Raw genomic sequence first — 57,671 nt, 5'->3', positions numbered from 1 at the left:
TGAACGGTAAGCGGTCGATTAGTAAGGCACAAGCTAAGGCACTTGGAGATTACTTCAAGGTGACACCTAGTCTATTCATCTAAAGTATCCGCTCTATTGGGATTGATAAAGATAGTTGTATTTAAGAGCGATCGCTACCCTCTGTTATAGTTAATCACCCGATCTAATCGCGGCAAAGCACTCACTGCTGACTCTCGAACGTATGGATCGACAGATTCATCGTTTGTCAATGCCCTTAGCACTTCCACTCCTCGGATATCACCCATCGAACCAAGTGCATTGACGATCGCCACAGCCACCGCAACATTATCCGTTGTTTTTAGAGCTTCAGTTAAAATTTCAAAGGCAGGGGAACCAATCTCACCCAGAGCCATCACAGATGCAATATAAACAACACCATTTGGGTCATTGAGGGCTGTTTTTAATCCCTGTAAGCCCACATCGGGGAAGGGTACATCTGGATGGTTGGCGGCGACTTGTGCCAGGGCCTTAGCACAACTGCCCCGAATAGTCCCATTATCGCTGTTCAGCAATGACTCTACCAGTGGCGGTACAGCATCTATACCAATGGCACCCAGTGCCTTTACCGCAGCTCGACGGTAGGTTATATCTTCTTGGTCCAAAATACTCATCAGCCGAGGAATGGTATTTTCATCACGAACATCAGCCAGTTCCCACATGGCTCGTTCCCGCAGATTCGGGTTGGGGTGTTTCAATTGTTCAAATAGAGAATCTATTGTCATAAGAGAAAATTTCGCTGTTTAAATTTCTTAACTTCAAGATAAAGATAAATGATAAATATTAATCACAACTGAGGGACTCCAAGCCGATTACTCAACCTAATTTAGGCAAAGCAACAGACTGAGAGTCCCTAGTTCTAGAGTATGACAATCGCTCGTCTACCCAATCCGTGTCACTATGACAGGGAGTTGATTACATAGTCGAGGAGATTGCGGAACTCAACCAACGCTTGAGGAGACAAATCACGAGGAGCGCAAGCGCGATCGCGGGTGTAAGTCATTGCGGTAACGTAGGGAGCAGTAGGCAGATTCAAAGAGCGATATACTTCACGAGCACCTGCAATACCCCACTCATCCAGAGGACCAGTACCACCCACAACTAAGCTGTAGTTGATTAGGCGCAGGTAGTGCTTGATGTCGCGGAGGCACTTGTCTTTCTTACCTTGGGTGTCGCCAGCTTCACCGTCTTGGTTCAAGTAAGGATACTTCTTGAAGGCGGCATCATAACCTTCTTTAGCTACAGCATCGATCCCAGAAGCCAGCTTTTCAGCAGCTTCTAGACGAGCGTTAGCACGTTGAATGCTACCTTGGACGGATTCTAGATCGGAGGTGGTTGGGAAACGACCTGCTGCATCAGCAGATGTAATAACCGTGGTGATAACTGATTTCATTACTTTTTATACTCCAGATGGGATTTGATCGGGTTTGAATTTCAGTTCGTTTGGCTAATAGCCGTTAGCCATGAGCTATTAGCTCAGAGCAGAAATGATGCGATCAAAGTAGCTAGCAGCTTCAGCAGCTAGAGCAGAGCAGTCGCCTTGAACTACTTCTTGCTTGCGGAACCTTTTACCAGCGTTAGCTTCAGTATTGGTGTTAGTGATGTGAGCGACGCTGATAGCTTTCAGGAGCTGTACAGCACGTACAGAAGAGCCGGTGGGAACGCCCAAAGCTGTATAGGTTTCTTTTAGCCCATTCAGAGCACGATCGTCCAAAACAGAAGAATCACCAGCTAATAGCGCATAGGTCACATAGCGCAGCATGATTTCGGCATCACGTAGGCAAGCAGCATGGCGACGAGTTGGGTACAAGTTACCACCAGCTTGAATTAAACCTTGGTTTTCACAGGCAATTCCAGCAATGGCATCAGAAACGGCACAGCTAGAGTTGCTGGCGATCGCATTCACAGCATCAAGGCGCTTGTTGCCATCAGAAATGAAAGTCTTGAGGGCTGCTAAATCAGCACCACCGATAGGAGCAGTTTTGGCGTCTGCTGTAATTACAGCTTTAGAAAAAGCGTCAAGAACCATGAGTTCTCCTTAATATTCACAAATGGCGGATATTATTTTTGGCGTGTTCTCGATCAGATTAACTGCGAGTAGCCAAAGAAAAACATAGGGGATCAATAGTACCCTAGTCTTTACTATGAGAGACAAAGTAATAATCTGTAATATTTCCCAGGTAAATATCCAGTGTCCAATACCCAAAAAATTAAGACTTACGCATTTGACTGGAACTCTGCCACTACGTAAGTCTTAAGGAAAAAATCTTATTTTTTACTCGATCGAGCTTATCAAGCTTGTTTTAGCAGATGTTTGACCAAATTATCTTTCACCATCATCTGCCGTAAAATTTCTAACAAAAATTCTTGAGCCTCTTCTTGGCTCAAATTTTTTACCTGGCCTTTCAAATTTTGTAAGCGAAACTGTTGTTCTAAAGTTAATTCCACTGGAAAGTCCATCATTCACTCCTGTGATTGATTGAATCGAAGGGTATTTGTTGTTGTAGAAGACGATCGCTTTTTACTAGTTTAGCACTTGGAGAGTAAAATGTCTACATTGTCAAGCGATGATAAATCACACTTATAAAACTTTACAATTACATGACAACATATCTCTCTACCTTTCTAGGGTGTTTATTGAAGCTGACCACTAATCGCTGTAATGTTTAGAATGTTTATATTACACAACCACTCTAAAAACAAAGAACAAGGTAAACATCATCCGCAGGAGTAATAAGTAGGAGTCAGAAGATTGATAGACGCAATGGAATTTTTTCAGCTAAGTGCTGGTAAGTGGCGATCGCAACGTGCAACTCATCATCTGGCATTCAAGCGCTCAGAGACGGGAGAATCGGATATACAGGTAGAAACTCTGGATGCCGATCATCCAGAAATCATCGAACTGTGCCGATATCATGAGATTGACCCCAGCCTTTCAATCGGTGGTTCGCGTGTGCGTTGGCTAGGGACAATGGCTTGGGATCGAGAGGATGAGGAGAATCATCAGGGGAAAACCATATTTGCGATCGTGCCTGATGGCGATAACCCAAGGCAAGGCAAATTACTTCGTGAAAGAGGTTACGCCGAAATTGTGCCTGTAGTTGGTCTTTTTCACATGGATGATGAAGATGGACTGGTGTTGACAACCGAATATGAAACAATGAGTTCCATTGAGCGATTCTGGTTCGCCAGCCCAAATATGCGACTACGAACCAGTACAGTCAAACGGTTTGGCGGCTTTAGCACCGCATCGTTTTGTACTGAAAGCCGCATTGAAACTTCTGTTGAGGCTTCCAGCACAGAAGAAGTAACAAAAAGACAAGGAGCGGATGTTTTGGAAAAGAGACAGTTTTATTCAGTTTTGGGCTGGTGAATGATTCTTAAGCAGAGCGATGCTTTTACTCGTGGGCAAGATTATCTGCGTCTGGTACAGGGACTTGCCCTAGAACCGGGTATGGTGAATGTGTTTGATAACCTGCGCGATCGCATCCCCATTTACACTTGGATCGGTGAGAATATTAACGCTGTGAACGCTCAGATCAACGCTTATCTAGAAGTTTGTCATCAGTGTTTTCATCCCCAAGAGCGTCGCTACATCCAAATTTTTGCAGTCCCCATAGCTCAATCTTTCGGCATAGATGGGCTGTGCAACATTCTCACAAACCCAATCACTATTCTGGTAGATGTTGGCCGAATTGCACCTAGAGACTGGTTTGGTATAGTCGTCCATGAATACGCTCATGCCCATGTAGGAGACTTTGGTCACAATGAGCAGTTTGCTAGCATCCTATCTCATTTATGCTTAGGGCTAGGATTGCAACCACCCTACTGGGAGACAGGAATGGAAGCAACTTTGCGTAGCTGGCCTCACTGTAAATCAACCATAGATCCCCTGAAATTTTGGATAGGTCGCTGAGGGAGGCAGGGGGCAGGGGGCAGGAGGCAGGAGGCAGGAGGTATAGATGAGGGAGAATAACTAATGCAATGCCCAATCCCCAATGCCCCATTAATTTCTTTTGCTAAATGTTAAAAATTATTACTTCGGTTTAAAAAGGTGAAACTGAATCTCCTAATCTAAAATATGTGAATAAAATTTTTTAGTCATTTACGTAGTCATTAACCTGGAAGCCTAACTCCCTATTTATTGATTAGCTATGGGTTTAATCCAGTAGGCTAATCTTTTATCCTACGAATACTTAAATTACCCTTAGTTAAGTTTCGTGAAATTTTATCAGAATCTGAGGTTTTGATACAACTACTCCCTTAATATGTGATTAAAAGTTGTTAACTTTAATTAAGAACATGGAGGCTTTAGAGTGGCAATTCCTCTGTTAGAATATGACCCTTCAAGTCAAAATCAGCGTGTAGCTGCATACGAAGTACCGGGTGATGAACAGCCCAGGATTTTTACTACTGACAATATACTTTCTCCGTCAGATTTAGGTGATTTGATCGAAGCAGCATATCGTCAAATTTTCTTTTATGCTTTTGCTGCCGATCGCGAAACATATTTAGAGTCTCAACTCCGTAATGGACAAATTACAGTACGGGACTTTATTCGTGGGTTGGTGCTTTCCAATACCTTTAAGAAAAGCTTCTACGACCTCAACAATAATTATCGCTTTGTTGAGCAAGTAATTCAGCGGGTTCTAGGACGCGATCCCTACAACGAGCGGGAAAAAATCGCCTGGTCTATTGTAGTCGCTACCAAGGGTATTGTAGGCTTTATTGATCAAGTGCTCAACACTGAAGAGTACCTGAGCAATTTTGGATACTCCACAGTGCCTTATCAGCGCCGTCGGATACTGCCATCCCAATCTGAGGGTGAGTTGCCATTTAACATCAAATCTCCACGATACGAAGATTACCACCGTGCCAAACTGGGTTTCCCCCAAATCATTTGGCAGGTCGAAGTACGCAGATTCCTCCCACAAGAGCAAAAAGTAAAGGCTGGAGATCCATCTCTATTCCTGAATATGGCACAAAATATCAATGCAACTGGCAATGCTCCACAACGGATCTCGCCATACAACATCGATATCGAAAAGTCTGTACCTTATCGGCAACTGTCAGGAATTAAATAACGATTTTGGTCGATGGCTGGCTAGTACATCCATTTGATCGCTTTATAGCGTGCATAAGTCTTGGGTTAGGTAGGAGTTTCATTTAGATATAACTAAGTGAAACAGACTCTATCCCATGTCTAATGCACGCTAGTTGTTAATGGGAATTGGGCATTGGGCAAAACAGTTCCGAATTCCGAATAAATTAGGACTTACGCACAGGTCATGCAAAATCAAACCACAGAGAACGCAGAGAACACAGAGGAATAAGAGTTAGAGAGCTTTTTTGCGTAAGTCCTATAAATAAGTGAGATTCTCAACTCAGCACTCAGCACGGGCTAAACGCCCCGCTTCCGCTAACAGCACTTAGCACTCCTGAAGGGCATTGGGTATGGTTTTTTATCAATGCTCGATGTGTTTAAAATGTGGGTAGTTTTAGGGGTGGATGAGCTTAAAGTGTAGTTCGTCTTTTTAGCATCTCTAAAAGTTTTTTAAAGTGGGCGGGAGGAGTTGCTGTCACTTCAATCAACTCCTCAGATAGGGGATGCTGCAATTTGAGTCGCCAAGCGTGTAGTGCTTGACCAGGCAAATTTACCCCGACGGAATGGCCAGAACTATAAACTGGGTCGCCGACAATGGGATGACCAATTTTGCTGCTGTGGACGCGAATTTGATGGGTACGTCCAGTTTCTAATTGAAAGTGAATTAAGGTGAAGTTACCAAGACGTTCTAGTACTTTCCAGTGAGTGACGGCGACTCGTCCGCCTTGTTCAACAGGCATAACAGCCATTTTCTTGCGGTCTTGGGGATGGCGACCAATAGGCAAGTCTATGGTGCCACTTTCAGTTTTTGGCGCACCGTAAACTATGCCCAAGTATTCTCGTCGTGCAGTTTTTGCTTTCAGTTGTGCTTGTAGATGATGATGGGCAATATCTGTTTTAGCGATCGCGATCGCCCCTGTTGTATCCTTATCCAATCGATGGACGATTCCCGGACGTTGGACTCCGCCAATTCCTGGTAAATTGGGACAGTGAGCCAATAGGGCATTTACTAAAGTACCATCTGGATGACCGGGCGCAGGATGCACAACTAAGCCTGCGGGTTTATTGAGAATAAGTAACTGGTCATCTTCGTAAAGGATATCTAAGGGGATATCTTCTGCTTGCAATTCTAGAGGTTGAACTTCTGGTATTTCGAGAGTAATGCGATCGCCTACCTTGACATTGATCTTCTTAGATGTGCAAACTCGATCGTTAAGTTGGACGTTACCCTGTTCGATTAACTGTTGGATGCGGGAACGGGATAAGTCTGGTAATTCTTGGGAAAGGTAACGGTCGAGGCGATCGCCTTTGGTGTTGACGCAGTGTATCGTACTCTTAAGGGGAAGCAAGCTAGATAAAGCATCCTCATGTGGAGTTGACAAGCGATCGCTATTTTCTTGGATTTGTAAATTAAATTCGGTCACAATTGCTCTAGATTAATTCCCGTTCTTTAAGTAAAGCGCGGAATTTCTTTATTTGGGCAGTTAGAAACTGTCGTCTACACAAGCAAAACCTTGATTTGACCTTAGAGGGTGTTTGTATAGCCACGAACGCCCTAGCCAAAAGCGATCGCTTAAATTCTCTCCATCTCTCCTCTGTGTTCTCTGTGCCTCTGTGGTTGATTATTCTAAATTTATAACTTCTTGCGGCAACTCAAATAAACCATCTTCCCCAGCTTCAAAATCAATTACCTGATACACAGCATCAATATTTAACTCACCATAAATATGAGGAAATAATTCTCCTATTTCAGCAGGTTCATAGCGAATTTCAGCTTGGACTTTTTCAGAATCAATAAAAAGTAGTACCAATTCTTTTTGATTATCAAAAAATCTCTTTGCAACTTTGAGTATTTGCGTTGATTTTGAACAATGTATAAAACCTTCACGCTCTAGCGAATCAGCGCGATATGTACTAATATTTTTTGCTTGTTCCCATTGTTGGCGTTTGGTAATGTGGAGAATGGTGTTCATAGAAAATCTAGGACTTGCTGCGGATTGTAATAATTTTAGGAAATCTTTCTAACTAAAATTTTCTAGAATATTTTATTACGCTTAAGTATTATGTTTCATTATCTGGGTAAGATTATTATTCTATAAATTCGGCGGAATACAAACATCTGGCGCACATAAATCAGGAAATTGAAGCGTTATTACTTTAAAAGTATTCAAATCTACGCAGCGGATGGCATGATTATTGGTATCAGCAATATATAGATATGAATTCATAGCACTCAATCCTGAAGGTTCAAAAAAACGAGTGTTCTTACCCTGACCATCTTGTAAACCAGCAGAACCATCTCCCAAAACTGTTTGACAATTTCCACTGGGACTTACTAATTTAATTTTATGGTTATAAGTATCTGCCACCCACAAAAGATTCTGAGCAAATTCCACTCCTAAACAGTGTTGTAAACGGACATCTTCACCTTGTCCATCTACATCGCCAAAACTAAATAAACCGCCACTACCACAAATAGTTCGTACTTGGTACGGTTCGACAATTCCCACACCACGAATTGAACTAACTTCACTGTCCGCAATATATAATTCTTCCCCATTATTAGTAATACCACTAGGTTGAGCAAAGGCAGATTCAGTAAGTGAACCATCAATACACGCTTCTGCACCAGTACCAGCATAAGTTTTGATGATGCCAGTTTCTAAATCCATTTGCCAAATTTGATGCGGCCCAGCCATTGCAATAAATAGGGTATTTCCTACTTTCACTAAATCCCAAGGGGAATTCAGTGCGGTTTGTAAACCAGCACCACCATGAGGATTGATATTACGGCTTTGTTCGCCAGTTCCCGCAATAGTTTCAACTACTTGGTGTTTTAAATCAACTCGCCGCAGCGCATGATTTTCTGTATCAGCAACATAAAGAATCTGATTTTCGGCATCATAAGCCATTCCTTGCGGTGCAAAAAATTGTGCTTCGTTAAAAGCACCATCGGTTAAGCCAGATTTTCCAGTACCAATTAAATGTAGAATTTCTCCGTCGAAACTACTCATAACTAGGCGGTGATGTCCAGAATCAGCAATGAATAAACCCATTGGAGTAGCTAGAACTTTACCAGGAAAAGCTAAAGGTGTGATTAATGGTTGGCGCTGTTTTTCTAAAGTCAAGCTGATTTCTTGGAAATTAATTGTGCCTTTGTCTTGGTGTTGCTGAATTAACTTTTGAATCAACTCATCTAAAGTGTCACGATTTCCTTCACCAGAAATCTGGCCGATCGCGTAACCTTCTGGATCGATAATGATTAACGTAGGCCAAGCACGCACAGCATACTCTTCCCAAATCCGAAAGCCACTGTCAACTACGACAGGATGTTCAATGTCGTAGCGCAGAATAGCTTGGCGAATATTTTCTGTTTCCTTTTCGTTGTCAAATTTGGCAGAATGTACGCCAATAACGGTAAGACTATCTTTATATTTTTGTTCTAAATATTTCAGATTTGGCAAAATATGCAAACAATTGATACAGCAGTATGTCCAAAAATCTAAAATTACAACTCTACCCTTGAATTGTTTAACAGACAATGGTTTATCGGTATTGAGCCAAGAGTAATTTTGTGGTAATTCTGGCGCTCTGACACGGGGAATCATGAGGTATACTTTGCTCTTAGAGGATGTTTATACTAAATTTTCTGAAATAGGCCGATGAAAAATAATGATATATTACCGTGTGTTGCTACTAGGGGCTTAGACAAAACCAAATCTAAGTTTAGTTGCAGGAGAGTTAGATATTTAACCAGTCAATATGAAGTCAGAAATCCACAATGTATTATCACAAGCTTACGCACAATTACAAGAAATCATTGATGAGTTGTACGAAGCTCATGACAGAGCAATAGCAAACAATGATTTTGATGATGCTAGCTTGCTGGCTAGTAGAACAGATATACTTTATGAAGAAGCCGAAAATTTGGAAATTGTGATTTCAGAACAGGAGCAAAGATGAAAATAATTGAAGAATTAAAGACTCGTATTCAAGAACTCAGTAAACAAGCTGTTGAACTTAGGCAAAAAGCATCTGAAGTATATTTAATTAACCAAGAGCAGGCTAAACAGTTTAGGCAACAGGCAAGAGAAGCCAGTAAGCGCTGCCAAGTATTCATACAAGAGTTAAAACGCCAACAAGTTTAAAGCTAAAAACTGACTAGTCTTGAGAACTGCCAGTTTTTAACTTTCAGGAACCGCATAAATTAGAAATGTTTTTAGCATTGCACCCCACCCCTTGATCTCTTAAAAACGTGGTTCCCATCTCCATCTCTGATCTGAGGTACTACCAGAAGGGTTAAATCCAGATAGTTCACAATCAAAAAGTTGCAATGGCGCACCATTAGCTGTGCCAGGATCTCCAGATACATCAATGCATTTGTTGGATAATACATTTCTGATAAATCCTGCACCAATGTATTCCCATCTCTGATCTGTAGCTCTACCGGAAGTACTGTTAAATCCAGATAGTTCGCAATCAAAAAGTTGTAATCGCGCATTATTAGCTGTGCCAGGATCTCCAGCTACATCAATGCATTTGTTGGATAATTTATTTCTGATAAATCCCCCACGAATAAATTCCCATTTCTGATCTGTAGCTCTACCGGAAGTACTGTTAAATCCAGATAGTTCGCAATCAAAAAGTTGCAATGGGGCACCATTAACTGTGCCAGCATCTCCAGCTACATCAATGCACTTGTTTGATAGTTCGTTTTTTAATATCAATAACTTCTAAAAATATGAAAGGAAGTTATGGATATTAAAGTTGGTCTTTAGTCGGTATCATAAAGCCTTAATAGACTTCAGATTATACTGTTAGTTGTTATTTAATAAATAAACTTTTAGAAAATTAACAATTTGAAAAGACTTGACAAGCTAACTACTATGAACTTATCAGGCTGGGTGCAACTAGCCAAAACCCAAGCTGAACGAGGACAAGTTGCCAATCGCATTCCGCAATTAGCTTTAGCCGATCCTGGTTGGTTTGCAGTTCATATCTGCTGTAAATCGGGGAAAACTATCAGCTTTGGGGATACAGGTTCTATTTTCCCGCTAATGAGCGTGATTAAGACATTTTCTCTACTTTATCTGCTAGAACATCTAGGAGCAGAAAAGGTTTTCGGCTGGGTTGGGGTTGAACCATCAGATGCACCCTTCAATTCTTTAGAACAATTAATTAGCGATCGCGGGCATCCCCGCAACCCGATGATTAATAGTGGGGCAATTACTCTCTCTGATAAATTACCAGGAAAGGACGCTAGCCAACGTACTCTTTTATTTTGTCAATGGCTTAACCAATTAGCAGGTTGCCAACTAAGCTTAGATGAGGTGATGCTGGCTTCAGTGCGATTAACCCGCTCAAAAGCCAATGAAGCGATCGCTAATTATCTTGCCCAAGCTGGTCATCTAGAAAATATTGAAACAGCACTTGACACATACGAGCAAATCTGCTGTATGTCTGGGCAAGTTGAAGATTTAGCCCTATTAGGAAAACTGCTAGCTTGTGAAAATAGCTATTTGTCACCACAAAACCGTTGCATTGTCAACGCTGTGATGTTAACTTGCGGACTGTATGAAGCTTCTGCCGAGTTTGCAGTCAGAATTGGTTTACCGATGAAATCAGGGATTGGTGGTGGACTTGTAGCAATAGTACCAGGTGAGGGAGCGATCGCTTGCTACAGTCCTGGGTTGGATAATATTGGAAATCCTGTAGGAGCGATCGCATTTATTGAAGTTTTAGCGCAAAAGTTAGAGTTGAATATTTTTGGTTAATTCTGGTTTTGCTGGATTGGGAGCGGTTGTTTTAGATAAAGGCGTAGATTCAGGAATTGGCGTTACCTCTGGCTGTGTTTCTCCTAGTGGCGTAATTATTTCTGGTGTCGGAGACTCAATAATCTCTGGTAGTGTGGGTGGCAAACTAGGAGATGGAGCAATTGTTACTTGTGGAGTAGGTGTCTTGCCTGTTAAACGGTTAAAAAATCCGCCAAATTTAGATTTTGTTGGCTGAGGTACAACTTTTTTGGGTAACGGCGTAGATTCAGGAATTGGCGTTACCTCTGGCTGTGTTTCTCCTGGTGGCGTAATTATTTCTGGTATCGGAGACTCAATAATCTCTGGTAGTGTGGGTGGCAAACTAGGAGATGGAGCAACTGGTGCTTCTGGGGTGGGAACTTTACCAGCCCCACGGTTAAAAAATCCACCAAATCTAGGTTTTGTTGCTTGAGGGGTTACTTTTTCAGGTAACGGTGTTGATTCGGGAGTTGGTGTTACCCCCGGCTGTGGTTCTAATGCTGGGGACTCAATAATTTCTGTTGGTGTTGGGGACAAGCTGGGAGTTGGTGTAGCCGTTGGAACTTCTAATTTTGGTTGTTCTGGCTGTATTTTGGATTTTTCTGGAATTTCAGTTTCAGGAATCGGCTGTTTTTCTACCTTGGGCTGTGTTGGGAGTGTTTTTTCAACAGAAGGTGTGGGTGTAGGTTTAGGTGCAATTCTATAATTCTGGTCTACAATAGGGCGCACCTCATCTGCTGTGAGTTCTCCTCTGACGATTCTCGACAGAGTGTCTTTACCCTTTGGCTGGTAGTCGATCAATCTAACTGTAGTATTAAAGGCATTTTTGACAGGATTTCCCTGATTATCGAGAAATTCTAGCTTTACCCAGTTTTTTCCGGGATGGAAGCCCTTAAGGTAAACTGCTTGCCAGCGATCGAAAATAAAGCTTTCACCATTAATAGTGGAGCGAATGCGCCAATCACTGAACTCGTCGTTGGGGTTTTCCTTACCAACGAGGTGCAGAGGAGCGTTAGTTAGGTAAAAGTCCAGTAAGATTGGTTCTGCTCCGTAGCTGCTTTGAGGACGGCTGTAAGTTAGCAGAGGTAATTTAGGATCTGGGGTGTTATCGTCGGTTTTGGTAAAGACGTGAAATGTTGTTTGGGCATAAGCACCTTCATTCTTAAAGCTTTCATGCCAAGGACGAGAAGCAAAAACACGCAGGGTATGACTACCTAAAGACAAGTCTGGCAAAACCAAGGGCTGATTCAGGTCGTAAACAGGTATATAAGGTTGATTATCCAGAATTACGTGTAGATGTGGCCCCAGTTGTAATTGTGGGTCTTTAAATATTGGTAGATCCTTAACCTGAAAACTGGCTGTGACTTTGTTGTCTTGAAGAACTTCATCATTTTTTGGAGTAACAATTGTCACTTGTGGCTGATAAACTTCCAAAATTGGACGCAGTTCCTGAATAACAGATGGAGGGGAAACTTCCGAAAATTGCTTGGAAATTTGAGAAATCTGTGGGGAGTTTTCTCTATAGCCAGAAGATACTTCCTGACTGTCGGCTTTTTCGCCGCAACTGGTCAAGCTTAATACCAGCACCAATGTTATTACCCACCTGAGAATTGGCAACCTCTCAGGGAGGAGTTTCTCTAACACCCTTTTCTGCCACAAGTTCATGCGTTGCACCAGTGATAGTCTTCGACAATTGACAGATTATTTTGGCTCAAACTGTCCATCTGGAACTATAGCCCAAAGGGTGAAATCTGCCTCACATCCCATAAGTTTTCCTTTGTATTTCAGAAAATTTTAAAATAAGTCATATTCTATACAGCGTTTTACTTGCAAAAATTGAAATATGACATAAATGTTCATGAGTAATAGCGGTAAAAACTGGGACATCGACTACATACAGCCAACCCATAAATTTTACGATTTGTTATTGTTTGTAAATTAAATAGATAAACTATTGACTTTTGGACAAATAGTTTGAAGTTAAAAGCCAGTTAAGGCATGAATTCCAGCAATATTCGAGCAAGTTTGAATTATTGTTAAAATATCTCTAACAAAGTACAAGTGAAGACTTTATAATTCAACGAGAAACAATTATCCACATCGGGTCTTAATCGCGGCTTCAGTAAAATTCTGGAGTATACGGTAATGGTTCATTTTGTGGTATACATGATTCCTCATTCCTTATCAAGAGAGGAGGTCGAATGACAATAAGTCCTCCGGAGCGAGAGGAAAAAAAGGCAAGAGTAATCGTCGATAACGACCCGGTTCCAACCTCATTCGAGAGATGGTCACAACCTGGGCACTTTGACAGATCCTTAGCCAGAGGTCCCAAAACCACCACATGGATTTGGAACCTGCACGCACTCGCCCATGATTTTGATACACATACAAGCGATTTAGAAGACATTTCCCGCAAGATATTCTCAGCCCACTTCGGCCACTTAGCCGTAGTGACAATCTGGTTGAGCGGGATGATTTTCCACGGCGCGAAGTTTTCCAACTACGAAGCTTGGCTAACCGACCCGTTAAACGTTAAGCCTAGTGCCCAGGTCGTTTGGCCCATTGTGGGACAAGACATTTTAAACGGTGATGTAGGCGGTGGTTTCCACGGTATTCAAATCACCTCAGGTTTGTTCCAAGTATGGCGTGGCTGGGGTATTACAAACTCCTTCCAGCTTTACTGCACTGCGATCGGTGGCTTGGTATTAGCAGGCTTATTCCTATTTGCTGGCTGGTTCCACTACCACAAACGCGCTCCCAAACTGGAATGGTTCCAGAATGTGGAATCGATGTTGAATCACCACTTGCAAGTACTGCTAGGTTGTGGTTCCTTGGGATGGGCAGGTCACTTAATCCACGTGTCCGCACCGACCAACAAGCTTTTGGATGCAGGCGTTGCTCTCAAAGACATACCCTTGCCCCACGAGTTCATCTTGAACAAAGACTTGTTGACCGAGTTGTATCCCGGCTTTGCTGCTGGTTTAGCACCTTTCTTCACCTTGAACTGGGGTCAGTATGCTGACTTCCTGACCTTCAAGGGCGGTCTGAACCCAGTAACAGGCGGCTTGTGGATGACTGATATTTCTCATCACCACTTAGCGATCGCAGTTCTCTTTATCGTTGCTGGTCATCAATACCGTACCAACTGGGGTATTGGTCACAGTATTAAAGAGATCCTCGAAAACCACAAAGGTCCTTTCACCGGTGAAGGTCACAAAGGTCTCTACGAAAACCTGACCACATCTTGGCACGCTCAGTTGGCTACTAACCTGGCCTTCTTGGGTTCGCTGACCATCATCATCGCGCATCATATGTACGCGATGCCCCCCTATCCATATTTGGCAACTGACTACGCTACGCAGTTGTGTATATTCACTCACCATATTTGGATCGGTGGTTTCTTGATTGTTGGTGGAGCAGCTCATGCTGCGATCTTCATGGTGCGGGATTACGATCCAGTTGTGAATCAAAACAACTTGCTGGATCGGGTGATTCGTCACCGTGACGCGATTATTTCTCACCTGAACTGGGTATGTATTTTCCTCGGTTTCCATAGCTTTGGACTTTACATCCACAACGACACAATGCGTGCATTGGGTCGTCCTCAAGACTTGTTCTCTGATACAGGGATTCAATTGCAGCCAGTATTTGCCCAGTGGATACAAAATATCCATGCCTTGGCTCCTGGTACAACTGCACCCAATGCCCTAGAACCAGTTAGCTATGTCTTTGGCGGCGGTGTCTTGGCTGTTGGCGGAAAAGTGGCAGCTGCACCCATTGTTTTGGGGACAGCGGACTTCCTAATTCACCACATTCATGCTTTCACCATTCACGTCACCGTCCTAATTCTGCTTAAAGGTGTGCTGTACGCCCGTAGCTCTCGTCTGATTCCAGACAAGGCAAACTTGGGCTTCCGCTTCCCTTGCGACGGCCCCGGTCGTGGCGGTACCTGTCAAGTCTCTGGTTGGGATCACGTATTCCTCGGACTATTCTGGATGTACAACTCCTTGTCTATTGTAATTTTCCACTTCAGCTGGAAGATGCAATCAGATGTCTGGGGAACCGTAGATGCAGATGGTACTGTAACTCACATCACTGGTGGTAACTTCGCCCAAAGTGCAATTACCATCAACGGTTGGTTGCGAGACTTCTTGTGGGCACAAGCTACACAAGTCATCAATTCCTACGGCAGTGCGCTATCTGCCTATGGACTCATGTTCTTAGGCGCTCACTTTGTTTGGGCATTCAGCTTGATGTTCCTGTTCAGTGGTCGCGGCTACTGGCAAGAACTGATAGAGTCCATTGTTTGGGCACATAATAAACTGAAGGTAGCTCCAGCAATTCAGCCTCGCGCTCTGAGCATTATTCAGGGTCGGGCTGTAGGGGTAGCTCACTACCTCTTAGGAGGAATTGCCACAACTTGGGCATTCTTCCATGCACACATCCTTTCAGTAGGGTAGCAATCAGTTATGGAGTGCTGAGTGCTGAGTGCTGAGTGCTGAGATAAAAACTCGGAACTTAGAACTCAAAACTCAGGACTCTAGAGGCTGATACTTGATGGCTAAAGGTCAGAGGATTTATTAAACCTATGGCGACAAAATTTCCCAAATTTAGCCAGGATCTCGCACAGGACCCGACGACTCGTCGGATATGGTATGCGATCGCTACAGGCAACGACTTTGAAACCCATGATGGCATGACGGAAGAAAATCTTTACCAAAAGATTTTCGCAACTCACTTCGGTCACTTGGCAATCATCTTCCTGTGGGCATCCAGCCTCCTGTTCCACGTAGCCTGGCAAGGTAACTTTGAACAGTGGATTAAAGATCCCCTTCACATCCGTCCCATCGCCCACGCGATTTGGGACCCCCACTTCGGTAAACCAGCGATCGAAGCTTTTACCCAAGCTGGCGCTAGCAATCCGGTAAACATTACCTACTCTGGTCTCTACCATTGGTGGTATACCATCGGAATGCGGACGAACGGCGAACTCTATAACGGTTCAGTGTTCTTGCTGTTATTCGCAGCTGTACTGTTATTCGCTGGTTGGCTACACTTGCAACCCAAGTTCCGTCCTAGCTTGGCATGGTTTAAGAGCGCTGAACATCGCCTAAACCACCACTTAGCAGGTTTGTTTGGTGTTAGTTCTTTGGCTTGGGCTGGTCACTTAATTCACGTTGCTGTCCCCGAATCTCGTGGTCAGCACGTAGGTTGGGATAACTTCTTAAATACCCCACCCCACCCAGCCGGTTTGACACCCTTCTTTACAGGTAACTGGGGTGTTTACTCTCAAAACCCTGACACTCCTGGACATATCTTCGGGACATCGCAAGGTGCAGGAACTGCAATTCTGAGTTTCTTGGGTGGCTTCCATCCTCAGACAGAAGCTTTGTGGCTGACTGACATAGCTCATCACCACCTAGCGATCGCAGTCCTATTTATTGTCGCTGGTCATATGTACCGGACAAACTTTGGGATTGGTCACAGTCTCAAGGAAGCCTTGAATGCCAAGAATTTCTTTGGTATTCCTGTTGAAGGGCCGTTTAACCTACCTCACCAAGGTATTTACGACACCTACAACAACTCCCTGCACTTCCAATTGGGATGGCACTTAGCAGCGTTAGGTGTTGTTACTTCCCTGGTAGCGCAGCACATGTACTCCATGCCTTCCTACGCATTTATTGCAAAGGACTACACAACCCAGGCAGCGTTGTACACGCATCACCAGTATATTGCTGGATTCCTGATGCTTGGTGCTTTTGCCCACGGAGCAATATTCTGGGTACGTGATTACGATCCAGAGCAAAATAAGGGCAACGTCCTTGAGCGCGTGTTGAAGCACAAAGAAGCGATTATTTCCCACCTTAGCTGGGTATCCCTTTTCTTGGGCTTCCACACCCTTGGTTTGTACGTACACAACGACGTAGTAGTTGCTTTCGGTACTCCTGAGAAGCAAATCCTGATTGAGCCAGTGTTTGCTCAGTTCGTCCAAGCTGCTAACGGTAAAGTACTGTACGGTTTAGATGCTTTGCTATCTAATCCAGATAGTATTGCTTACACAGCATGGCCCAACTACGCTAACGTTTGGTTGCCAGGCTGGTTAGATGCCATCAATGCTGGTACTAACTCCCTGTTCTTGACAATTGGCCCTGGCGACTTCTTGGTACACCATGCGATCGCCTTAGGTCTGCACACCACCACCTTGATTTTGGTCAAAGGTGCTTTGGATGCCCGTGGTTCTAAGCTGATGCCCGATAAAAAGGACTTTGGCTATGCCTTCCCTTGCGACGGTCCAGGTCGTGGCGGTACTTGCGACATCTCAGCATGGGATTCCTTCTACCTCGCTACATTCTGGATGCTCAACACCCTTGGTTGGGTTACGTTCTACTGGCATTGGAAGCATCTAGGTATTTGGCAAGGCAACGTAGCTCAGTTCAATGAGAACTCTACATACCTCATGGGCTGGTTCCGCGATTACCTCTGGGCTAACTCTGCTCAGTTGATTAACGGTTACAACCCCTACGGCGTGAATAACCTGTCTGTCTGGGCTTGGATGTTCCTGTTTGGACACTTAGTTTGGGCTACTGGTTTCATGTTCTTAATCTCCTGGAGAGGTTACTGGCAAGAGTTGATTGAAACCCTTGTTTGGGCACACGAACGCACTCCTCTAGCTAACCTAGTTCGCTGGAAAGACAAGCCCGTGGCTCTGTCCATCGTTCAAGCTCGTGTAGTTGGTCTAGCTCACTTCACTGTTGGCTACATCGTAACTTACGCTGCATTCTTGATTGCTTCTACTGCTGGTAAGTTCGGTTAATTCGGCTGCTAGTTTTGTAGATAAGTAATAAAAATCCCCTGCCGCAAGGTGGGGGATTTTTTGTGAAATTAGTGAAGTTTAAAATTACAGTAAGAAAAGTTGAAGATACTATAAAAATAAATGGAAATAAAATGCAATTCCAAGAAAAACCTATTCTCAAAGAAAATTGGTGGCTGATGTGGTGTAGTTTTCCTAAATTAAATTGGGCAAGGTTAAAAGTTTATGATGATTTTTCTGCTGAAATATTAGATTGTGATGGTTCTAAGTATACATTTTCTAATGAAGAAGAAGCACGTTACTCCTTAATGGAGGATGAATATACACAATTTGAATCACTTGATGAAGAAGATGAACAAGAACTGGGTATGCCGTTGTGTCTAATACAGATACCAAGAGGAAAAAACGAAAAGGAATTAATAGAAAAAATGTATGTAAAACAAACCGAAATACGAAATGAACACTAAACTTGTTGAATCACTATTGCAAGTTATCCTATCTATCTCTGATGAGGAGCGATCGCTTTTGGAAGAAAAACTATTTTTCGATTCATCAGAGCCTTCAACTCGTGATTTAATGCTACTTGCCCAGACTGGAGAAACCTTTAACTTTCTTGAAAATGAACCAGATATATACTCACTTGACGACGGAGAACCTATCTAATGTCTCTGCAAAAAGGTGATATCGTCTTGGTTGCATTTCTATTTACAGACTTGAGTGGAACAAAGCTACGCCCTGGTTTAGTTTTATGGATAGGCACTATAGGCGATGATGTCACTTTTAAAATAAAATATCCAGACAATATCAAAACAAGTTATAACTAGAAAAAACAAGGTAATTTTATAAATCTTGCAAGAAGAACCAATAACGCCACCAAAAGAAATAATTTTTAATCCTTCTTATACTCAGCAGAACGGAGCAGCATATTTAGGTGATAACCTTAAACTTATTAAATTCATTGATGATAATAGTATTAATTTAATTATCACCTCACCTCCATTCGCACTCACCCGAAAAAAAGAATACGGTAACGAAACTGCTGAAAAATATATTGAGTGGTTCCTACCTTTTGCATCCGAATTTAAAAGAGTATTGGCAGATAATGGCTCATTCGTACTAGATTTAGGTGGTGCTTACTTACCTGGTAATCCGGTGCGGAGTATCTACCAATACGAACTTTTAGTAAGATTATGCAAAGAAGTAGGTTTCTTTCTCGCTCAAGAATTTTACCACTATAATCCGGCTCGGCTACCAACCCCTGCTGAGTGGGTAACAATCAAACGGATTCGTGTGAAAGACTCAGTAAATACAGTTTGGTGGTTATCTAAAATACCCAATCCTAAAGCAGATAACAGAAAAGTTTTAAAGCCCTATAGCCAAAGTATGAAACAATTACTCAAAAATGGCTATAAAGCAAAAATACGTCCTAGTGGACATGATATTTCTGATAAATTTCAAAAAGATACCAAGGTGCAATTTTGCTGAATTTACTAGAAATTGCTAATACTGAATCTAATAGCACTTATTTACGACGCTGCAAAATAGCAGAAATTACACCCCATCCAGCACGTTTTCCTCAAGGGTTCGCCGAGTTCTTCATCAAATTCTTAACTGATGAAGGTGATATGGTTTTAGATCCATTCGCAGGTTCTAATACAACGGGCTTTGTTGCTGAAACTCTGCAACGCCAATGGATATCTTTTAAAATTAATGAAAATTATGTAATGGGAAGTCGTTATCGATTTAGCCAATAACCAAATTAAGTAAAGAGTCAAGAGTGAGAAGTTAAAATTTATAACTCATAACTCATAACTCATAACTACTCAATTAAATCTCTCCATTTACCTGCATTTGATGAACTTGATCGGCTAGCTCTTGACGACCTCGATCATCTAGTTTATCAATAGCTAACATCCCCATCAGAATAACTTCTTTCAGGGTCAAACGTGTGGAATGTGCCTGTTTTTGCACAATCTCTTTAATAATGGGACTGACACCAATCGCTGTACTAGCTCTAGCCACAGAAGAAAAGGAAACACTAATGATTCAGCCTAAATCTTAGCACTTTCAATGAGGTTATTCTCTAGAGTTAAAACTTAATTTAAGTGTGTTTCAACTCATACTTCAATGAGTAAACATAAATTTAAAATTATGTATAGGGAATTCTCAAATTTTCAGTATGGCAAACCTGATACTTGCTCATTGAGGACACATCATCGTATGATATCAATATTCTCAACAGTTAAACTTTTGCCTATTTCTCCATAATTTCCACTAAGTCCTCAATCGTCACATTAAAGGTACGAGCTAATTTGTATATAGTAGTAAAGTCAACTGTTGTCGCAAATTATCCCAAAATGGTCAGAAACTTATTTTAGTGACCATGCTTTCACTTGTGCTAGTTCTCAAAACTTTAATCTGAACTAATCACATCTTTAATAAATGGTGTATTTGCACTGCTTAATTTCACATGAAAAAGTGAAAACTGTCGAAGTATTACCGTAGCGTTCTCGGTCTAGCAAACTCTCATGCGATCGCAACAATTGACTAAAATCTAGAAACCTAAAATCTGATGGTTATTTCACATACTAACAATATCAAAAACAAAAACCTCTGTCCTGAGATCCTCATAAATCACTTACTAATCGTCAAGTTGACAAATACTTCCAATATTTGTGACAACTGAGTTATGAAAAGTGGTCGGCTGATGAAAACAGTGCTTTCAGTAGAAGTATTCGCACAAATAAGACTTGTATACCACCGAGAAAACCGTACTTTAAAGAGATCGTAAATTGTCAAATATAATCTCATGAACACGCTTTACAGAACTATACAGCGTAAATAAGAATAATAACTTAACCTAAGTAAAATTTTCCTGAATACAGGCAACTAATGCCGTGATATGGAAAAGCAGTGAGTAGAGGAGAGAGAAAGCGATGAGGGACCCTTATCTGTTGGCAGCAGGCTTGTTAACAGGATTAGCAATACCAGCATCGGCTCTTCCACATCTGTCAATTGTCCTGCCAGAAAGTTCTAGATTCCTGTGGGATTTAAAACAGGATTCGCAGACAATAGTCAGTACAAAAATTATCAATAGCGTCGATCTCTCCTTACCAGAACTCAGCGGTCAAGCGTTCCAACCCCTAAAAAGTTCGCAGCCAATAGTAGGTGAGAAAAACGTCTCTAGCGTACCAGAATTCAGCAGTCAGGCATTACCAGTATCAACAGAGTCATCACTCAACCCCAGCGCCCAAGCAACTAGCCTCTTATTGACATCTGGAAATCAACTTTACTACCAAAGATTGGCAGCTTTGAAAACAGGTCAGATTTATACACGCATAGATAGTGATAATTTGCAATCATTGTGGGAGTCGATCAAGAAACGTCAACTAACTTATGACGACTGGAAAAGTTTATTAGCTTTAGAAGCTAGAGCGATCGCTCAAGGTCAAGGAGCCAATCATCTAAGTATTTTAGTTGGTGATTCTTTGAGTATGTGGTTTCCCAGAGAAAAACTGCCTGCTGGTAAATTGTGGCTGAATCAAGGCATATCTGGAGATACTTCTAGTGGCGTTTTAAAAAGATTGGGAGCATTTTCGGCAACGCGGCCAGATGTAATTTACATCATGGCTGGGATTAACGACTTACGAAAAGGCGCTAGTGATGAAACAATTTTGCGTAATTATCGCCGGATTGTCCGTCGTTTACGGCAGGCTCACCCCCAAGCTCAAATCATTGTCCAATCAATTTTGCCTACTCGTCTACCAAAAATTTCCAATAGCCGCATTCGTCACATCAACATTCAACTAACCGTGATTGCCAAACAAGAAGGTGCTAATTATCTCAATATTTATAGCTGGTTTACGGATATGGAAGGCAATTTGCGTCCAGAGTTGACCACAGATGGGTTGCACCTTTCTCAAGAGGGATATGATGTGTGGCGAACAGCATTACAGCAGATAGAATACAAGCTCACTCAGCGTCAGAATTGAGCGATCGCTTTGCCGACACTTGGAGCGATGTCTACGACGGGCTGCGCCTACACAATTTTTAAATTTATGGAAGTTCCTGATATCGATGCCATCAACATACGTTCTGTAATTGAATACCAATTGGCAGCTTTTAAAAAAGATGATGCCCAAAGCGCTTTTGCCTTTGCTAGTCCGGCGATTCAGGCGCAATTCGGAACCCCAGAAAATTTTATGCAGATGGTAAAGACAAGCTACCCAGCAGTATATCGTCCTCGTTCTATCTTTTTTGAGAAAATAACAACCATCCAGGGAAATATAACTCAACCAGTCCTGCTACTTGCGCCTGATGGAGTTCCCTTGAGGGCTTTATATTTTATGGAAAAACAGCCCAATAATATCTGGAGGATTAACGGTTGCTTCCTAGTTTCTCTAAAAGATAAATAAACTCTATATTTATAGAACTAAAATCCTATACTTTAACGCCCAAAGCTTCCCTATTTAAAACCTGATTCAACTTACCGCTACGATAACCTTCTAAATCTAAGGTTACGTAGATAAATCCAAAATCTTGAAATGCCGAAACTAATGTTTGTAAATCGTTAGTTAACACAAACTCTTTGATTTGTTCTGGTGGTAATTCAATACGTGCTGTATCCCCTTGGGAGCGCACACGCAAATTTTGCCAACCTAGCTTTCTTAAGAAAATTTCTCCTCTGCCGACTCGTTGCAACTTCGCCACAGTAATCTCTTCACCGTAAGGAAACCGGGAACTGAGACAAGGTTGGGCAGGTTTATCCCACCAAGGTAAATCGAGTTGTTGCGAAAGTTGGCGAACTTCAACTTTGGTTACACCCACTTCTGCTAAAGGCGATCGCGCCCCTCTTTCCTTAGCCGCCTGAATTCCTGGGCGATAATCATGCAAATCATCAGCATTCACCCCATCTACTACATAGGGATAACCCAACTGTAAAGCTAAAGGTTTGAGAGTGTCGTGCAACTCACTTTTGCAAAAATAACAGCGGTTAACCGGGTTAGAGGTGTAATTGGGATTTTCCATCTCGTGAGTCTGGACGATTTTATGAGGAATCCCGATAGTTGCAGCTTGAATTTTGGCATCTTCCAACTCTTCTGGCAACAGCGAAGGAGAAACAGCTGTGACAGCCAAAGCGCGATCGCCCAACACATCATAAGCAATTTTGGCAACCAAAGTGCTATCAACGCCCCCAGAGTAGGCAATCAACGCCTGCTCCATTTCTCTAAATAAGGCTTTTAATTGCTCAAATTTTTCTGTCAGCATCATTTCCCAATCCTGCCAAAACCCTACAGCACCCAATCATTTATATTGTAGTCATTAGTTATGGGGCATTGGGGAAGAGGACAAGGGGCAGGGGGAAAGGTGCAGAGGAGAGGAATTTTCCCCCTGCTTCCTGCTCCTCACTCTCCTCATCTCCCCAGTTCCCACTCCCCATCAACCAAGGTTGGTGCTTGACTGTACTTGGCCACCAGACTGGCTAAAAGCGGTAAATCAATCGGTTTAGAAATATAGTCATTTACTCCAGCTGCTAGACAGATTTCGCGATCGCCTTTCATCGCCATTGCTGTTTGAACAATTACCGGAATCGTCTTATATTGTCCATGTTCTCGTAATTGTTGCACCAAGTTAAGACCATTTCCATCTCCCAGACAAACATCCATTAAAATCACTACTGGCTCCAACACAGTTAGAGCTTCCCACATCTCACCAGGATTCTTAACCCAAGTCACCTGATATCCCAATTTACTTAGATAAATTTGTATCAAATCAGCATTGGGTAAATCATTTTCTACCAGCAAAATTTCTCCAGAAGAACTAGGTGTCAAAGGCAGAAGAAATGAAGAAAATTTTGCTCTTTCTGTTGCTTCATCTTCCCCTGCTCCCTCATTTTCCTCATTTCCCCCCACTTGCACCTCTTGTTTTAGGGGAAGTAGGAGGGTAAAACTGGAGCCGCGATCTATTTCAGATTCAACTTTCACAGAACCACCATGAATTTCGGCGAGTTTCCGAGTCACTGTTAAACCTAAACCAGTACCTTCAACTCCATCAGCGACGACCTTGGCAATTTGGAAATAGGGTTGAAACAGTTGAGCTTGGTCTTCTTGGGAAATGCCAGTGCCTGTATCCCAAACTGTAAAATGCACAAATACACCTTTGGAAGCAACCCGTAAGCCAACACTTCCTTTAGTGGTAAACTTTAGGGCGTTGAAGATTAAATTCAACAACATTTGCTTAAGTCGTAAGGGGTCGGCTACTAGAGTTGTAATATCGGGTTCAAGTTCTAGGCACAGTTTCAAGCCCTTATTAGCCGCTTTCTCTTTCACTAGTGCCAAAACATTGTTACACAACAGTGGCACATCTACTGTTTCCCACTGTACTTCTAGCTGATTTGCTTCAATTTTAGAGAGATCCAAAATATCATTAATCAGAGCTAGTAAGTGTTTACCGCTAGACTGAATGATATTTAAATACTCTAGCTGGCGTTCTTTAGTTGGTTCGTACCCTGGGGCTAAAAGCAGATGGGTAAACCCAATAATGGAACTAAGCGGTGTGCGAATTTCGTGGCTGGTGTTTGCCAGAAACTGATTTTTCAGTTGATTAGTGCGCTCCAATTCTTGATTAGAGTTACTTAACTGTTGACACCGTTGCGGCCAAGATAGGATATGTCTAAGTTGTACCAAGGCTGTAGTACAGTACTTCGCAGACCTTGCCATCAATTGCGATCTGAGTTGAGCTTGTGATTCTATGAGCGACTCATGATGAGAATTTAGGGGCGCTGTGGCGATAATTAGCCAGCCCATAACACTGCCAGAATCATCAGCTAACCGCCAAGCGCTTGGTAGTTGTTGATTCTCAAGCTGTTGCAAATCTTCAAATTCTATCACCTCTTGTAATCTCAACAGCAGCTTTTTTTCTGCTGTCAGTACTTCTAGAAATAAAGGTTGTGAATTTGGGGATGGAGAACGAGAAATACAACAAACTGTGGCAACAGTTTCTTGTGGTTGACACATAGCGATGCCTATGGCACATTCTGTAAGTGCCAGATTAGTGCTGTGAACAGCACTATTAATCTCGTTAACCACGGTTTGGAAAATTTCCGCTTGTGCGGCTTCTGGCTGTGGGACAGTGTTACAAGCAGAAAGCAAGCAATCATTAAGGCGACTTTGCAACTGGTTTAAGCTGCTCTCTAGCCACAGCTGCGCGCGAAGTTGCTCAATTGTTGTCAAAAGTTTTGGCGTTGCATCTATCAGTGAGTTCTGGTCTGGTAAGCTTGAGTACTGCTGCATGGTCAACTAGACCGCTGAACAAGTTTAGCTTCGCATAAAAATCCCAAAAGGATTTTATGTATATTAGCCGAGAATTCTTTTTTATTTATAAACGATAACTTATGTTGTTATAAACCATAACTTATGATGTCGAGTTTAGCAGCTAGTCCAAAAAAAAATTATTGTATGAACCACTAACCTAAAATTTTTTAAACGCAACTTAAGACTTATGGATACACAATTCGCCCAACTAATCGTTAATGGGATTGCGGTGGGGAGCATTATTGCTCTAGCCGCAGTCGGACTGACTCTTACTTATGGAATTTTACGGCTATCTAACTTTGCTCATGGTGACTTTCTCACTTTAGGAGCCTATCTGACTTGGCTGATAAACACCATTGGAGTTAATATTTGGCTGTCGATGATCCTGGCGGCGGCGGGAACAGTAGTAGCAATGCTGTTATCGGAAAAGTTACTGTGGTCAAAGATGCGCTCTATCCGTGCTACTTCCACTACGCTGATTATTATTTCTATCGGACTTGCGTTATTTCTTCGCAATGGGATTATTTTTATCTGGGGTGGCAAGAACCAAAATTATAATTTACCTGTTACTCCGGCTTTAGATATTTTGGGTTTAAAGATACCGCAAAATCAATTATTGGTACTAGGGTTGGCGGTGCTAGCAATTTTGGCGCTGCATTACCTGCTGCAAAATACCAAAATTGGTAAGGCGATGCGAGCAGTTGCCGACGATCTGGATTTAGCCAGGGTTTCAGGTATCAATGTTGACCGAGTAATTTTTTGGACTTGGCTAATAGCTGGCACTCTTACGTCATTGGGTGGCAGTATGTATGGGTTAATTACAGCCGTGCGCCCAAATATGGGATGGTTTTTAATACTACCATTGTTTGCCTCAGTAATTCTTGGTGGGATTGGCAATCCCTACGGTGCGATCGCAGCAGCTTTTATCATTGGCATTGTCCAGGAAATCAGCACTCCTTGGCTGGGTTCCCAGTATAAACAAGGTGTCGCACTGTCGATCATGATTTTGGTGCTGCTCATTCGTCCCAAAGGTTTATTCAAAGGAACGATTTGAGCAGCACCACTCCACTTCTAATTATTCAATAATGTGGAAATACCAGGCTGCTACCAGGAAATTGATAGCTAACAAGAACAGTGCCCAGCCTGTGCGATAGGCGTAGGGAGGTTTAGCTCCACTGTCGGCAACTGGTAAATCTTTGTTTTTAGCGGTCATAATGCGATTCTCCTAATGTCAGGACTTTTTAAGAAATACCAAACTGGTGTACCAAATATTCAAATTCTTCAAGAATATTTGTGTGAAGTTAGAAATTGGGCATTGGGCATTGGGCATTGGGCAAAACAGTTCCGAGTTTCGAGTGCTGAGTAAAGAAGTGAGATTCCCCACTCAGCACTCAGCACTCAGCACTCAGCACTCCTGAAGGGCATTGGGCATGAAGAAGAGACAAGGGAGAGACTTGTTCAATAATTCCCCCTTGTCCCCCTTGTCCCCTTGTCTCCCTCATCCTCCCCTGCTCCCCCTGCTCCCCCTGCTCCCCCTACTTCCCCTGCCCCTGCTCCCCCTGCTTTCCCTGCTCCTCACTGCCTACTCCCTCCTCTCCAGCATGATAGGAACTGCGAACCAGAGGCCCAGAACGAACATGGTTGAATCCCATTTCCCATGCTAATCTGCCGAGTTGATCGAATTCCTCTGGAGTCCAATATTTTTGGACTGGCAAATGTTCTAGAGAAGGACGCATATACTGCCCAATAGTCAAGCGATCGCACCCCACAGTCCTTAAATCAGCCATTGCTTCAATGACTTCATCAAGTGTTTCTCCGTGTCCCAGCATCAAACCTGATTTGGTGGGAATTGTTGAATCGATTTCTTTAACCATAGCCAGCACCAAAAGCGAGCGATCGTACTTGGCTCCCCGGCGCACTGGACCAGTTAACCGTTGCACTGTCTCGATATTGTGATTTAAACAAGCTGGTTTGGCTTTGACAATCATCGCTATCCGCTGGCGTTGACCTAACTCCCCAACACCAGCACCACCCCAAAAATCTGGGGTCAGCACTTCTATTTGAGTCTCTGGGTTCAATTGGCGGATAGTCGTGATCGTCTTCACAAAATGTCCTGCCCCCCGATCGGGCAAGTCATCACGGGCTACAGAAGTCAGCACCACATAACGCAATCCCAAAAGCTGCACCGCCTGTGCTACCTTTTGAGGTTCATCTAAATCAAGAGGCATCGGTGCATGACCTTTATCTACTTGACAAAAAGCACAAGAGCGTGTACAGGTAGGCCCCATTAGTAAGAAAGTTGCAGTTTTTTGGGCATAGCACTCTCCCCGGTTGGGACAGCGCCCTTCTTCGCAAATTGTGTGAATTTGGCGCTGCTTAATAATGCGTTGTACGGTAGAGATTTCACTGGCTTTGCCAATCGGGCGACGTAGCCAGCTAGGCATTGCCGTAATTTCAGACTTTAGGTCGGCTTGTTGTGACGAAATCATAGACATCCAAGCAAGATGCGGATATAGATGTAGTGGTCTGTCGATTAAATATCACCATGACACAAATTGAAAAGAGCGCGAGCAAAAGTTTTGCAAAACACTTCTAACAATGTCATTTATACCGAAATATACTATCCCCCAATTGCTAGAAATTATGTATATAGTGGGAGGATTCTCAAGGACAATCGGCAAAGCCGCTATTTACACTTATAGTTTCTGTTAGAGCAAACAGTCGTGGCAAGCAACAAGATTTTAGTTATCGATGACACTACGGTTGTCAGGGTAAAAGTACGAGAAATGTTGCCTCCAGGCAATTTTGAGGTACTGGAAGCAAAAGACGGTGTGGAAGGACTAAATTTCATCCTTCAGGAAAAACTCAGCCTGATTATGCTGGATTTCCTGTTGCCTAAAATGAGTGGCTGGGAAGTTTTTCAGCAAGTTCAAGCCCACCCAGAATTAAGAAAAATTCCTTTAGTGATCATGTCAGGTCGCAAGGAAGAGGTGACTGAGAAAATCACAGAACCATTTGAATATTTTGAATTTTTGGGCAAGCCTTTTGATCAGAAACAACTAATTGGCGCGATTAAGTTAGCTATGGCTAAGGCGAAACAGCCACGCCCAGAACTAGTCGCAGTCGGAGCAGCGGTTGCTGTCAAAAATGGCACAGTAGCAACCTCTAGTGTCACCAATGGTACGGTAGTAGCCCCTAGCGTTGCAACCCCCAGTACTGGAGGAGTCTCCGAGGCAGAAATTAATGCATTGAATGAGAAAATTGTGAAAATGCAAGCAGAAATTGATGGTTTGAAGAAACAGCTAACTCAGGTTGTGACTTTTATTAAACAAAAAATCAAGTAGTATTTGTGCTCGTTATTATTATCGCAGCCAAAAATACACCATCTATACTGGTGTCCGATTAAAAGCGGATAAAAATAGTTAGTTCAAAAACACTTATGTTGACAAATCATCATTATTTAGTGAGGTACAGCTTTACCTTAGCCCGCTAAAGCTGTACTTTATCTTTCCTGTTCGTAAGTTCAAAGAGGGGTTGTGGTTGAAGTTTTGATATCTACTTAACTTGATGAGAAAACGCTACAGCTCAAAATTCAGATATTTAGTAATAAAAATATATTAAAAGTCATATTTTCTAATACAAATTAAACAAAAAAATCCTATTTCATGATAAGGATAGTCTTTGCGCGGGAATAATAAGCCATAGAAACAATAATTATGAGCATAGACCGCAATGTTAGTAGTATTGGATACATTATATTCGTTTCTTGGCTATCGCATTACTGAACAAATCTACTCAGGTAGTAAAACCCTGGTTTATCGGGGTATTAGAGAAGAAGACCGAAAATCAGTCGTTCTCAAATTGATGCGGAATGAATATCCTACCTTTGCGGAAATAGCTCAGTTCCGAAATCAATATATCATCACCAAAAACCTTGATCTTCCTGGCATAGTAAAAACCTATAGTTTAGAAAATTACCGTAACAGCTATGTCTTAGTGATGGAAGATTTTGGCGGTATTTCCCTCCAAAACTGGCGAATAGAGAACAAGGGAAAAAAGGAAAACTGGCTTTCCCTGAACGAGTTTTTCCACATTGCGATTAAAATTGCTTCTACCCTGGAAAGACTGCATCGCGATCGCATCATTCACAAGGACATCAAGCCTGCCAACATCCTCATAAACCCTAGCACAAATGAAATCAAACTCATCGACTTTAGTATTGCCACCCTTCTGCCAAGAGAAATTCAATTTCTCACGAATCCCAACATTTTAGAAGGTACTCTGGCTTACATTTCCCCAGAACAAACCGGAAGGATGAACCGAGGTATTGACTACCGCACTGATTTTTATTCCCTCGGTGTCACCTTCTTTCAGCTCCTCACCGGACAGTTACCCTTCACCAGCAAAGATCCGACAGAGTTAGTTTATTCACACATTGCCAAACAACCGCTAAGAGCCAGTCGGATTAACTCCAATATTGTGCCAATTTTGTCTGACATTATCAGCAAACTGATGGCAAAAAATGCCGAAGACCGCTATCAGAGTGCTTTGGGGTTAAAGCATGACTTGGAGACGTGCCAAAGCCAATGGCAAGAAACAGGAAATATTGCACCCTTTGAACTCGGTGTGAGAGACATCTCAGACCGTTTCATAATCCCCGAAAAACTCTACGGTCGCCAAAGTGAAGTTGAAACCCTACTCGCTGCTTTTAAGCGTGTAACAGAAGGGGCAACAGAAATGATGTTAGTCGCAGGTTTCTCTGGCATTGGCAAAACTGCCGCGATCAATGAAGTCCACAAACCTATTGTGCGGCAGCGTAGTTACTTCATTAAAGGCAAATTTGACCAGTTTCAACGTGACATTCCTTTGTCAGGATTAGTGCAAGCCTTTCGAGACTTAATCGGGCAACTGCTCTCAGAAACTGATGCCAAAATTCAACAATGGAAAGTCAAAATTCTGCGGGAATTGGGTACACAAACTCAGGTGATTATTGATGTCATTCCTGAACTCGAACAGATTATTGGTAAGCAACCTCCAGTTACTGAACTCTCTGGCAGTGCTGCCCAAAATCGTTTCAATTTATTGTTTCAAAAATTTATCCAAATCTTCACAACTAAAGAACATCCCCTGGTTATCTTTCTTGATGACTTGCAATGGGCAGATACGGCTTCCTTGAAATTAATTCAGTTATTAATGTGTGAAAGCATATTGTCTTCTTTTTCAGAAGAGACAGAACAGATGCGTGAAACCAAAGGAGGTTTCTTATTAGTTGGTTCCTATCGAGATAATGAAGTTTCCAAGGCACATCCGCTTTCTTTGACACTACAGGAGATTCAAAAAACAGGAGCAATAATTAATACAATTACTTTAGCACCTCTAAATCAGGGTGATTTAAATCATCTAATTGCTGATACACTTCATTGTTCTGAATTAGTTGCTGTTTCTCTCACCCAGATGGTGTTTGCTAAAACTAAAGGCAACCCCTTCTTTTCTGTTCAATTTCTTAAATCTTTACATGAGGATGGGCTAATTGTATTAAATTTTGATGCTGGTCATTGGCAGTATGATATTTCCAAAATCAAAGATTTAGCTCTCACAGATGATGTAGTAGAATTTATCGCCCTGCAAATAGAAAAATTGCCAATATATACCCAAAAAGTTTTGAAACTAGCTGCCTGTATTGGGAATCAATTTGACTTAAAAACTCTGGCGATCGTGAATGAAAAATCTGTAGTAGATACAGCATCAGACTTGTGGCAAGCATTACTTGATGGGCTAGTTTTACCACAGACTGAAAATTACAACATTTTTTCAAAAGATAATACTAATCAAGAATTCATTGTTTATGGAATAGAATCTACACAATTTTCAAATTCTAATTTACAGCTACCTAAGTATAAATTTGTCCATGACCGAGTGCAGCAAGCCGCTTATTCTTTAATTCCTGAAGAACAAAAAAAGCCAATTCACTTAAAAATCGGGCTACTTTTATTGAACAATATTCCTATTGTAGAACAGGAAGAAAAGATTTTTGAGCTTGTCAATCAGTTTAATATCGCAGTAGAATTCATCTCCCCTCAAGCTAAACGAGATGAACTGGCCCAGATGAATCTAATTGCTGGACGTAAAGCTTTAGCATCAACAGCTTATCTTGCTGCTGTTAAGTATTTAACTATCGGCATCCAACTGCTGGCAAGTGATAGTTGGGAGACTAAATATCAACTAATCCTAGCTTTGTATGAGACAGCAGCAGAGGCAGCGTATCTAGCTGGCGACTTTAGGCAAATGGAGCAATTAGTAGAGGTAGTGTTGGCGCGAGCGAAAACACTGCTGGAGAAAGTAAAAGTTTATGAAGTCAAAATTAAAGCTTATGGAGCGCAGAACCAAGCACTAGAATCTGTCAGGACTGCACTAAGTGTTCTAAAATTGTTGGAAATTGAGTTGCCTGAAAATCCCAGCCAGTCAGATATTCAGCTAGCGATCGCTGAATTAACATCAAATTTAAATGGAAAGCGGATTGAGGATTTAATTAGTCTGCCAGAAATGACGGCAGAACAAACATTGGTAGTTATGCGGATTCTATCGAATGCGCTTTTTTTCGCCTATGCAGTTACTCCTGAACTTTTTTCATTGATTGTTCTTAAACAAATCAACTTATCGCTCAAATATGGCAATGCCCCCTTGTCCGCCTTTGCATACGTTCTTTACGGAATAATTCTCTGTAGCGAGGGAGATATTCAGTCTGGCTATGATTTTGGCAAACTGGCTTTAAGTTTGGTGGCTAAGTACAATGCTAAAGAAGTTGAAGCAAAAGTTATGGAGGTATTTCATGCAGGTATCCGCCATTGGAAGGAGCATCCTAAGGAAACATTAAATCCTGTACTGGAGGCTTACTCTCTGGCGATGGAAACAGGAGATTTAGAATTTGCAGCCTTAGCTCTTCAGTTTTATTCCTTCTGTTGTTATTCTATTGGTAGAGAACTGACAGGGCTGGAACGCGAGATAGCAAACTACAGCAATGCCCTGAAGCAAATCAAGCAAGAAAGAGCGTTTAACTGGAATTGCATCTATCAACAAAGTGTCTTAAATTTACTGGGGTTTGTAGAAGATCCTTGTCGTTTAATTGGTGAAGCCTATGATGAGGAGAAAATGTTGCCGCTTCACTTGGAAGCCAAGGATGGAATCGGACTTTTATATCTATATCTCCAGAAACTACATTTATGCTACTTGTTTCAGCAGTTCCCTCAAGCAGCTGAAAATGCCACCCTAGCTGAAAAGTATTTAGATAGTGGTACAGGACAACTAGTTGTTCCTGTTTTCTATTTTTACGATTCTCTAGCCAAACTGGCGGTGTACACTGATGCACCTGATTCAGAGCAAAAGCGTATTCTCGATCGGGTGCAAGCTAATCAGGAAAAGATGCAATATTGGGCATATCATGCCCCAATGAATAATTGGCATAAATTTTATTTGGTAGAAGCAGAAAGGCATCGAGTTGAAGGGAAATATTTTGAAGCAATGGAAGAATACGACCGTGCTATTTCCCTAGCTCAAGAACATGACTACAATAATGAAGTAGCTTTAGCTCAGGAACTTGCAGCTAAATTTTATCTAAAATGGGGCAAGCAGAAAATTGCCCAAACCTACTTAGTTGATGCCTACTATGGATATGTTAATTGGGGAGCAAAAGCGAAAGTTGACGATTTGGCAAAACGCTATCCCCAATTACTCACTCCTATATCCCAGCAACAAAAACTGAGTATCCCTGCTAGTGAAGAAAGTGCTTCTTTCAATAGCATATCTATATCATCTTTATCTACCCTAAGTAATCAACAAACTGTTATTGGCTCGAAGACAAGTATTTCTGATTCTCTGGATTTAGCCGCATTCATTAAAGCATCTCAAGCACTTTCTGGGGAAATCGAGCTTGAGCGACTACTTTCTACTTTAATGGAAGTTGTTATGGAGAATGCAGGAGCTTCTAAATGCGCTTTAATTTTGAGTGAAGGTGACAACTTAGCATTAACTGTCACAGCAGTTTGTTCAAATTCAAATTTTGAGCATACCTACACTGAGTTTCCATCAACTTGCCTTGAATCAAGCTACGATGTTCCCATTACTTTGATTAACTATGTTAAACGCTCTAGAGAAATCTTGGTTATTGATGATCCAATAGCTGTTTCTTTTTTAGCAGGTGATGGTTATATAATTAGTGAAAAGCCTAAGAGCTTATTGTCTATACCACTTCTAAATCAAGGTAAATTGATTGGGATTCTTTACCTAGAAAATCGTCTGACAACAGGAGCATTTACACGCGATCGCGTAGAAGTCCTCAAACTCCTCACCACTCAAGCTGCAATATCCCTAGAGAATGCTATTCTTTATAAAAATTTGGCACAAGCTAAAGAAAGCTTGGAAGAATACAACCATACTCTAGAGGGAAAAGTTCAGGAAAGAACCCAAGAACTCAACGACAAAAATCACTGTTTACAGCAAGCTATACAAGAATTACAACGTACTCAAATCCAATTGATTCAAAGTGAAAAAATGTCTTCTTTGGGACAAATGGTGGCGGGAATTGCTCATGAAATAAATAACCCTATTAACTTTATTCATGGCAATATTAATCATGCTAGTGAGTATGTCCAAGAATTGCTGGATTTGATAGTTATTTATCAGCAAGAATATCCCCATCCTTCCCCTTTAGTTGAAGACAAATCTGAGGAGATTGACATAGATTTTTTATCAGAAGACTTGCCCAAGATTCTAGATTCAATGAAAATGGGGAGTTCGCGTATCCGAAATATTGTTTTGGGCTTACGCAATTTTTCTCGCCTAGATGAAGCTGAAATGAAGCCTGTAGATGTTCATGAGGGAATAGACAATACCTTAATGATTTTGCAGCACCGACTGAAACCAAATAGCAATTTACTAGAAATTGAAGTCATCAAAAAATATGGAAAATTACCGGAAGTTATTTGTTACCCTGGTCAACTAAATCAGGTATTTATGAATATCTTGAGTAATGCAATTGATGCTTTAGAAGAGTCCTTTCTCATAGATCGTCCATTATTAGTAAACGATCGAGAAGAATTAACAAATGACATAGATACGTCACCGACTTCTCATCGTGTAGGACAAATTCACATTTTTACTGAACTAACAGATTCCAATACAGCGATAATTCGGATTACTGATAACGGTTCTGGCATGACAAAAGCTGTGCAGCAGAAAATATTTGACCCATTTTTTACCACCAAGTCAGTAGGAAGTGGTACGGGTTTAGGGTTGTCGATTAGCTACCAGATTGTCGTGGACAAACACAAAGGTAGTTTAACCTGTGATTCTACACCAGAAAAAGGGACTGAGTTTACTATTGAGATACCAATGCAACAGTTAGAGGGCTAGATGAGTAATTGATCCAAGTCCAAATCTAAGAGTACTAAAAACGCAGTTTTTGTGAAAAGCTGCGTTTAGAATATTCATTAAAATCGCTCTGACAGATTACTAAAAGACGGGTGTAGTTGTCATATTCACTTGAGGCTCTTCACGCACATATCGTCCTGTAACTACCATCTTCACCCCATTAGCAGGTGCAAGTGCAAAACCTCGACGTTGAGGATGCTCTGGCCGCTTACCAGCTAGAGCAAGTTGATAGCCTGACAGTACTTTTGCTAATACTAGCTTTATTTCAAACATAGCCAAAGCTTCACCCATACAGCGACGAACTCCACCACCAAAGGGCAAGAATTCATAGGCAGAAAATTCGTGTTCTATAAACCGTTCTGGTTTAAATTGCTGAGGCTGGGGATATAAATCCTCACGCTGATGAGTTAGATAAATACTGGGAACCAGTAACGTTCCAGAAGCTAAAGGATGTCCTAGTAGTTCACAGGGTTCTTGGACTATCCTGGGGAACGCGAACATTGCGATCGGGTGAATTCGCAAAGTTTCATTACAAACAGCTGTGAGATAAGGTAGTTGGAAAATGCTCATGGGATCTGGGGAATCACCGAGAGAATCAAGTTCTTGAAGCAATTTCTCTCGGACTTTCGGTAAATGATGAATCCAATACAATCCCCAAGCCAGTGCTGTTGCCACTGTTTCATGTCCTGCTACCATCAGTGTCATCAAATCATCACGCAACTCTTGATCTGTCATCGGATTACCCGCTTCATCCCGCGCTAACATCAGCAAGGATAAAATATCGATGCGATCTGGATTTGGTTCTTCCCGGCGTTGGGCAATTTCAGCGTAAAGCAATTCATAAATTTGTTGCCGTTGACGTAGAAACCATCCCCAAGGACTCCAAGCTCCTAAATCTTGTTGCAGGAAGGGGAAAAAAAGGAAGCTAGAAGTAAAGGGTGAGCTAAAGAGATCGAGAAGCAACGCCATTAAACGCTTGATTTGGTCGTAACGTGCTCCCTTATGCAAGCCAAAGATAGCTTGTAAAATGATTTGCAAAGAAATTTCCTGCATTGCAGTACGAGCTAAGAAGGGCTGATTTAGTGGTAACTGACTAAAGACTTGTTCGGTGAGATTAGAAATCAAAGAACCGTAGGCTCGCATTCTGTCGCCATGAAAGGAAGGCATTGTGAGTTGTCGCCGCCGTTTATGGCGTTCACCGTTCAGCATGAGGAGTGAATATTCCCCGGCTAAGGGTTCAAATATTCTGTTCACTTTACCAACGAATAGAAACTTCTTCCGATCATTAGTGAAAATTTCCTTAATTGCTTGAGGATGGTTCACGAAAACCACAGTCTCCCCAAAACCAATTACCTCAGCAGTAAAAATGTCAGGATATTGCTGAACTGCATTTTCCATAAAACTAACGGGGTCTGCAACCCACTGGATTTTCTGGATTAAAGAGGGAGTTTTTAGTGGATTAGGTAGTTGCATTTGATTTTTCATACTGAAATTGCGTTATAGCAGGGGGCAGGAGGCAGGAGGCAGGAGGTAAAAACATTACTCTTCCTGACATTCACGCTTGTCATTATGTCCTAACCTATATGACTACGGCTACACTTTTGTATTGTTAGTTATGGAGTAATATTGATTAACTTTGAAGCAGTAAAATTCTAGATGCTCCTAACCACCCTTTATAAAAATCGTTGGGAGCATCGTGAAAAATATTCGCTGAGATAGTATAGTTTTCCTTATGATGGTAGTAAAACTTTCATGTTTGAAAGTAGTTGCATATTGCTTTGAGATTTATCCAGATCCAACGTTTCTACTAACTCCAGCCTTTCTATAGTTTGATAGCGATCGGAATTAAAGTACCAATCGAGATTGCCGCGTATCCAGGCATACATTCCTGATATATACTTTGCAAGTTCAGCATCTACTTCTTCTCCAAAAGATGGCAGACATGCTTCTAATTCGAGCAGTTCTCGTACTTCTCGATCGTGGATGTCGACTGCACACTTAATCGCTATTTCTAGAGGTAGTTGCTGTTGATAGTGCAATACTAATACTAGATTGTGAACATCACCACTTGCCATTTCTCTAGAGTAGGAGAAGATATCATTACACCAGGCAAGAATATTAATTGTCTTCTCCTTGAGTTTTTTGAAAATCTTGTGCTGTCGTAAAATATCAGGAATCAGCAATTGATTGCAAAATTCAATCAATACGACAGTAAGATCCCCAGCCGAACTTAAGTTCCGTATTCTGATATAAGTATCAATATCCGGTATAATTTCCTGTGCGCGGTTACTTGCTTCCTGTACACATCCAGCGAAGTATTCCTCAAAGCTAAAAACAAAATGATGAAACCATTCTATGTTTCCTATCTGAAGCATCCGTTGTCGTAGGTCACTTAAAGCATAGCTAAGGTGTATATCGTTGCTTGTAAGTTCTGCTCCATTTAGTACTTCAATAAATCTTTGGTGAAAAAGCTTGAGTGCTTCAGGTTGTTGGCCTAAATCTGACATATCACATTGGTCATCCCAAATAAATAGCCAACTGAACAAATCACTGGCAATCTTGATTTTTTCTAGATCGCAGTAAGGATAAGCACCTGCTACTAGCTTAAAAAAATTTGACTTGATGAAACGTCGGTAAACTGATTGATTTGCCAGTAGGTTAAAACGAGTTACCCATTCTAGAGCATATTCTTCTAAAACATCAACATGCTTATTGATATGGGATGAAAATGGGCAATATAAATCAGAGGAAAGTAGTTCCTTCATAAAAATATATTAGTTAGAAGTAACGAACATTAATTACAGGAGAACAAAATCAAGAGACTCAAAGAGAGCCTATGACAATTTTTTGAAAAAACTCAGATCGCTAGAACACAATATGTTATACAGTGTGTAAATTATATTTACGTCACTGTAGTGGTGTGTAAATCTATATAAGTGTTTTCAAACTTAACTAATATTATTGAATGTAAAAGAAAAAACTAACCGTAATTTTCTGTAACTATATTTTTTATAAATTTTGATAAAAAATATAGTTAATTTTATAAATATTCATGATAAATACTGTTGACTAACTGAAAAGATTAACTTAGGGTATCAAAAATATTATTCTTAGTTAGCGCTAATTTTCTAAAAAACAAGAGTAATAATAAGTAATTTTCTAGCGATCGCCTTTATAAAAGAGGATTTTAAACTTTGGTGAAAATTAAAATTGGTGATTGATGTCCATTAGCGATCGCCCCAGCCCAAAGTTGTAGGCAATTTAGTGTGAAAATGTTGCTGTTATCAGAGTTTTTGGGAACTATAGGGTTGTCAGACGAGAAATTTGCAGTCAGTCTGCCAATAAAGTAGAGGTGACTTAGCTGCGATCGCAGGGCAAATAGGGAATAACTAACAATGAATAAATAAAATTAATTTAAATATATGAATGAAAAACCAGATATGAAAATTCTTTATACCCCAGAAGATAGTTTAATCCTAGTGGTAGATGATACTACTACTAATTTAGAAATTGTCTTTAATACATTAACTAATGTAGGCTTTAAAGTTATCACAGAAAATGATGGAGAAAGAGCACTTAAGCAGGTTGAGTTTCAACTTCCTGATTTAATTTTATTAGATGTTATGATGCCAGGAATAGATGGATTTGAAACTTGTAAAAGACTGAAAGAGAATTCAGCTACTTGTGATATTCCCGTAATTTTTATGACAGCCAATTCTGATACTCATAGTAAGGTAAAGGGTCTAAACATAGGAGCAGTTGATTACATCACAAAACCCTTTCATGAAGAAGAATTATTAGCTAGAATTAAAACCCATCTTCAATTACGAAATCTCACAAAAACTTTAGAAAAACGAGTTTTAGAAAGGACATCAGCATTATCTAGGGCATTAAAAGACCTACAAGAGTCTCAACTTCAGCTTGTACAGACAGAAAAAATGTCTGCCCTTGGTCAATTAGTAGCAGGAGTTGCTCATGAAATTAATAATCCAGTTGGTTTCATTCATGGCAATCTTGGACACGCTTCAGTATATTTCCAAGACATAATTAAAATTATTGACCTCTATCAGCAGCACTATCCTAATCCAGTTCCAGAAATTCAAGAGGAAATTGCAGCGATAGATTTGAAGTATATACTTGCCGATCTACCTAATTTAATTTGCTCAATGAAAGAAGGAGTTCAGCGCATTCGCAACATTAGTACCAGCTTGAGAACCTTTTCTCGAGCAGATAGCGATCGCAAAGTTTATTGCAATATTCATGATGGCATAGATAGTACAATTATGATTCTCAAACACCGTTTAAAAGCATCCGAAGCTCGACCCGATATTCAAGTAATTAGAGATTACAATATCTTGCCAGAATTAGAATGTTTTATCGGACAACTAAATCAGGTATTTATGAATTTATTAGCTAATGCTATTGATGCTTTAGAGGAGTCTAATGTAGGACTTACCTATATGGAGATTGAAGCAAATCCTAATCAAATTTTGATTCAAACTACTCTCACTGAAGATAAAAATTATATCTTGATTAGGATTAAAGATAATGGCATAGGAATGTCGGCTAATGTCCAACAAAAAATCTTTGACTATTTATTCACCACCAAGCCTGTGGGTCAAGGTACAGGATTAGGGTTATCAATTGCCCGTCAAATTGTTGTCGAAAAACATGGAGGAACTCTAGAGGTAAATTCATCAATAGGGCAAGGTTCAGAGTTTATCATTAAACTTCCCATTTAATAATTATACTAAGTTAAGTTGATCAACATAATAAGTAAATTTATGTTCAAGGCAGTAGTAGGTCACAGTAACGATCCAGATTCTTTAGCAGCAGTTGAAGAAGTTCTTCAACAATGTGTCAGTTCTCTTGCAGAAGATATACCAAAAGCTGGGATTATTTTTGCTGCAATTGACTTCGATCATTCTCTCATTTTGCAGCAAATCGATCGGGCTTTTCCGGGGATTGAGTTGATTGGTGGAACAACAGATGGAGAAATTTCTTCAGTCTTAGAGTTTCAGCAAGATTCAATCACTTTGATGTTGTTTTGTTCAGACGAAGTTGAAATTCATGCAGGGGTTGGACGCAAAGTTTCAGACGATCCAATTACTGCAACTAAACAAGCTGTGGAGCAAGCCAAAGCAAAAAGTACCACACCTCCAAAGCTATGCTTAACTCATCCAGAGAGCCTCACAACTAGTGGTGTCTCTATATTGAATGGCTTAAAGCTAGCTCTTGGTCAATATGTGCCAATATTCGGTGGTTTGGCAGGCGATCAATCAAGATATCAAAGTACATATCAATTTTTTCAAACAGAAGTATTAAGTGATTCTGTACCAATTCTGCTTTTTTCCGGCACAATATTGTTTTCCCATGCTGTTGCAAGTGGTTGGCATCCTATTGGTCAAACAAGCAAAGTGACTAAAGTAGATAAAAACATAGTCTATGAAATAGATGGTAAACCTGCTTTAGATTTTTATCATCATTATTTAGGTTTGCTTCCTCCTTCAATTGAATATCCACTAGCAGTCTTTGATGAGAATGAAGACAATTTTTATATAAGAGCACCTATTGCTTACAATCAAGAATTTAATAGCATAACCTTTTTTGGAGATATTCCAGATCGAGCAATTATTCAAATTTCCGAAGCAGGTTATGAAGATATTTTGGCAGCTTCCAAAGCATCATTTATGAATGCTTTAGATAATTATCCTGGTACAGAACCAAGTGCTGTTTTATTTTTTTCATGTGTAGCTCGTCGGCAAATACTTGGTACTAGGGCACAAGAAGAGTATCAGAATACGAAACTTTGTCTGACTGACTATTTACCTGCCTGTGGATTTTATTCTTATGGAGAAATTGCTCCTATAGATGGAATTAGCCAGACGCAATTCCATAATGAAACTTTTGTAACTTTAATTTTGGGAAATCAGTAAAAGTTAATGGAAATATTAGATTATCAACAAGAAATTAAAGAATTAAAAAAAGCCAATAGAATTATCCAAAAGAAATTAGAGCGCTCTGAATCTGACCGGATAAAACTTGAAGAAACAAATCGAAAAAAAGAATGTTTGCTCAGGAGAGTAATTGATGAATTAAAGGAATATCAAAATAAGTTAGAAGAAAGAAGCCATGAGCTAGAAATAATGCTTCTTAATCTTCAGATAATGGAGAATAAGATGTCTACTTTGGGAAGCATGGTAGCAGATGTAGCTCATGAAATTAACAACCCAGTTGGCTTTATTGCAGGTAATCTGACTCCGGCTAAAGAGTATATTGATAATTTATTACATCTAATTAACCTCTATCAGCAGACCTATCCCAAAACATCTCAGCAAATTCAAGAAACAATCGAAATGATTGACCTAGAATACGTGCGCGAGGATCTACCTAAACTCATTTCTTCAATGAGAGAAGGTACAGATCGTATTTCCAATATTAGCCACAGCCTACGAACTTTCTCTAGAACAGATACAGAACAAAAAACTCTGTTTAATATTCATGAAGGTATTAACAGTACTCTCCTCATTCTCAAACACCGTTTACAAGCGAATAAGATTCGTCCTGCTATTCAAGTAGTTCAATATTACGAAGAATTTCCCCTAGTAGAATGCTTTCCAGGACAATTGAATCAGGTATTTATGAATCTTTTGGCAAATGCCATTGATGCTTTAGATGAGTCTACTGCTGGACTTAATTTTAATGATATTAAGCTAAATCCCAATCAAATTACAATTCATACTGCCCTCACTGAAGATAAAAATCATATCTCGATTCGGATTCAAGATAATGGGGTGGGAATATCGGCTGATGTTCAGCAAAAAATGTTCGATCATTTATTCACAACAAAACCTGTGGGAAAAGGAACAGGATTAGGATTATCAATTGCTTATCAAATAATTGTCCAAAAACATAAAGGAACTCTAGAAGTAAATTCTGTATTAGGAAAAGGTTCTGAGTTTATAATCACTATACCTATTTATTAAAATAGCAAAAATATGAATTGCGTAAACTATTTAAAAATTAAATATTCAATATATTAGCAAATTACAGTAACAAAATTATTCATAATTTCTACCTTGTAATTAATTACGTTTTCAAACCAACAAAGTTGATTTATAGAAAATAGAAAATTTGTATACTGGTTGCGAACAAATATACTTCTGCGCGGTTTGATAATAAAATATGTTTAATGTTAACAATATTTTCCCCCAGAAGATTCTCGCAACCCAAGCTCACTACTCATGGTAAAAACACTTAATATTTTGCTAGCTAACCTTTTTAAAACTCGATCTCATTCCCTACTTTTAAGGAGGGTTAGAAAGGATAATGGAGACGTAATTTAGAAGAGACTATGCAAAACCGTAAACTGTCACAATGATAAGGCTCAGAATTTGTTATGGACATTTTTTTCATTAGAACCAAAAGCAAACATTAAATTCTCAGAATAAAAAGATTAAGTAGTTACTTTAGAGGCATTTTGGGGAACTCTATATATAACTGTACTTCCAAGATTGTATCTTCAAAATTTATGATCGATGCACCTAAGCACTCAATAGCTACGCTTAATCTTTCTTTGGAACGCGATATATTTTTACGTACACTAATCAGAGAATTATCTGGTACTTTGCAGGATGTAGTTGGTTTAGAAGAAGCTTCGGGATTTATTAGCGTTGTTGGTGAAAGGATGGGAAGGCAGATTAACCAAGATTATAAATCTGCCCTGGAAATCTCTAACCTTTCTCGTAAGCAGGTAGCTGATGTCTTGATTGATTTAAAAAAACGAATCCAGGGCGATTTTTATATTATTGAGCAGAATGATGAAAAAATTGTCTTTGGCAACCGTGTTTGCCCATTTGGCGACAAAGTACTTAATCGCCCTGCCATGTGCATGATGACTTCAAACGTTTTTGGAACGATCGCAGCTAATAATCTAGGATATGCGAAAGTAGAATTGCAAGAGACGATAGCACAAGGTTATTCTGGATGTAAAGTTATTGTTTACTTAAAACTTACAGAAGAGGCAGAAGATGCAGAAGGTCGAGAATACTTTAGGGGACTAGAATCTGTGTAAATCCTTCACGATAAAACAAAATAACTCCAGAATTAAGCTTAGTGCAGATATGTAAACTAGAGTCAAATCGTGAAAGTTGAAGCCCCATGACTCCTGAACAATTTCTTGAACTTGCCAGAGTTCTACCAGAACCTTTACTCCTGGTGAGTGGAGAAGGTCAGTTGTTAGCTACGAATCAACCAGTAACAGATATGCTGGGGTTACGCCGTCAGGAACTGCGGGGAATAATGCTGTTTGAACTTGTAAGTGAGCCTGCCAACGATATTGTAAAGTACCTACAAGCTTGTTCAAGTAGCAGGGCAATGGTTATTGGCTCCTTGACTTTCCGAAAGAATGATGGACAAACGTTAATATGTCGTAGTCAAGGAGCAGTTATTCAACCTTGGTCTCCTGAATCTTCAGCTTTAATTCTCTTACGCTTAGAAAATAGAAACCTGGCCAGCAGTAATTTCGTTCTTTTAAACGAAAAAATTGATGAATTAGGAAAGGAAGTGCAGAGACGAAAACAAGCGGAGGAAGCGCTTTGGAAAGCGAATCAAGAGCTAGAAATTCGGGTTGAGGAACGTACAACTGCTTTACAAGAAACACTAAACGAACTACAACTTACCCAAACTCAGCTTATCCAAGCTGAAAAAATGTCTAGTTTAGGTCAGATGGTCGCTGGTATTGCCCATGAAATTAATAACCCTATAAGTTTTATTTATGGTAATCTTCACCACGCCCATAAATACACTCAAGATTTACTAATATTGGTGCAAATTTATCAACAACTTTGTCCAAATATTCTTCCAGAAATCCAAGATAAAGTAGAAGAAATAGACTTAGATTTTCTGATTCAAGATATAACTAAACTCTTTCAGTCAATGAAAGTGGGAACAGAACGCATTCAAGAAATTGTTAAATTACTACGTAACTTTTCCAGACTTGATGAAGCAGAATTTAAGCAAGTTAATATTCATGAAGGAATTGATAGTAGTTTAATGATTTTAGAGCATCGCCTGCAAACTAGGCATGAGTATCCAAAAATCAAAGTTATCAAAAAATACAGTCAACTGCCGAATGTAGCTTGCTATCCTGGTGAACTCAACCAAGTGTTTATTAATATTCTTGCTAATGCGATCGATGCACTGGAGTCGTCGGCTAATAATGGTCAAAGGTCAGCAATAAATCCACAAACTACTGACAATCAAGAATTCGCAGAGAATAATCCTAAAATTTACATAAAAACTGAGTTAATCGATCAAAACTGGATAGAGGTTACTATTGCTGATAATGGTTTAGGGATAAATGAACAAGTTCGCTCAAAACTATTCGATCCGTTTTTTACCACGAAAGCAGTTGGCAAAGGCACTGGATTAGGGCTATATATAAGCTATCAGATTATAGTTGAAAAACATAACGGACAACTTAGCTGTTTTTCGGTTCCAGGAAAAGGTGCAGAATTTGTAATTAAGATACCTATTAACTCAGTCTGATTAAATTTAATTTAAAAGATATGATAAACGCCTGTCTGCTAATTTGCAAACAGGCGTTTTTTGAGTACAAAGTTTGATGGAGAATCGGTTAAATCTTAGCAGTAGAATCAATTGAGGGTTGAGACTGACTAACCGAATCTAACTTTGGCAAAAGCAGGAGATTTTGTGCTTTTACATTACTGTTAATTGTAGCTTGCAAAAATGGGGTATTGGAGATGGAATTGTTAGCCAATGTAAACAGTGGATTTGACAAAATCCCTGCTAAAGAAGTGGCAATTAATGTGATCACCAACCCGACCTGCAAAGGTCTTAGTCCAGGCAAATCCCAACGCACTTGTGGATAATTCTTCACCGCGTCGGACATTTCATGGGGTTCTTTTACTACCATCATCTTAACTACGCGAATGTAGTAGTAGATGGAGACGACGGTGGTAACTAAGCCCAGTAAGACTAACCAATAAAGTCCTGCTTGCCAACCAGCCCAGAATAAGTAAATCTTGCCGAAAAACCCAGCCAATGGTGGAATCCCACCCAAGGAAAGCAGGGCAATACTCAAACCCAGTGTTAAAAGTGGGTCTTTTTGATATAAGCCGGAGTATTCCGCAATCTGGTCGGTTCCTGTTCGTAGTGAGAACAGGATGATGCAGGTAAAGCCGCACAGGTTCATGAACAGGTAAACCAGTAGGTAAAATATCATACTGGCGTATCCTGCCTGTGTACCAGCAATCAAACCAATCATCACAAACCCAGCTTGGGCAATGGATGAATAAGCTAGCATCCGTTTCATGCTGGTTTGGGCTAGGGCGACTACGTTACCCAAAATCATGCTGAGAACGGCTAGAGCTGTGAAGACAAACCTCCACTCCTCAGCAACAAGAGGGAAGGCTGTTGTCAGCAAGCGGATAGCTAGGGCAAACCCAGCTGCTTTGGAACCGACAGATAAAAAGGCGATGACTGGGGTGGGAGCGCCTTCGTAAACGTCTGGTGTCCACTGGTGGAAGGGTGCGGCGGAGATTTTGAAGCCAATACCTGCGATCGCAAAAACTAGGGCAATCACTAAACCTAGAGATTGTCCCACTTTCGCTGTGGCAATGCCATTAGCGATCGCACTTAGTTCAGTTTGTCCTCCAGATAGTCCATACAGCAGTGATACACCGTACAAGAATATTGCTGTACTGGAAGCTCCAATTAACAAGTATTTCAGCGCCGCTTCATTGGAGCGGGGGTCACGCTTGGTATAACCTGTCAACAAATAAGAGGAGATACTCAGGGTTTCTAGGGAGATGAAAATCATCACCAGCTCACTAGCCCCGGATAAAAACATCCCTCCTAATGTAGCACTCAGCAAAATAGCGATGAATTCGGCTAAGGCGGTGCCACTCTGCTCAACGTAGCGAATTGACATCAGTATAGTCACAACCGCAGACAAGGCAATAATACCGCGAAAGATAATACTCAGGTCGTCACCGTTAAAGCCACCGCTAAAAGAGATGGGATTAGGAGAGTCCCATTGAAAATATAGGGCGAGAATCGAAGCAAATAAACCTGCGATCGCTAGATATCCAATCCAGCGTGCGGATGTACGCCCCAAAATCAAATCAACAATCAAAACCCCCAAGAGGGTGAGAATAACAATCCCCTCTGGCAAAATCGTTCCAGCGTTTAGCTGGGATGCAATATTAGCAAAATCCATGAGATGTATAGGTTTTGGCGATTAGACATTAAGGCTAACTCTGTTCACTCTAGCAAGTTTTCTAATCCTCGGACTAGCTCTTTTAACAAGAGCTTAACAGCTTAGGTGCAGATGGCGAACGTACCAACTTCACTGGCTTACCAGCAGCTTTCTCAGTATCTAGGAATTCACCTAACAGCTTTCCTACCTCGTTTTTTAGGCGCGAACGTCAGCAAATATCATAAATATTTATGCCGCAACCAGTACGATAGTTACGTATAAAAAGCTTATAAAATTAATAAGGGCACAGCATTGCTGTGCCCCGACAATATTTATAACTCCTAAGTTTATTAAAAATCGGCTGATGGCAGCTTGCCTTGTAGCGACTGAAATTTGGCTTGAACACAGTTGGCACAATTACAACCAAGTCGATCAATAATCGAATTAGATGTTTGAATCAAGTTTGGTGTTACCAGATCGGGAATTTGTTGTGTAGATACTACCGTCACAATTTGGGTAGCGTATGTAGATTTCAGGCTGGATGCGTTTGCTGGATTGACTACCAGCAGCATGGATACCAGAAATGCAGGACAGGCAAGGAGAATCAGTTTGATAATGTTCATAATTTACAAAGATACCTTTGCTGATACAGCATAGCCAATAAATTGCCGAGGTTCAACTTTAATTAGTGAGTATTGCTTAACTACGCCCGAATCCCTGACCGCGCAAAACCTTTGACCATACAAGTAATTCGCCCTGTTCGCCGCCTGCAGCCAGTAACTTGCCTTGGGGATGCCAAGCTAGGCTAGAAAATCCTGCTGAGACACCTGTGATAATTTGGGATACTTCCTTGGCTTTGTTCCACAAACATAACCAGCCGTCAGCAGCAGCAGAAGCGAGAAGGAAGCTTTTGGGTGCAAAGGCGATCGCATTGATTACACCCACATGATTAGTTAATACTCGTGCTTCCCAACCTAATGAATCATCCTCTAGCTTTTCCCAGACTACAATACCTTCAACGCTAGAAGATGCCAGTATTGGCGCACCTACTTTAGTTATAGCTTCTGACCATGCCAATTGGCGAATTTTACCAGGGAAGCCACGCATCACCCAAGGGTCGGGGTTGTTCCATTCTAAAACGGTAACACTACGATCCATATTACCAGAAGCGAGGAATTTGCCATCGGGCGACCAAGCCATCGCTAAACTGACAGTAGTCATATCTAAGCTGTATGGTTCTTCATCCCAGTTTTGACTATGCCAAATCTTCACTCCCTTGTAACCACTAATGGCTAAGTATTGTCCGTCAATGCGCCAATCTATACCCAATACTGAAGAGTTGTCGAAATTCAGCGTTACGACAATTTCACGAGTATCTGCATCCCAGACTTGCACGTAACGCCCCAAACTAAAAGCCAGTTGGTTACTGGTGTAATTCCAAGCTAACTTGTCAACCCATGCAGGGGCATTTTCCAACGTGGCGATTAATTCAGTGTCGCACCAAATTTTCACCTGTCCATCTTGTCCACCAACAGCTAAAAATTTTCCATCTGGCGAAAAGGCTAGACAGTCTACTGATTTACCGTTACCAGTTTGTAAGCTTGTGAGTTCGCCATCATTCCACAAAACTACTTCACCGGCGGCGGAAGTTGCTGCTAAAGTTTGACCTTGTGGCGACCAAGCGATCGCAGTTACATAATCTGAAAGTGTCCCCGAATAGTTTTGTTCAAATTCCTTAGATTTGGTTGTGGAGTTCATATTTATTGGGTACTGGGTACTGGGGATTAGAGACTGGGAACTAGGAACTGGGACAGGATTTACGCACTGGTAAGGGAAAATCAAACCGCAGAGGACGCAGAGGACACGGAGAAATAAGAGTTTCAGAGAGTTTTTGCGTAAGTCCTATGGGAATTAAGGAGTGAATTTTTCCCAATCCCCAATACCCAATTCCCAGCCCCCAATACCCTTTTAAACTAGACAAGCGAGAAAATCTTGCTTGAGTTGGGCTGCATCAAGATTGCGGCCGATGAAGACTAATTCGTTTTTGGGGGTTTCGCTTGGTTTCCAAGGACGATCGGGTTTGCCATCAAATATCATGTGTACTCCTTGGAATACAAATCGATTATCTTCTCCAGCAATATTTAAAATACCTTTCATCCGAAAGATATCTGGGCCTTGGGTACGCAGTAACTCCGAAAGCCAAGTATTTAATTTTTCTCCATCGACTGCGCCTGCTTCTACTAAAGCCACAGAAAAGACAGTTTCATCGTGTACGTGGGCATCTTCGCCTAAGAAGTCTGGATCAATTTCTAATGCACGATCTAAATCAAAGGCTTTTACACCTAATAAAGCATCCATTCCTAGTTCAGAATTGCGGGTACGGTAGATTTTTGCGATCGCATTCATCGCCCGAATCCGTTTTTCTAATTCATCTAACTCTTCTGGCGCTACCAAATCTGTTTTATTAAGTAAAATTACATCGGCAAAGGCAATCTGTTCTTGGGCTTCGTCTGCATCCCAGTGCTGCGAGATGTGCTTGGCATCTACGACTGTCACCACTGCATCTAGAGACAGTTGACTTTGCAAATCTTCATCAACAAAAAATGTTTGAATCACTGGTGCAGGATCGGCTAATCCAGTCGTTTCAATTACTAAATGGTCAAATTTATCGCGCCGCTTCATCAAATTGCCAATGATCCGAATTAAATCGCCACGCACTGTACAACAGATACAGCCATTATTCATTTCAAAAATTTCTTCATCTGCATCGATAATCAATTGATTATCAATACCCACTTCCCCAAATTCATTGACAATCACAGCAACTTTTTTGCCGTGTTCGTAGGTGAGGATGTGATTGAGTAGAGTCGTTTTACCTGCTCCCAAATAGCCTGTAAGCACAGTAACGGGAACTGAATTGTTAACTACGTCAGCCACCATACTCTAAATTCCTCGTGTCTCACCTTGTGGATAATCATTATCGCCTATGATAAATCTTTTTATATTTTTGTGCGAACTTGCTGTTATTTTGGGTTTCAGCAAAATAATCACATAACTTAGTCAAGAAATATTTTATTTTTATACATCTGTAATAAGTAATAAATATTCACAAGTTGGCGTGACCTGATAGGAAGATTGCATACAAGCCGACCCACCATGCGGGAAGTCGCAGGTTAGTACCTTGACAATCTCACAGACAACATGATAATCATTATCACAAATAGAAAAATTAGACTTTAATGGAGAAGCATGGTGATTTCGAGAAACACTACCTGCCCGAAAAAGCAAGTAACTCAAACAAGGCAAGCATCTGCGTCGTCTATTGCAGTCAGCTTTTTGGTCGTTGCGCCGCTGGTTTTATCTACCGCTTTGGCACCGGCACAAGCGGATGATACTCACAATCATTCTGACGAAACCGAATTTTACATTGGGTTAGATGGTTTGGAGGTTTTTCCTACAGGGACATACGCAGGTTTGGAGAACCCCAACTACAATCGTTTGACCTTTCTATTTGCACACAGGCACGAAGAAACGCCTGAATCTAACCATTTCCACGGCATCGGTGCTTATAGCTACTCAGGGTCTTTAGATAACCTAACCATTAACTCAACTAATACAAATAACCGAATTCCAGAATCTTACTCAGAACAACCACCGCAAACATTATTACTTGGTACAGGGTTTTATGCTGGTCGTTTGATTAGTACTCCAACAAATAAGGAATATAGTAATCTGACGATAGAACCTGTAGTGTCTCTAAAAGCTTCAAAAAAATTAGGTAATCAGTATCTGTTCAATAGCTCTAATGGTCGTTGGCAGTCGTCCATTGAGGGTGCAAATGTTGGTTTAGAATTAGCCTCAATTAGTACTGGATTGAATGTTGGTGATTCAGCAGGCGTTGATATTTTCAAGTCAGTCGGCGATATCTACACAATTGGTATTGGTGATAATTTTTCGTTCACTCCTACCTTTTGGACCGATGCTGCTGCGCCACTAGGAACTTATTCTGCATCATTCAAACTTGTGGATTTAGGCAATGGCAATAACCCCATTCCTTTTAAGGAGTCTGGTACTTTCAGTTTTGATTTTGAAGTCAAGACAGTACCTGAGTCATCAACTGTTCTTGGTCTTGGTATAGTCGGTTTACTAGCGCTTTCTCTTTCTCGCTTACAAAAACTTACTCGCAATAGCTTAAACTAATTATAATCTCGCACCAAAGTGCAAAATGATTCTTTGCGTCTTGGTGCGAAGATTTAATTTTTTGAAGATAACAAAAAAGTTTGAACTACTTCTAAAACAACTGCTGGGTATTCTTCATGCAGTCCCAGAGAACCAGGTATAACAACGCTTTTGACTTCTGGTAAAGCTACCAAAGCGTTCATTTCTTCTCGTGATTTGGGGGGGCTGGATTCCCCAATTACTACCATAAACGGTACGGTTAAAGACTGCACAAGTTCCAGAAAATCAGATTGTTTGTGTACAGCATCAAGATTACCAGTTACAAAAGCAGCAGATGCAAATCGCGCTCCTGGTTGTTGAGTTGTGTGCCACTTTTTTTCGATAAAACTGGGTGTAATTTTAGCCGCGTCAGTAAAGACATGACGACGGTACATAAAACTTAAGAAAGATTGGGTAGTGTTGAGTTTGTAGAGAGCTTGACCAAGTATAGGCGATCGCACCAATTCTCTCACGATGCCAGCTATTTGTTGACTTGCTCCCATTGTCGGCAAAGGGCCACGCCAAGTAGGAGCTAATAACACAATTCGTGAGAAAGCAGCCTGCTGTTTGACAGCTAATTGTAAAACGTAACTAGCAGCATGACCAGCCGCTACCACAGTAATAGGAGTATTAAAAACAGCTTTGACAAAATCTTCCAGAAATTGCTGATATATTTCTGGTCGATAATTCAAACTAGGGCGAGAAGATTCACCAAATCCAGGCCAGTCTACGGCTACAACTTGAAAATGGGGAGCTAGTAACTTGGCAAGTTCGCCCAGTTCCAAACGCGTCGAAACACTGCTGAAAGCTGGTAGCAGTAATAGCGGTGAACCTTTACCCAAGGTTTCATAAACAACGCGCAATCGCTGATTTTCCCAGTTCCAGAGATATTCTTCAACTACTCCACCAAAGCCAATAGCAGCAGAGGTAGATAATAAATTTGTTGACATTAGACTAAATTTTGGTAGTTGTACCTTATTTATTTGTCAGTTGTCCTTTGTCATTTGTCCTTTGCTAATGACAAAGGACAACTGACTAATGACTAATGACCAATTTTAGATTCCAATGCTTTTTTTTGCATGGTTTTAAAAATGTTGTAAAATCCATTAGCACGGGAAGGTGTTAGGCTAACATTTAAACCTGTTTCTTGAATAAAATCTGGAGTAAGTTGGACAATCTCAGTTGGCGTTAGTCCATCTAATCCCTCTACCAGAAGCCCTACTAATCCTTTGGTTAATTGGGAATCGGAATCGCCCTGAAATACAACTTTACCGTCATCTAAGGCTGCTGTAATATAAACTTGAGACACGCAACCAGGAACTTTATTTTCGGGTAATTTATCAGCTTCTGGGAACTCATTGAGCTTCTGAGCATACCAGATTAGCTGTTCGTAGCGTCGCTTCGGTTCGGAAGCGCGTTGAAAGCGCTGGACAATTTTAGCGAGCGCAGGTGGCAAAGAATCTAGAGTTGAGGACATAACAGAAGCTGCAAACAATCGGTATCACCTTGAGTGTAGATTATCTTTAGAGCGATCGCGCCGACCGTTCACTTGGCAGTATGAAGCTTGCCATTACTGACTATATCTTATCAAATCTAGATAATTACTGCGATCGCATTGATAAAGATCGAGTTTTTTGATGTGTCTAATCACAAAAACTTAATTTTATGTTTTTATAAGCAAGTTTTAACAACATGTCTACATAAACTATAGTTGCATCAATATATACTTATGACGCAAGTATGATAAATTCGTGAAACTTATGTGTCGTTTGATTTAATTAAAATGCAGATAGATTTTATGGAGCTTGGTCGGTTTGCACGCTTCTAGCTGCTAACTCTCAGGTACGCCTTAGTGTGACTAGTGGCGATGCGATGCCTACGGCGGGCTGCGCCTACGTACTTACAAAATTAGCTGCAAGTTCATTAAACTAAGCAGCTAGATAATTATCAACAATTAAAAATTAAAAATCAAAAAAATTCTGATTTTTAATTTTTAATTTCTCTCCCTTGAGGATTAATTTGTAGTTTGTGCAGCTAGCATCTGCTTCAGCTTTTCTAATTCCGAAGCCCAACGAGGATCTGGACGAATAGCGTCTGAATCGGTGGTTGTGGTGTTGTTTTCACGAGAACCGCCGCCACCGCCGCCACGACGAGGCTTCTTAGAGCTTTTCTCGCGGCGGCTACCTTCTCTGTTGGGGCTAGGAGTCGGGGTACTATTACTAGCAAGAGTAACTGGTTTAGGAGCTTGCTCGTCACCCTCTTCACCCTTTGTCCGAGGTAATGCCTTCTCTAGCTTAATGGGAGTATCTTTGAACATCTGACCATTATACTTTTCAATAATTTCGTCAGCTTGTTCGTCATTGTTAACTGTAAGAAAACCAAAACCACGGCATTTGCCAGTTTTGCGGTCTTTAATTAATTTAGTAGTTACAGCATCACCTTCTGCTGCAAAAACGGCTTGTAGATCTTGACGATCTATTTCATCTTTAGGCAAATTACCTATATATAGGCGAACGGACATGAACTATACCTCCAGAGTTGAATGAACATGGCAAGGCAAGAAAACAATCACTTAGCTTTAGCTTTTAAATAGATGCTATTGACCAAGACTGCCATAAACCAATTTTTTTGCTCGAAACTGTCAACCTATACAACAATACAGTTTTTCGTCGGGATCAAGCTTATTTAATCCAATGGCTCACACTATGGTGAGCTAATAACACCTTAATTCTAAGAATTGTAAATTTAATAGCCTATTAGCTGCTAAAGTACACGCTTTCTTCTATGCCCTTATTCGCAGAATCAAATACCATTCCTTACATTACCACGGTATTTTCTACGTAGCTAGTTTAGCGCATACATTTCCAACATTAGTATTACTGCATCGTAACATAAAACACATTTTTTTATTCAAGTGAGCATATTTTGAAACAAAAACCAGCCAGTGGCTGGTTAATTTACTGTTGTGTTGGGAGGATAAAAAAGTATAGAGCGGGGAAAAAGCACCTAAATCCACAACTAAGCGGTGATGCTGAGTTATGTCGGTTGCTCTGGTTTGTGTAAATAAATGTAACATTTTTTAAGAGAATCTGCAACTTTTCTTTACATTTGGATTTGTCATTTGTCAGTTGTCCTTTGTCCTTTGTCCTTTGCAAATAACCAATAACTAATGACTAATGACTAATGACTAATGACTAATGACTAATGACCAATGACCAATGACTAACCAGTGAGAAAGATGTATGCGCCCCAAGCCTGTGCTGCAACAGCCAAAAAAGTAGACCAAATAGGATGAGGGCTATGAATGGTTTTACCACTTTGAGTTTCTAGGGTTTGGATATCGATCCAAGGCGTTGCTCCTCGCCGGAACCAACCTGTGACGATAATTTGCCGCCCGATTAGATCCTGGTGATTGACTGACTGTCCTAGCCAAGAAATATGGTGTAATTTCACCAAACCTGCGCTGGATTGAAGGATTAAATCTTGCGCTAGGGAGTTGCTAGTACCTTGACGACCTAATAATTTACCCACAAGACGCACGCTGACGCTATCAATAGGTAAGACAGAAGGGTCAGCTAACAGGTTGGGTAAGCTGTCGTCAGTTTGTACGGTGGCAGGTTTAATATCGGGGAAGAAAGAATTAATCCGCATCACAGTACCAATGCTAAAGCCAATCAGAAGGCAGCCTGTAATGAAAGACCAATCTTCATATATCCACTTTAGATTTAAAAACTTGAGTGTGAATGCTAGTTGCCAGGTTAGCCAGACGAAAGCTGCAAACAGAACCCCTAGAGGAATTCCTAACCAGGGAGCGACTTGTAATAGGAAAGACTGACGCTTAACTTTTGATGGTTCCCTAGTAAAATGTAGTTCGGTGTCTAGATGCCAGTGACGGGCTATTTGGCAGAGGCGTTCGAGGCGATCGCCCATTAAAGGATGACTATTATTAATCGTAAACCATTGGCGATAGGGATTGGCAGTATCCCACTTTAAAAAGGATTCAAAAGATAGATTACTGGCAATAGTGCCCAAAGAAAGACTCTGTTGATGGCTGACTGGTGTCAGGAGATTTAAGCTTTCTATTTGCCAATTGGTGTGTTCTTGTTTTTGGATATCAGCGGCAATGCCAATGGCGATTTTGAGTAAAGCGCGAATCAGGGCGTTGGGATTACCAGTAATTTCAGCGGCGACGCGATCGCTATAATAAAGCCGCAACCGCGACAACCACAATGCAGTTCCAGTCAGCAAACACCAAACTCCATAAATTAGACTCGCCAGAATTGTCAGCGGCCAGCGCCAAATTTTCCCTGATATTTTGTCTCCCAACTCCGATACTTGTTGATATAGCTTATGAGTTGGTAGTGTAACCAGCAGCAACAAAGACATTACAGCAAAATCCCAGTGAGCAATATGCCCTAGTTGCGTGGCGTAAATAATGGCGATTTCATCATCTGCCAGCTGCTCTAATAGCCCTTGACTCACAACAATCCTGGCATTACGTGGTAAACTACCATAAGTCAGAATAATTGGTGCAGCCGTTGGTAAAATCCGCAGTTTGGGTAACGGCCAGTGCCGTTGTTGGCAACAGCGTTGTAGCACCCGAACAGCTTCGCGGCTATGGGTATTCAATACATCTTTCGGAAATTCTCGCTGACCATACAAATTCGCCAGTAGCAGATCCAGCAACCAAGGTGAGACTCCGATTAAAATCACCAATACTATTAGCAACAGTTGAGTAGGGTCGCCGTATAAAAGCTGTATCGGTTCCAGATAAGGTAGTTTGACTAAAGTCTGGTTGATAAATCCTAGTGCAAACTTGAGGATTTCTCGGATCGCCCAAAACAGGGCAATGAATGTTCCGGCTGACAGTAGCCGCAAGGGAATTAATTTTGGTTTACGTAGTGGTTGCCATGCTCTGGCGCGTTGTGCTTGTCGCCAATAAATAACGCCGAATAATTTGGCTTGGGTACGGGTAACAGAACCCATGAAGCCGCTTAAGGGCGTAGGTGGTGGTGTCGCTAATGTGGCTTTGAGTCTAGCTAGTGGCACCATTGGCGGGATGTCGTCGCTTTTGGTTTCTATGACTCGATCGTTCGCCTTTTCCTCTAATTTAGGAGTTTCCGGGGGAGTGACGGGAGTTGAATCTGGGGTTGAATTATCAAAGGCAACAAATCCAGTTTCGATTTTTTTTGCTTCTTGCTCAGGTTTTTTACGTTTTCTCAGGTGTTCGAGAGCGCGTGTTGCCCACTCTTTAACTTGCGGATTGTTACTCTTAATGAGATTCTGGGAAATAGCAATCGCTTTGGGAACTTCGCCAGTGCGAGCATAAGCCATCACTAAACCAACTTGGGCTTGTAAGCTAGCAGTAGCATTGCTTTGAATACTAGCAATAGGTTCTAGTTGAGCGATCGCTGTTTGGTAATTTCCCTGCTTGAGGGCAACTAAACCAGCCTCCAAAGACGATTTGGCATGTGAAGGCATACAAATTCTGGCACTCCAATCTCTTCTAAATGATCCACGTTTGTGCAAAAGCGCGAACCCCGGATGCAGTGGAAATCAACCGCGCTCAAGTTTTGCTTGTCTAAGTGAATTGATCGAGCAAGAATCCAAAAGTCAAGAGTCAGAATTCAGTTGTGTCTTCTATAGAACTAATTCTGAATTCTGGATTCTGGATTCTGTATTCTTCTTCATTCTTCCACTGGTTGTTGACTAGAAAATACTGGAGCGATCGCGCTTAATTTTAACTCTGGATGGTCGCCCAATAACTGTTGACAATTCCATTCATTACGGAATAGCAACACTGGTCGTCCCATGCTGTCTTTAACTGTAGTGGTATTAAATATTCGTCCCACCTTTTCTAATGCTTCCCAACCACCCTCAACCCAACGGGCGACACTGTAGGGTAATAAATCTAATATGGTTTCTACACCATACTCGTTTTGTAAGCGAAACTGCACTACCTCGAATTGCAACTGACCCACCGCCGCCAAAATTGGATCGCGCTTGGCTTCATCAGTTGAATACATAATTTGCACAGCGCCTTCTTCTCGCAATTCCGCAACGCCTTTTTGGAATTGTTTGGACTTCGAGGGGTTGGGATTCCTCAGAGACGCGAACAGTTCCGGCGAAAAATACGGAATTCCTTCATATTCGAGCTTTTGTCCCGTGTAAATTGTATCCCCGATCGCAAAAACACCGGGATTATTCAAACCGATCACATCGCCAGGATAAGCCACATCAATCGATTCTCGCTCTTGAGCAAAGAGTTTTTGCGGGCGAGATAGACGGATGAGTTTACCAATGCGGGCGTGATTCACCATCATATCTTTTTCAAACTTACCAGTGCAAACCCGGATAAATGCGACGCGATCGCGGTGTTTTGGGTCCATATTCGCTTGCAGCTTGAAGACAAACCCCGAAAATTCCGGGTATGTAGGGGGAACTTCGCCAACACTGCTGACATGAGAACCGGGTTTGAGGGCATAGTCGAGGAAGTACTTGAGGAATAACTCGACCCCGAAGTTAGTCATGGCGCTACCAAAGAACACAGGCGTCATTTTGCCTTCGTGTATCAACTGTAAATCTAGCTCTGGCCCAACTCCTTCTAACAGTTCCAGATCGTTTTTCAGTTGGTAGTACAGGTTTTGTTCTAGCTGTTCTTCTATTCTCGGATCGCCTAACTCCACTATCGTATCACGGGCTTCTCGGCTACCGTGGGCGCTGCGTTCAAACAGGTGTATTTGTTGCTTGTGTCGGTCAAAAACACCTTTAAAGCGATCGCCCATCCCAATCGGCCAGTTTACCGCATAGGTTTGCAATCCCAGTTCTTGCTCAATTTCATCCAACAGTTCCAGAGGTTCTCTTCCTGGGCGATCGAGCTTGTTGATAAATGTAAAAATCGGGATACCCCGCAACTTACACACTTCAAACAATTTACGGGTTTGGGGTTCCAAACCTTTTGCCGCATCAATCAGCATCACTGCATTATCGGCGGCGGCAAGGGTACGATAAGTATCTTCACTGAAATCTTGGTGTCCGGGAGTGTCTAATAAATTGATTTGACAATTCCGGTATTCAAATTGCAATACTGTGGAGGTAATGGAAATACCTCGTTGTTGTTCCATCGCCATCCAGTCAGAGGTAGCCTTGCGCTGTGCCCGTCGCGCTTTGACCGCCCCAGCTTCGTGAATTGCACCCCCGTACAGGAGTAGCTTTTCAGTTAGTGTCGTTTTACCAGCATCGGGGTGAGATATAATCGCAAAGTTGCGGCGAAGTTCAACTGCTTGAATAAGTTCAGACTGAAGTTCAGTAGACATTAGTGTATTTGTTTGTTTGTTAGCTTAATTTTTTTTGACTTTGGCAAGTCTTTTAATCTTAAGACAACGAAGCTCGTGATAGGGTCGTAGTATAACCAACAATCTGACTAAATAGGAGAAAGCAATGTACGACACAGACAAGCGAAAGCTTCTATCTGCCTTGTCTCATGGAGCGATTTTTTTCAGCACAACGTTAATATCTGTAGGCGTACCTATCGCCATACTGCTTGTATCTGACGATCCTGTTGTTAAAGAAAACGCTAAAGAATCCATCAATTTCCACTTTAATGTCTGGTTTTATGGTGCAATTCTGGGATCGCTATTTTTTCTATTCGGCTGGTTAGTGTTACCTCTATTATCAGGGTTAGCGCGTCTCAAACCCTATTGACAAAAGGACTTGCCTGATAGGCAATCAAGTTGGAAACAAAGTGGGACTATCCGGGCTAGGGTAA

The 57,671-nt window shown here is 41.2% G+C and carries 49 protein-coding genes and 4 pseudogenes (1 of these 53 running past the window's edge); 27 read left to right on the top strand and 26 right to left on the bottom strand.

What is annotated here, in order from left to right:
* Positions 1–83 (top strand): annotated as a pseudogene (locus tag V7K41_RS05415) (helix-turn-helix domain-containing protein); its annotated part reaches 241 nt to the left of the window's first position; the annotation flags it as partial.
* A gap of 51 nt (positions 84–134) precedes the next feature.
* Here the strand turns inward: V7K41_RS05415 and V7K41_RS05410 are convergent.
* From V7K41_RS05410 to V7K41_RS05395, 4 genes are all read right to left on the bottom strand, one after another.
* Positions 135–743, bottom strand: a complete 609-nt coding sequence (locus tag V7K41_RS05410; protein WP_334846195.1) for a HEAT repeat domain-containing protein — start codon at positions 741–743, stop codon at positions 135–137.
* 173 nt (positions 744–916) lie between these two features.
* A complete protein-coding gene (locus V7K41_RS05405; RefSeq protein ID WP_334846193.1) occupies positions 917–1,411 on the bottom strand; it encodes a bleomycin hydrolase in 495 nt (164 codons plus the stop codon).
* 78 nt (positions 1,412–1,489) lie between these two features.
* Complete coding sequence (locus V7K41_RS05400; RefSeq protein ID WP_334846192.1) at positions 1,490–2,047, bottom strand: bleomycin hydrolase; 558 nt, start codon at positions 2,045–2,047, stop codon at positions 1,490–1,492.
* 263 nt (positions 2,048–2,310) lie between these two features.
* Positions 2,311–2,481 carry an NblA/ycf18 family protein gene (locus tag V7K41_RS05395; RefSeq protein WP_334846191.1) on the bottom strand — a complete coding sequence of 57 codons (171 nt, stop codon included), beginning with the start codon at positions 2,479–2,481 and terminating at the stop codon, positions 2,311–2,313.
* A 292-nt stretch (positions 2,482–2,773) separates the two neighbouring features.
* On the opposite strand from V7K41_RS05395, the gene V7K41_RS05390 reads away from it, so the two are divergent.
* From V7K41_RS05390 to V7K41_RS05380, 3 genes are all read left to right on the top strand, one after another.
* Positions 2,774–3,391 (top strand): phycobiliprotein lyase, encoded by a 618-nt coding sequence (locus V7K41_RS05390; RefSeq protein ID WP_334846284.1) that lies wholly within the window; start codon positions 2,774–2,776, stop codon positions 3,389–3,391.
* Entirely contained in the window at positions 3,392–3,934 is a 543-nt protein-coding gene (locus tag V7K41_RS05385) for a hypothetical protein (RefSeq protein WP_334846189.1), read from the top strand.
* A 400-nt stretch (positions 3,935–4,334) separates the two neighbouring features.
* Complete coding sequence (locus tag V7K41_RS05380) at positions 4,335–5,102, top strand: phycobilisome rod-core linker polypeptide (RefSeq protein WP_334846187.1); 768 nt, start codon at positions 4,335–4,337, stop codon at positions 5,100–5,102.
* A 430-nt stretch (positions 5,103–5,532) separates the two neighbouring features.
* On the opposite strand, the gene V7K41_RS05375 is transcribed toward V7K41_RS05380, so the two are convergent.
* The 3 genes from V7K41_RS05375 to V7K41_RS05365 all read right to left on the bottom strand — a co-directional run bounded on the left by V7K41_RS05375 (position 5,533) and on the right by V7K41_RS05365 (position 8,730).
* Positions 5,533–6,450 (bottom strand): RluA family pseudouridine synthase, encoded by a 918-nt coding sequence (locus V7K41_RS05375; RefSeq protein WP_334846283.1) that lies wholly within the window; start codon positions 6,448–6,450, stop codon positions 5,533–5,535.
* A gap of 294 nt (positions 6,451–6,744) precedes the next feature.
* Entirely contained in the window at positions 6,745–7,095 is a 351-nt protein-coding gene (locus V7K41_RS05370) for a DUF952 domain-containing protein (RefSeq protein ID WP_334846186.1), read from the bottom strand.
* Between the two features lie 120 nt (positions 7,096–7,215).
* The gene (locus tag V7K41_RS05365; RefSeq protein WP_334846184.1) at positions 7,216–8,730 is read right to left on the bottom strand and encodes a thioredoxin-like domain-containing protein; all 1,515 of its coding nucleotides are present in this window, start codon (positions 8,728–8,730) and stop codon (positions 7,216–7,218) included.
* Between the two features lie 154 nt (positions 8,731–8,884).
* Between V7K41_RS05365 and V7K41_RS05360 the strand changes: the two genes are divergently transcribed.
* Complete coding sequence (locus tag V7K41_RS05360) at positions 8,885–9,085, top strand: hypothetical protein (protein ID WP_334846182.1); 201 nt, start codon at positions 8,885–8,887, stop codon at positions 9,083–9,085.
* On the top strand, positions 9,082–9,270 hold the full coding sequence (locus V7K41_RS05355) for a hypothetical protein (RefSeq protein ID WP_334846180.1): 189 nt from the start codon (positions 9,082–9,084) through the stop codon (positions 9,268–9,270). The genes V7K41_RS05360 and V7K41_RS05355 overlap by 4 nt, the downstream gene beginning before the upstream one ends.
* A gap of 99 nt (positions 9,271–9,369) precedes the next feature.
* Here the strand turns inward: V7K41_RS05355 and V7K41_RS05350 are convergent, their stop codons facing one another.
* Positions 9,370–9,849 (bottom strand): RICIN domain-containing protein, encoded by a 480-nt coding sequence (locus V7K41_RS05350; RefSeq protein ID WP_334846178.1) that lies wholly within the window; start codon positions 9,847–9,849, stop codon positions 9,370–9,372.
* A gap of 159 nt (positions 9,850–10,008) precedes the next feature.
* On the opposite strand from V7K41_RS05350, the gene glsA reads away from it, so the two are divergent.
* The gene (gene glsA / locus V7K41_RS05345; protein ID WP_442943132.1) at positions 10,009–10,896 is read left to right on the top strand and encodes a glutaminase A; all 888 of its coding nucleotides are present in this window, start codon (positions 10,009–10,011) and stop codon (positions 10,894–10,896) included.
* Here glsA and V7K41_RS05340 read toward each other — a convergent pair.
* Positions 10,873–12,579 carry a hypothetical protein gene (locus tag V7K41_RS05340; protein WP_334846172.1) on the bottom strand — a complete coding sequence of 569 codons (1,707 nt, stop codon included), beginning with the start codon at positions 12,577–12,579 and terminating at the stop codon, positions 10,873–10,875. The two genes, glsA and V7K41_RS05340, sit on opposite strands and share 24 nt — an antisense overlap.
* A 536-nt stretch (positions 12,580–13,115) precedes the next feature.
* On the opposite strand from V7K41_RS05340, the gene psaA reads away from it, so the two are divergent.
* The 6 genes and pseudogenes from psaA to V7K41_RS05310 all read left to right on the top strand — a co-directional run bounded on the left by psaA (position 13,116) and on the right by V7K41_RS05310 (position 19,479).
* Positions 13,116–15,374, top strand: a complete 2,259-nt coding sequence (psaA, locus tag V7K41_RS05335; RefSeq protein WP_334846170.1) for a photosystem I core protein PsaA — start codon at positions 13,116–13,118, stop codon at positions 15,372–15,374.
* Positions 15,375–15,502: 128 nt separating this feature from the next.
* On the top strand, positions 15,503–17,728 hold the full coding sequence (gene psaB / locus V7K41_RS05330) for a photosystem I core protein PsaB (protein ID WP_334846169.1): 2,226 nt from the start codon (positions 15,503–15,505) through the stop codon (positions 17,726–17,728).
* A gap of 62 nt (positions 17,729–17,790) precedes the next feature.
* Complete coding sequence (locus tag V7K41_RS05325) at positions 17,791–18,192, top strand: hypothetical protein (protein WP_334846167.1); 402 nt, start codon at positions 17,791–17,793, stop codon at positions 18,190–18,192.
* Entirely contained in the window at positions 18,182–18,388 is a 207-nt protein-coding gene (locus V7K41_RS05320; protein ID WP_334846165.1) for a hypothetical protein, read from the top strand. Before V7K41_RS05325 ends, V7K41_RS05320 begins: the two co-directional genes overlap by 11 nt.
* On the top strand, positions 18,388–18,549 hold the full coding sequence (locus tag V7K41_RS05315; RefSeq protein ID WP_334846164.1) for a hypothetical protein: 162 nt from the start codon (positions 18,388–18,390) through the stop codon (positions 18,547–18,549). Before V7K41_RS05320 ends, V7K41_RS05315 begins: the two co-directional genes overlap by 1 nt.
* 25 nt (positions 18,550–18,574) lie before the next feature.
* Positions 18,575–19,479, top strand: a pseudogene (locus tag V7K41_RS05310) (DNA-methyltransferase).
* Between the two features lie 73 nt (positions 19,480–19,552).
* Here V7K41_RS05310 and V7K41_RS05305 read toward each other — a convergent pair.
* Both V7K41_RS05305 and V7K41_RS05300 read right to left on the bottom strand, forming a co-directional pair.
* Positions 19,553–19,747, bottom strand: a complete 195-nt coding sequence (locus V7K41_RS05305) for a hypothetical protein (protein WP_292740248.1) — start codon at positions 19,745–19,747, stop codon at positions 19,553–19,555.
* A gap of 232 nt (positions 19,748–19,979) precedes the next feature.
* Positions 19,980–20,057, bottom strand: a pseudogene (locus tag V7K41_RS05300) (helix-turn-helix domain-containing protein); the annotation flags it as partial.
* Between the two features lie 604 nt (positions 20,058–20,661).
* Here V7K41_RS05300 and V7K41_RS05295 point away from each other — a divergent pair.
* Positions 20,662–21,717 (top strand): SGNH/GDSL hydrolase family protein, encoded by a 1,056-nt coding sequence (locus tag V7K41_RS05295; RefSeq protein WP_334846162.1) that lies wholly within the window; start codon positions 20,662–20,664, stop codon positions 21,715–21,717.
* Positions 21,718–21,783: 66 nt separating this feature from the next.
* Complete coding sequence (locus V7K41_RS05290) at positions 21,784–22,140, top strand: DUF4864 domain-containing protein (protein WP_334846279.1); 357 nt, start codon at positions 21,784–21,786, stop codon at positions 22,138–22,140.
* Between the two features lie 25 nt (positions 22,141–22,165).
* On the opposite strand, the gene larE is transcribed toward V7K41_RS05290, so the two are convergent.
* Positions 22,166–22,993: an ATP-dependent sacrificial sulfur transferase LarE gene (gene larE, locus V7K41_RS05285; protein WP_334846277.1), complete on the bottom strand. Its 828-nt coding sequence runs from the start codon at positions 22,991–22,993 to the stop codon at positions 22,166–22,168.
* 146 nt (positions 22,994–23,139) lie between these two features.
* Positions 23,140–25,017, bottom strand: a complete 1,878-nt coding sequence (gene hrmK, locus V7K41_RS05280; RefSeq protein ID WP_334846160.1) for a hybrid histidine kinase/response regulator HrmK — start codon at positions 25,015–25,017, stop codon at positions 23,140–23,142.
* A 208-nt stretch (positions 25,018–25,225) separates the two neighbouring features.
* Between hrmK and V7K41_RS05275 the strand changes: the two genes are divergently transcribed.
* On the top strand, positions 25,226–26,092 hold the full coding sequence (locus V7K41_RS05275) for a branched-chain amino acid ABC transporter permease (protein ID WP_334846159.1): 867 nt from the start codon (positions 25,226–25,228) through the stop codon (positions 26,090–26,092).
* A gap of 21 nt (positions 26,093–26,113) precedes the next feature.
* Here the strand turns inward: V7K41_RS05275 and V7K41_RS05270 are convergent, their stop codons facing one another.
* Positions 26,114–26,251, bottom strand: a complete 138-nt coding sequence (locus V7K41_RS05270; RefSeq protein ID WP_322649390.1) for a photosystem I protein PsaX — start codon at positions 26,249–26,251, stop codon at positions 26,114–26,116.
* A gap of 15 nt (positions 26,252–26,266) precedes the next feature.
* Between V7K41_RS05270 and V7K41_RS05265 the strand changes: the two genes are divergently transcribed.
* Positions 26,267–26,404, top strand: a complete 138-nt coding sequence (locus V7K41_RS05265) for a hypothetical protein (RefSeq protein WP_334846156.1) — start codon at positions 26,267–26,269, stop codon at positions 26,402–26,404.
* Positions 26,405–26,573: 169 nt separating this feature from the next.
* Here V7K41_RS05265 and lipA read toward each other — a convergent pair whose 3' ends face one another.
* Positions 26,574–27,527, bottom strand: coding sequence for a lipoyl synthase (gene lipA / locus V7K41_RS05260; protein WP_334846275.1), 954 nt, complete (start codon positions 27,525–27,527; stop codon positions 26,574–26,576).
* Positions 27,528–27,761: 234 nt separating this feature from the next.
* Here lipA and V7K41_RS05255 point away from each other — a divergent pair, with 234 nt between their 5' ends.
* Together V7K41_RS05255 and V7K41_RS05250 are read left to right on the top strand one after the other, a co-directional pair.
* Positions 27,762–28,382, top strand: coding sequence for a response regulator (locus V7K41_RS05255; protein WP_334846154.1), 621 nt, complete (start codon positions 27,762–27,764; stop codon positions 28,380–28,382).
* 388 nt (positions 28,383–28,770) lie between these two features.
* Complete coding sequence (locus tag V7K41_RS05250; RefSeq protein WP_334846152.1) at positions 28,771–34,446, top strand: ATP-binding sensor histidine kinase; 5,676 nt, start codon at positions 28,771–28,773, stop codon at positions 34,444–34,446.
* A 99-nt stretch (positions 34,447–34,545) separates the two neighbouring features.
* On the opposite strand, the gene V7K41_RS05245 is transcribed toward V7K41_RS05250, so the two are convergent.
* Positions 34,546–35,937 carry a cytochrome P450 gene (locus V7K41_RS05245; protein WP_334846274.1) on the bottom strand — a complete coding sequence of 464 codons (1,392 nt, stop codon included), beginning with the start codon at positions 35,935–35,937 and terminating at the stop codon, positions 34,546–34,548.
* Positions 35,938–36,194: 257 nt separating this feature from the next.
* On the bottom strand, positions 36,195–37,229 hold the full coding sequence (locus V7K41_RS05240) for a terpene synthase family protein (RefSeq protein ID WP_334846151.1): 1,035 nt from the start codon (positions 37,227–37,229) through the stop codon (positions 36,195–36,197).
* Positions 37,230–37,886: 657 nt separating this feature from the next.
* Here V7K41_RS05240 and V7K41_RS05235 point away from each other — a divergent pair.
* From V7K41_RS05235 to V7K41_RS05215, 5 genes are all read left to right on the top strand, one after another.
* Positions 37,887–39,206, top strand: coding sequence for a hybrid sensor histidine kinase/response regulator (locus tag V7K41_RS05235; protein ID WP_334846149.1), 1,320 nt, complete (start codon positions 37,887–37,889; stop codon positions 39,204–39,206).
* 42 nt (positions 39,207–39,248) lie between these two features.
* Positions 39,249–40,400 carry an FIST signal transduction protein gene (locus tag V7K41_RS05230; protein ID WP_334846147.1) on the top strand — a complete coding sequence of 384 codons (1,152 nt, stop codon included), beginning with the start codon at positions 39,249–39,251 and terminating at the stop codon, positions 40,398–40,400.
* Between the two features lie 6 nt (positions 40,401–40,406).
* Complete coding sequence (locus tag V7K41_RS05225; protein WP_334846146.1) at positions 40,407–41,450, top strand: sensor histidine kinase; 1,044 nt, start codon at positions 40,407–40,409, stop codon at positions 41,448–41,450.
* 545 nt (positions 41,451–41,995) lie between these two features.
* A complete protein-coding gene (locus tag V7K41_RS05220) occupies positions 41,996–42,538 on the top strand; it encodes a methanogen output domain 1-containing protein (protein WP_334846144.1) in 543 nt (180 codons plus the stop codon).
* Between the two features lie 86 nt (positions 42,539–42,624).
* Positions 42,625–44,013, top strand: coding sequence for an ATP-binding protein (locus V7K41_RS05215; protein ID WP_334846143.1), 1,389 nt, complete (start codon positions 42,625–42,627; stop codon positions 44,011–44,013).
* Between the two features lie 88 nt (positions 44,014–44,101).
* Here V7K41_RS05215 and V7K41_RS05210 read toward each other — a convergent pair whose 3' ends face one another.
* On the bottom strand, positions 44,102–45,706 hold the full coding sequence (locus V7K41_RS05210; protein WP_334846141.1) for an NAD(P)H-quinone oxidoreductase subunit N: 1,605 nt from the start codon (positions 45,704–45,706) through the stop codon (positions 44,102–44,104).
* Positions 45,707–45,817: 111 nt separating this feature from the next.
* Between V7K41_RS05210 and V7K41_RS05205 the strand changes: the two genes are divergently transcribed.
* Positions 45,818–45,967, top strand: a complete 150-nt coding sequence (locus V7K41_RS05205; protein ID WP_334846139.1) for a hypothetical protein — start codon at positions 45,818–45,820, stop codon at positions 45,965–45,967.
* Positions 45,968–46,035: 68 nt separating this feature from the next.
* On the opposite strand, the gene V7K41_RS05200 is transcribed toward V7K41_RS05205, so the two are convergent.
* From V7K41_RS05200 to V7K41_RS05190, 3 genes are all read right to left on the bottom strand, one after another.
* Positions 46,036–46,308, bottom strand: a complete 273-nt coding sequence (locus V7K41_RS05200) for a hypothetical protein (RefSeq protein ID WP_334846138.1) — start codon at positions 46,306–46,308, stop codon at positions 46,036–46,038.
* A 76-nt stretch (positions 46,309–46,384) separates the two neighbouring features.
* Positions 46,385–47,443 (bottom strand): WD40 repeat domain-containing protein, encoded by a 1,059-nt coding sequence (locus V7K41_RS05195; protein WP_334846136.1) that lies wholly within the window; start codon positions 47,441–47,443, stop codon positions 46,385–46,387.
* A gap of 210 nt (positions 47,444–47,653) precedes the next feature.
* A complete protein-coding gene (locus tag V7K41_RS05190) occupies positions 47,654–48,625 on the bottom strand; it encodes a CobW family GTP-binding protein (protein ID WP_334846135.1) in 972 nt (323 codons plus the stop codon).
* A 309-nt stretch (positions 48,626–48,934) separates the two neighbouring features.
* Here V7K41_RS05190 and V7K41_RS05185 point away from each other — a divergent pair, with 309 nt between their 5' ends.
* Positions 48,935–49,885 (top strand): all3515 family Zur-repressed PEP-CTERM protein, encoded by a 951-nt coding sequence (locus tag V7K41_RS05185; RefSeq protein ID WP_334846133.1) that lies wholly within the window; start codon positions 48,935–48,937, stop codon positions 49,883–49,885.
* Between the two features lie 53 nt (positions 49,886–49,938).
* On the opposite strand, the gene V7K41_RS05180 is transcribed toward V7K41_RS05185, so the two are convergent.
* From V7K41_RS05180 to prfC, 5 genes are all read right to left on the bottom strand, one after another.
* The gene (locus tag V7K41_RS05180; RefSeq protein WP_334846132.1) at positions 49,939–50,853 is read right to left on the bottom strand and encodes an alpha/beta fold hydrolase; all 915 of its coding nucleotides are present in this window, start codon (positions 50,851–50,853) and stop codon (positions 49,939–49,941) included.
* 92 nt (positions 50,854–50,945) lie between these two features.
* On the bottom strand, positions 50,946–51,380 hold the full coding sequence (locus V7K41_RS05175; protein WP_104907546.1) for a SufE family protein: 435 nt from the start codon (positions 51,378–51,380) through the stop codon (positions 50,946–50,948).
* A gap of 537 nt (positions 51,381–51,917) precedes the next feature.
* Positions 51,918–52,424 carry an RNA recognition motif domain-containing protein gene (locus tag V7K41_RS05170; protein ID WP_334846130.1) on the bottom strand — a complete coding sequence of 169 codons (507 nt, stop codon included), beginning with the start codon at positions 52,422–52,424 and terminating at the stop codon, positions 51,918–51,920.
* A 701-nt stretch (positions 52,425–53,125) separates the two neighbouring features.
* Complete coding sequence (locus V7K41_RS05165; protein ID WP_334846128.1) at positions 53,126–55,384, bottom strand: M48 family metallopeptidase; 2,259 nt, start codon at positions 55,382–55,384, stop codon at positions 53,126–53,128.
* Between the two features lie 206 nt (positions 55,385–55,590).
* On the bottom strand, positions 55,591–57,219 hold the full coding sequence (gene prfC, locus V7K41_RS05160; RefSeq protein WP_334846126.1) for a peptide chain release factor 3: 1,629 nt from the start codon (positions 57,217–57,219) through the stop codon (positions 55,591–55,593).
* A gap of 124 nt (positions 57,220–57,343) precedes the next feature.
* On the opposite strand from prfC, the pseudogene V7K41_RS05155 reads away from it, so the two are divergent.
* Positions 57,344–57,577: pseudogene (locus V7K41_RS05155) on the top strand (DUF4870 domain-containing protein); the annotation flags it as partial.
* Positions 57,578–57,671 lie beyond the last annotated feature (94 nt).

The organism is Nostoc sp. (assembly GCF_036917415.1).
Lineage (GTDB): Bacteria > Cyanobacteriota > Cyanobacteriia > Cyanobacteriales > Nostocaceae > Nostoc.
This window is presented reverse-complemented; position numbering and strand designations above follow the sequence as displayed.

Excerpts from the sequence above, each read along its gene's own strand:
- V7K41_RS05410 (WP_334846195.1), bottom strand. The coding sequence starts at position 743 with ATGACAATAGATTCTCTATTTGAACAATTGAAACACCCCAACCCGAAT.
- V7K41_RS05405 (WP_334846193.1), bottom strand. The coding sequence starts at position 1,411 with ATGAAATCAGTTATCACCACGGTTATTACATCTGCTGATGCAGCAGGT.
- V7K41_RS05400 (WP_334846192.1), bottom strand. The coding sequence starts at position 2,047 with ATGGTTCTTGACGCTTTTTCTAAAGCTGTAATTACAGCAGACGCCAAA.
- V7K41_RS05395 (WP_334846191.1), bottom strand. The coding sequence starts at position 2,481 with ATGATGGACTTTCCAGTGGAATTAACTTTAGAACAACAGTTTCGCTTA.
- V7K41_RS05385 (WP_334846189.1), top strand. The coding sequence starts at position 3,392 with ATGATTCTTAAGCAGAGCGATGCTTTTACTCGTGGGCAAGATTATCTG.
- V7K41_RS05370 (WP_334846186.1), bottom strand. The coding sequence starts at position 7,095 with ATGAACACCATTCTCCACATTACCAAACGCCAACAATGGGAACAAGCA.
- V7K41_RS05365 (WP_334846184.1), bottom strand. The coding sequence starts at position 8,730 with ATGATTCCCCGTGTCAGAGCGCCAGAATTACCACAAAATTACTCTTGG.
- V7K41_RS05360 (WP_334846182.1), top strand. The coding sequence starts at position 8,885 with ATGAAGTCAGAAATCCACAATGTATTATCACAAGCTTACGCACAATTA.
- V7K41_RS05355 (WP_334846180.1), top strand. The coding sequence starts at position 9,082 with ATGAAAATAATTGAAGAATTAAAGACTCGTATTCAAGAACTCAGTAAA.
- glsA (WP_442943132.1), top strand. The coding sequence starts at position 10,009 with ATGAACTTATCAGGCTGGGTGCAACTAGCCAAAACCCAAGCTGAACGA.
- V7K41_RS05340 (WP_334846172.1), bottom strand. The coding sequence starts at position 12,579 with ATGAACTTGTGGCAGAAAAGGGTGTTAGAGAAACTCCTCCCTGAGAGG.
- psaA (WP_334846170.1), top strand. The coding sequence starts at position 13,116 with ATGACAATAAGTCCTCCGGAGCGAGAGGAAAAAAAGGCAAGAGTAATC.
- psaB (WP_334846169.1), top strand. The coding sequence starts at position 15,503 with ATGGCGACAAAATTTCCCAAATTTAGCCAGGATCTCGCACAGGACCCG.
- V7K41_RS05320 (WP_334846165.1), top strand. The coding sequence starts at position 18,182 with ATGAACACTAAACTTGTTGAATCACTATTGCAAGTTATCCTATCTATC.
- V7K41_RS05315 (WP_334846164.1), top strand. The coding sequence starts at position 18,388 with ATGTCTCTGCAAAAAGGTGATATCGTCTTGGTTGCATTTCTATTTACA.
- V7K41_RS05295 (WP_334846162.1), top strand. The coding sequence starts at position 20,662 with ATGAGGGACCCTTATCTGTTGGCAGCAGGCTTGTTAACAGGATTAGCA.
- V7K41_RS05290 (WP_334846279.1), top strand. The coding sequence starts at position 21,784 with ATGGAAGTTCCTGATATCGATGCCATCAACATACGTTCTGTAATTGAA.
- larE (WP_334846277.1), bottom strand. The coding sequence starts at position 22,993 with ATGCTGACAGAAAAATTTGAGCAATTAAAAGCCTTATTTAGAGAAATG.
- hrmK (WP_334846160.1), bottom strand. The coding sequence starts at position 25,017 with ATGCAGCAGTACTCAAGCTTACCAGACCAGAACTCACTGATAGATGCA.
- V7K41_RS05275 (WP_334846159.1), top strand. The coding sequence starts at position 25,226 with ATGGATACACAATTCGCCCAACTAATCGTTAATGGGATTGCGGTGGGG.
- V7K41_RS05270 (WP_322649390.1), bottom strand. The coding sequence starts at position 26,251 with ATGACCGCTAAAAACAAAGATTTACCAGTTGCCGACAGTGGAGCTAAA.
- V7K41_RS05265 (WP_334846156.1), top strand. The coding sequence starts at position 26,267 with ATGTCAGGACTTTTTAAGAAATACCAAACTGGTGTACCAAATATTCAA.
- lipA (WP_334846275.1), bottom strand. The coding sequence starts at position 27,527 with ATGATTTCGTCACAACAAGCCGACCTAAAGTCTGAAATTACGGCAATG.
- V7K41_RS05250 (WP_334846152.1), top strand. The coding sequence starts at position 28,771 with ATGTTAGTAGTATTGGATACATTATATTCGTTTCTTGGCTATCGCATT.
- V7K41_RS05245 (WP_334846274.1), bottom strand. The coding sequence starts at position 35,937 with ATGCAACTACCTAATCCACTAAAAACTCCCTCTTTAATCCAGAAAATC.
- V7K41_RS05240 (WP_334846151.1), bottom strand. The coding sequence starts at position 37,229 with ATGAAGGAACTACTTTCCTCTGATTTATATTGCCCATTTTCATCCCAT.
- V7K41_RS05235 (WP_334846149.1), top strand. The coding sequence starts at position 37,887 with ATGAATGAAAAACCAGATATGAAAATTCTTTATACCCCAGAAGATAGT.
- V7K41_RS05230 (WP_334846147.1), top strand. The coding sequence starts at position 39,249 with ATGTTCAAGGCAGTAGTAGGTCACAGTAACGATCCAGATTCTTTAGCA.
- V7K41_RS05225 (WP_334846146.1), top strand. The coding sequence starts at position 40,407 with ATGGAAATATTAGATTATCAACAAGAAATTAAAGAATTAAAAAAAGCC.
- V7K41_RS05220 (WP_334846144.1), top strand. The coding sequence starts at position 41,996 with ATGATCGATGCACCTAAGCACTCAATAGCTACGCTTAATCTTTCTTTG.
- V7K41_RS05215 (WP_334846143.1), top strand. The coding sequence starts at position 42,625 with ATGACTCCTGAACAATTTCTTGAACTTGCCAGAGTTCTACCAGAACCT.
- V7K41_RS05210 (WP_334846141.1), bottom strand. The coding sequence starts at position 45,706 with ATGGATTTTGCTAATATTGCATCCCAGCTAAACGCTGGAACGATTTTG.
- V7K41_RS05205 (WP_334846139.1), top strand. The coding sequence starts at position 45,818 with ATGGCGAACGTACCAACTTCACTGGCTTACCAGCAGCTTTCTCAGTAT.
- V7K41_RS05200 (WP_334846138.1), bottom strand. The coding sequence starts at position 46,308 with ATGAACATTATCAAACTGATTCTCCTTGCCTGTCCTGCATTTCTGGTA.
- V7K41_RS05195 (WP_334846136.1), bottom strand. The coding sequence starts at position 47,443 with ATGAACTCCACAACCAAATCTAAGGAATTTGAACAAAACTATTCGGGG.
- V7K41_RS05190 (WP_334846135.1), bottom strand. The coding sequence starts at position 48,625 with ATGGTGGCTGACGTAGTTAACAATTCAGTTCCCGTTACTGTGCTTACA.
- V7K41_RS05185 (WP_334846133.1), top strand. The coding sequence starts at position 48,935 with ATGGTGATTTCGAGAAACACTACCTGCCCGAAAAAGCAAGTAACTCAA.
- V7K41_RS05180 (WP_334846132.1), bottom strand. The coding sequence starts at position 50,853 with ATGTCAACAAATTTATTATCTACCTCTGCTGCTATTGGCTTTGGTGGA.
- V7K41_RS05175 (WP_104907546.1), bottom strand. The coding sequence starts at position 51,380 with ATGTCCTCAACTCTAGATTCTTTGCCACCTGCGCTCGCTAAAATTGTC.
- V7K41_RS05170 (WP_334846130.1), bottom strand. The coding sequence starts at position 52,424 with ATGTCCGTTCGCCTATATATAGGTAATTTGCCTAAAGATGAAATAGAT.
- V7K41_RS05165 (WP_334846128.1), bottom strand. The coding sequence starts at position 55,384 with ATGCCTTCACATGCCAAATCGTCTTTGGAGGCTGGTTTAGTTGCCCTC.
- prfC (WP_334846126.1), bottom strand. The coding sequence starts at position 57,219 with ATGTCTACTGAACTTCAGTCTGAACTTATTCAAGCAGTTGAACTTCGC.